The sequence below is a fragment of the Aeromonas sp. QDB14 genome, assembly GCF_027707845.1.
Classification (GTDB): Bacteria; Pseudomonadota; Gammaproteobacteria; order Enterobacterales; family Aeromonadaceae; genus Aeromonas; species Aeromonas caviae.
This window is the reverse complement of the sequence record NZ_JAPCJD010000006.1, coordinates 1-57,671: the sequence shown is the minus strand read 5'-3', so window position 1 is coordinate 57,671 and position 57,671 is coordinate 1. Positions and strand designations below refer to the sequence as shown.

Below are 57,671 nucleotides of genomic sequence, written 5' to 3'. Positions count from 1 at the left end.
CGGCCGTGACCATCGCCATGGTGGTGATGGTGCTCGCCTCCAAGCCCCTGACCCGCTTCGTCAACGCCCACCCCACTGTGGTGGTGCTCTGCCTGAGCTTCCTCTTGATGATCGGCTTCAGCCTGGTGGCGGAGGGCTTCGGCTTCCACATTCCGAAGGGCTACCTCTACGCGGCCATCGGCTTCTCGGTGCTCATCGAGTTCTTCAACCAGCTCGCCCAGCGCAGTGCCCTGCGCCATGAGGCGCGCCAGCCCCTGCGCGAGCGCACCACCGCCGCCATCTTCAAGCTGATGGGGGGGAACAAACGCTCAGCCCACCCGCAGGAAGACGAAGAAGAGGTGCAGGCTCAGCCCCTGCCCCCTGGTTTCGGTGAAGAGGAGCGTTACATGGTGAGCGGCGTGCTGTCGCTGGCCGAGCGTTCCATTCGCACCATCATGACCCCGCGCTCCGAGATGGAGTGGATCGACGTCAGCGACAGCGAGGACGAGATCCGCGCCCTGCTGCAACGGGCCCCCCACAGCCTGTTCCCGATCTGTGACGGGGAGCTGGACGAGATCATCGGGGTGGTCAAGGCTCGGGATCTGCTGTTTGCCCTCAACGAGGGGCAATCCCTGGCAGCGCTTGCCAGACAGAACGAGCCCGTCATCGTGCCCCAGACCATCAACGTGATCCGGCTGCTGGCGGAGCTGCGTCAGGCCAGGGGCAGCCTCATTCTGGTGGCGGACGAGTTCGGCGTCATCCAGGGGCTGGTCACCAACCACGATCTGCTGGAGGCCATCGTCGGCGAGCTGCCGGACGAGGACGAGACCCCCGATGTGGTGCGCGAGGGCGAGCACTGGCTCATCCACGGCACCACCAACATCCATCAGGTGGAGCAGGCACTGAACTGCGACGGGCTGGTGAGCGAGAGCGACGAGTACGTGACCCTGGCGGGCATGCTGCTCTCCCACTTCGGCAGCCTGCCCGACGTCGGTCAGCAGTTGCACCTCGGCCAGTTCTGCTTCGAGGTCATGGCCGTGAGCGAGCGGCGCATCGAGCGAGTACGGGTCACCCCACTCTCCCCCTGATCATCGGTGGCAATCACAGCAAAAGAGGGCCTTTGGCCCTCTTTTTTCTGGCCCGAGCCCGGCCCCTCCCGCGCCATTGCTGCGATAACGGCAATTCTCTTCTGCAATACCCCCTCTTTTTCACAATAACAATCCCCTTTAGAGTCGCCTCACTCCCAAAGATTGAGGAATCCATCATGCACCACGATCCCCTGTTCTGCCCCCTTCGCCTCGGCCAGCTGCACCTTGCCAACCGCATCGTCATGCCCCCCATGACCCGCTCCCGCGCCAGCCAGCCCGGGGACGTGGCCAACGCCATGATGGCGACCTACTACGCCCAGCGTGCCGGGGCCGGCCTCATCATCAGCGAAGGCACCCAGATAGATCCCCTGGGCAAGGGCTACGCCTGGACGCCGGGCATCCACAGCGCCGAGCAGGTGGCAGGCTGGAAGCAGGTAACAGACGCGGTCCACGCCGAGGGGGGCATCATGTTCGCCCAGCTCTGGCACGTGGGCCGGGTCACCCATCCTGACAACATCGGCGGCGCCCAGCCCCTCTCCTCCTCCGCCATCCAGGCCAAGGGAGTGAAGGTGTTCGTCGACAACGGCAGCGATGCCCCGGGGTTTGTGGAGACCGTCACCCCGCGCGCCATGACCCAGGCCGACATCGACGCCGTGGTGGGGCAGTTTCGCCAGGCCGCCCGCAACGCCATGGAAGCGGGCTTTGACGGCATCGAGTTGCACGCCGCCAACGGCTACCTCATCAACCAGTTCCTCGACTCCGAGTCCAATACCCGCACCGACGGCTATGGCGGTTCGCTCGAAAACCGGCTGCGTTTCCTCAAAGAGGTGACCGAGGCGGTCTGTGACGAGATCGGTCCCGACCGGGTCGGGGTACGCCTTGCGCCGCTCACCACCCTCAACGGCACCGTGGATGCCAACCCCCAGGAGACCTATCTGGCCGCCGCGCGCCTGCTGGGCAAGCTCGGCGTGGTCTATCTGCACGTCGCCGAAGCGGACTGGGACGACGCCCCCCTGATGGCGGAGAGCTTCAAGCAGGGGCTGCGCGACGCCTTCCCCAACACCCTCATCTACGCCGGCAAGTACGATGGGGAACGCGCCCGCGCCGCCATCGAGGCGGGCTGGGCCGACATGATTGGCTTCGGTCGCCCCTTCGTGGCCAACCCCGACTTGCCGAACCGCCTGCGCCACGGCCATCCGTTCGCCCCCCATGATCCCGCCACCCTGTTTGGCGGCGGCGAGAAAGGGCTGACCGACTACCCCGTCTATGGGGCAGAGCGGGCATAAGGCGGCTCGCGTCGAACCTCTTCCCGGGCGGGCCCTCCAACAGGGGGCTCGCCTTGTTGTCTTGCCAGTGCAACAGTAATTCAAGACATTGTTACGCCATATGACTCAATCTGCGCCCCCTCTCTTTCAAGGAGTCACCATGAACCATACCCAGGCCTGGTGCTGGCACGCCCCCGGCGAACCGGACCAGCTCACCCTCACCCGGCAAGCGCTCCCCACCCCCGGGCCCGACGAGGTCCTCGTCGCCAACCGGATCATCGCCTTCAATCCGGTGGACTGGAAACTCATCGAACAGGGTCATCCCCACTGGCAGCCCGGCCATGTGCCCGGCGTCGATGGCATGGGCACCCTGGTGGCACTGGGGGCCAACGTCACCCACCTGCGCCCCGGCACCCGGGCCGCCTATCACACCGACCTGCGCCATGGCGGCAGCTTTGCCCGCCACACCCTGGTGCCGGCTCGCGCCCTGATGCCGGTGCCCGATGCCCTGAGCGACGAGGCGGCCGCCGCTCTCCCCTGCCCCGGCCTCACCGCCTGGCAGGCGCTGGCCAAGCTGCCGCACCTGCACGGGGAGGCCCTGCTCATCTCGGGGGCTGGCAGCAGTGTCGGCCGCTTCGCGGTGCAAATTGCCCTCCAGAAGGGTGCCCGCGTCTTTGCCAGCGCCAGCCCGCGCCACCACCAGTGGCTCAAACAGCTAGGCGTGCAGGGGGTGGCGGACTATCGGGATCCCGACTGGCTGGCCCAGTTGCAGGCCGCCAACGGTGGTGAACCCTTCGAGGGGATCATCGATCTGGTCTCCAGCCAGCAGGCAGAAGCCTTGCTGCCTGCCCTTGGCTATTACGGCCACATGGTGACGGTGCTCGGGCGCATCGCGCGCAACCCGCTGCCCGCCTTTAGCCATTGCCACTCATTGCACGAGATTGCCCTCGGCGCCCAGCACGCCTTTGGCTCGGACAAACAGTGGAGCCGTCTGGTAGCGGCCGGTGTCGCCATGATGGCGCAGATGGTGAACGGCGAGCTGACCCTGCCGCCGCTGGTGGTGGGCGACTTCGACGCCCTGCCCTCCCTGCTCACCCGCGTCAAGCAGGAGGGACAAGGAGAAAAGTATCTGGTGCGGGTGGGTTGATACCCGCCCAACGATGGCACAAAGAGGCCCGCCATGGCGGGCCTCCTGCATTCAAGGTGTGCAAGGCGGCCTGCTCAGTGCAGGCTCACCCCGTGCAGGGCGGCATGGAGGCGAATGTCCCGGGTCAGACGCACCTTGTCCGCGAGGCTCAGCCAGCTCGCCTCCACGGCATTGAGACTGAGGCGGCACAGCTGCTCCTGGCTGGCGCCAAGCCCGTCGGCCAGGGCCTGGAAGTTGGCCCCCAGGTATCCCCCGAAATAGGCGGGATCGTCGGAGTTCACGGTGACGCAGAGCCCCTGCTCCAGCAGCCTCAGCACATTGTGGTGGGCCATCTGGTCAAACACCCTGAGCCGCACGTTGGAAAGCGGGCAGACGGTGAGGGGCAGCCGTGTGTCGGCCAGGTAGCTCAGCAGCGCGGGATCCTCGACACAGCGCACCCCGTGATCGATGCGTTGCACCCCGAGCTCCCGGATCGCTTGCCAGATGTAGCCCGCAGGTCCCTCCTCCCCCGCGTGGGCCACCACCGGCAACCCCAGTTCCCTGGCCCGGGCAAAGACCCGGGCAAACTTGCTGGGCGGGTTGCCCTGCTCCCCCGAATCGAGGCCGATCCCGTGCAGGCGCGCCAGGTGCGGCGTGGCCTCTGCCAGGGTGGCGAATGCCGCCTCTTCACTCAGGTGGCGCAGGAAGCTCATGATGAGCCGCCAGCTGATGCCAAAGGCTGCTTCGCCAGCCTGTAGCGCCCGCTCGATGCCCCCCAGCACGGTGGCAAAGGGCACGCCGCGGGCGATGTGGGTCTGGGGGTCGAAAAAGATCTCCACGTGCACCACGTGATCGGCAACGCAGCGCTCGAGATAGGCCCAGGTGAGGTCGAAGAAATCCTGTTCGTGGATGAGCACGCTGGCGCCGAGGTAGTAGAGATCGAGGAAGGATTGCAGGCCTTCGAACTCATAGGCGGCGCGCAGGCTGTCGACATCGGGCCAGGGCAGCGCCACCCCGTTGCGCTGGCCGAGGGCGAACATCAGCTCGGGTTCGAGGGTCCCCTCGATATGCAGGTGCAGTTCCAGCTTGGGCAAGCCGGCAATAAAGTGCTCCATGATGACGGCTCCATCGTCAGACTCCGTGCGGACACCACCGGGGCGGCGCCCTCCCTTCGCCTTCATTGTGCACCCATCTGGCCCGCCGGAGGAGACTTGTCATCAAAGGGCCTTATAATGGCGGCACAAAAACCATAACCGATTGAAGAGACGAACAGAGGGATGCCCTGTCCCCGCTCTTGCGCCCTACAAGGAGAATTCATGAAGAAAAACGTCATCTGTGACATTGACGGCGTCATCCTGCACAACAACGATCTCATTCCCGGCGCCGACCGCTTCGTCCACCGCCTGCTGGAGCAGGGCAGCAAGCTCCTGTTTCTCACCAACTACCCGGCCCAGACCCAGAAAGATCTGCAAAACCGCTTCCGCTCCGCCGGAATAGAGGTGCCCGAGGAGTGCTTCTACACCTCCGCCATGGGCACCGCCGACTTTCTCAAGCGCCAGGATGGCAAGAAGGCCTATGTGATTGGCGAAGGGGCCCTGACCCACGAGCTCTACAAGGCCGGCTTCACCATCACCGACATCGACCCGGACTTCGTGGTGGTGGGGGAGACCCGCAACTACAACTGGACCATGATGCAGCAGGGCGCCAAGTTCGTGGATCAGGGGGCCCGCTTCATCGCCACCAACCCCGATACCCACGGCCCCCTGATGTACCCGGCCTGCGGCGCCCTGTGTGCCCCCATCGAGCGGATGACCGGCAAGAAGCCCTTCTATGTCGGCAAGCCGAGCGCCTGGATCATTCGCGCGGCCCTCAACCGGATGGAGGCTCACTCCGACGACACCATCATCATCGGCGACAACCTGCGCACCGACATCCTGGCTGGCTTCCAGGCCGGTCTCGAGACGGTGCTGGTGCTCTCCGGGGTGAGCAAGGTGGCGGACATCGACCGCATGCCGTTTCGACCGAACCACATCTTCGACTCCGTGGTGGACATCGACATCGTCTGATCCCGGGTGCCGCCCTTCCGGTAGCCTTCAGCCTGCACGGGCCCCCTTGGCAAAGGGGGCCCGTTTCGTTTAACGTAAGCGCAACATCGTTAAACAAACTAAACGGGAGCAGGATGCTCCTTCGCCACTCAAGGACGCACCATGAAGAGCCTGAACGACTGGATCCTGCTGGACAAGCACACTGTCTCCCCCACCCCGCTGATGCCAGCCCCCGAGCGCATCAGGGCCGGAACGCCGAGCCAGACGGCATGGAACCACTACTCCGACCCGAGCCAGCAGTTTCACGTGGGCTTCTGGGCTTGCGAGCCGGGCTGCTGGGCCGTTCACTATACCGAACACGAATACTGCCAGATGCTGGAAGGGGAGGCGGTGATCCACGACGAGCAGGGCGGCCGGCTGCACCTCAAACCAGGGGATCAGTTCGTCATTCCCGTCGGTTTTGTCGGGCAGTGGGAAACCCTCACCCCTTGCCGCAAGCTCTATGTGATCTTCGAACCCGCCGCGACTTGACGCGCACGTCAACCCTGACCCTCTCTCTTCAGGCGGCCGGACGGCCGCCATCCCCTGCGCAACTTGACGCTTACGGCATGATTTTCTGCGGTTTTCCCGCTTGCAAAAGGGTTTTCCGCTAGGCATTGTGATTGGCGAGGAATGTAAATGGAATTTCGAGCCCAAACGTGGGGGGCTCATATAAAAATCAAGAGGATTACCGCCAATGTGTTCTATTTTCGGCATTCTGGACATCAAGACCGACGCCACTGCCCTGCGCAAATCGGCCCTGGAGATGTCCAAGCGACTGCGTCACCGCGGGCCTGACTGGTCCGGCGTCTACAGCTCCGACAAGGCCATCCTGGTGCACGAGCGTCTGGCCATCGTCGATCCGGACAACGGCGCACAGCCTCTCTACAACCCCGAGCGCACGCACGTATTGGCCGTCAACGGCGAGATCTACAACCACAAGGAGCTGGAGAAGAACCTCAAGGTCGACTTCCAGTTCCAGACCCACTCCGACTGTGAAGTGCTGCTGGCCCTCTACAAGGAGAAAGGCCCGGCGTTCCTGGACGATCTGAACGGCATCTTCGCCTTCATCCTCTATGACGCCGAGCAGGATGCCTACCTGATTGGTCGCGACCACATGGGGATCATCCCCCTCTATACCGGCCGCGACGAACACGGCAACTTCTACGTCGCCTCCGAGATGAAGGCCCTGGTGCCGGTGTGCAAGAGCGTCGAGACCTTCCCGCCGGGACACTACCTGTGGAGCAAGGATGGCGAGCTTAAAACTTGGTACAAACGGGACTGGATGGAATACGCGCCGGTCGAGCACAACGTCAGCGACAAGGCCGAGCTCAAAGCGGCCCTGGAAGCGGCGGTCAAGCGCCAGCTGATGTGCGACGTGCCCTATGGCGTGCTGCTCTCCGGTGGTCTGGATTCGTCCGTCATCTCCGCCATCACCAAGCTCTATGCCGCCCGCCGGGTGGAAGACGATGGCAAGAGCGAAGCCTGGTGGCCCCAGCTGCACTCCTTCGCCGTCGGCCTGGAAGGGTCGCCGGATCTCGCCGCCGCCCGCAAGGTGGCCGATCACCTCGGCACTATCCACCACCAGATCCACTTCACCGTGCAGGAAGGGCTGGATGCCCTTCGGGACGTCATCTATCACCTCGAAACCTATGACGTCACCACCATCCGCGCCTCCACGCCCATGTATCTGATGGCCCGCTACATCAAGGCGATGGGGATCAAGATGGTGCTGTCGGGAGAGGGCTCCGACGAGCTGTTCGGCGGCTACCTCTACTTCCACAAGGCCCCCAACGCCCGTGAGTTCCACGAGGAGAACGTGCGCAAGCTCGCCTCCCTGCACCTCTATGACTGCCTGCGGGCCAACAAGTCCATGGCCGCCTGGGGCGTGGAAGGCCGCGTGCCCTTCCTCGACAAGGAGTTCATGGACGTGGCGATGCGCCTCAATCCCGCCGACAAGATGTGCGGCAAGGGCAAGATCGAGAAACACATCCTGCGGGAAGCCTTCGAGGATCTGCTGCCCCACGAAGTGGCGTGGCGCCAGAAGGAGCAGTTCTCAGACGGCGTAGGCTACTCCTGGATTGACAGCCTGAAAGCCATGGTCGAGGAAGAGGTGACGGATCAGATGTTCGAGGCCGCGGCCTTCCGCTTCCCCGTCAACACCCCGCTCACCAAGGAGGCGTACTACTACCGCGCCATCTTCGACGAGCACTTCCCGCTGGAGTCCGCCGCCCGCACCGTACCCTACGGCAAGTCGGTCGCCTGCTCCACTCCCACCGCGCTCGAATGGGATGCCAAGTTCAAGGAGATGGCCGACCCGTCCGGTCGCGCCGTGATGGACGTCCACCAGCAGGGTTACTGATCGCCCCTGACCTGAATACAAAGCCCCTCTCGAGGGGCTTTGTTGTTTTCTGCCATTCCATTGCCGCTTTTTGCCTTCCCCTTCCCTGTTTGCGGCTTGGCGCAGGAAACGCCTCGTGTCACATTGTCTGCGCCTGGAAGCAAAGATAACGACACAAGGAAGAGACCATGAAACGACTGTTACTGCCCCTGATACTGGGCACCCTCCTTTTCAATGGCGCCGCCTGCGCGGGCGACCACCTCTGGAGTCAGAGCCTGCCCGATTACAGCCAGGGTTATGACGAGACGCGGGATCCGGCCCGCGATCTCGCCGCCGCTACCGCCAAGGCCAGTGCCGAGGGCAAGAAAGTCCTGTTGCTGGTGGGGGGCGAATGGTGCAGCTGGTGCCAGGAGATGAACCGCTTTCTAGACCGGGAACCCGATCTCGCCGGCCAGCTCAACCGCACCTTCGTGGTGGTCAAGGTGAACGTCAGCAAACAGCACAAGAACGAGTCCTTCCTCAAGGGTTATCCCGAGTATCTGGGGGTGCCCCACTTCTATGTGCTGGATGCCAAGGGCAAGCTGCTCGAGTCCTTCAACACCGGGCTGCTGGAGAAGGGGAAGAGTTACGACGGGGAGAAACTCGGCAAATTTATCGCCTATTTCCAGCCCAGGACCACCCACGGCTGACTCGCCAGTCAATAAAACAGGGCCCCGCACGGTCAGTGACAGTGCAGGGCCCTGATGGCTACGCAAACAGGGAAGTGGCATGTCTGCGACAAACAGGCCATCCATCACCCCGGACAAGGACGAAAAAGATGTTGCGAATACTGGGCAAGGCGTCGTCAATCAATGTGCGCAAGGTACTGTGGACCTGTGCCGAGCTGACCCTCCCGTTCGAGCTGGAGGAGTGGGGATCCGGCTTAAAACCCACGGACACCCCGGCGTTTCTGGCGCTCAACCCCAATGCCATGGTGCCCGTCATTCAGGATGAGGATTTTACGCTGTGGGAGTCGAACACCATCATCCGCTACCTGGCGACGCGCCATGGTGCCAATGCACTCTATCCCGCCGAGGCGAGAGCCAGGGCCAGGGTCGATCAATGGATTGACTGGCAGGCATCGGACTTGAACACCGCCTGGCGCTACGCCTTCCTGTCGCTGGTGAGGCGCTCTCCCCAGCATCAAGAACATCAGGCCCTTCACGCAGCTTGCCTGCAGTGGTCTCACTGCATGGAGATCCTGGAGAGACAGCTTCAAACAACCGGAGGATATGTGGCCGGTCCGCACTTCTCGCTGGCAGATATTCCCATCGGGTTGTCAGTCAACCGCTGGCTGGAGACGCCCTATGATCGCCCGTCGCTACCCGCCGTGGACGACTACTATCAGCGACTGAAAGAGCGGCCGGGGTTTCGACGCTATGGGGCCAATGGCACGCCCTGAGGCGAGCAAGATAACCCGGGCAAGGAAAGAGACGGCAGACCGGGCCAACGCGCTGGCCCGGTCTGCACAGCTTCAGGGCTGGGCATCCGGCTGATTGGCGGGGGCGGCCTTGATAAAGGCCTGCAACTGCTCGCAGTTGGCGACGATGCGCGCAATGGTGGGGTAGTCATCCAGGGTCATGTCAAAGCGGCGGGCATTGTAGACCTGGGGCACCAGCATGCAGTCCGCCAGGGTGACCTCGTTGCCCACGCAATAGATGCCGGCGGTGGTCATGAGAAGCTGCTCCAGCGCGGTGAAGGTCTCGTCTATCCAGTGGCGATACCAGGCATCCCGCGCCATCTTGCTCTGCCCCAGCTCCTGCTCCAGGTAGTGCAGCACGCGCAGGTTGTTGAGGGGGTGGGTGTCACAGGCGATCATGTTGACGATCTGGCGCACCCGGGCACGTTCGATGGGGGCGGAGGGCATCAGGGGGTAGGCGGGATAGGTCTCGTCGAGGTACTCCATGATGGCCACCGACTGACCCAGATGCACGTCATCGTCCACGAGAAACGGCACCAGCCCCTGGGGATTGACCCGGCGGTAGGCCTTCTCCTTCTGCTCACCCTGCCGCAAGTTGACCGGGTGCTGCTCATAATCGAGCCCCTTGAGTTGCAGTACCAAACGCACGCGAAAGCTGGCCGATGAGCGCCAATATCCAAACAACTGCAGCATAGTGTGTCCCTGTGGTGGCAGGTGTCTGCCACCTGCCGTGTCGCCCGCCCCTCCAGGGGTCGGGCTCTCCTAGCTCGCCCGCTCGGCCGTTGCTTGCGTGACCCGCTGCAAAATGGTGCCAAACAGACTCATCCCGTTGCGATCCTGCATCGCGATGGACACTGTATCACCAAAGCGCAGAAAGGGTGTAGTGGCTTGACCTGACTCGATAATTTCCAGCATCCGCCGCTCGGCAAGGCAGGAGGATCCCCGGCTTCTGTCGTAGTTGGAGACGGTGCCCGAGCCGATGATGCAGCCCGCCCCGAGCGGCCTTGTCTTGGCGGCATGGGCAATCAGCTCATGGAAGGTGAAGGTCATGTCCACCCCGGCGTCGGGCTGCCCGAACAGGGCGCCGTTGAGGTGGGTCACCAGGGGCAGGTGGACCTTGCCATCGCGCCAGTCATCCCCCAGCTCGTCCGGGGTGATGGCCACCGGCGAGAAGCTGCTGGAGGGCTTGGACTGGAAGAAGCCAAAGCCCTTGGCAAGCTCCCCGGGAATGAGGTTGCGCAGGCTCACGTCGTTGACCAGCATCAAGAGCTTGATGTGGCTCGCCGCCCCCTGCGAACGGGTGCCCATGGGCACGTCGTCGGTGATGACGGCCACTTCAGACTCAAAATCGATGCCCCACTCCTCGGAGCCCATCACGATAGGGCCACGGGGCGGCAGGAAGCTGTCAGAGCCTCCCTGATACATCAGGGGATCGTGCCAGAAGCTTTCTGGCATGTCGGCGCCGCGGGCCTTGCGCACCAGCTCCACGTGATTGACGTAGGCACTGCCGTCAATCCACTGGTAGGCGCGGGGCAGCGGGGAGAGGCACGCCTCCTCATCGAAGGGGAAGGCGTCGGGGCAGGCGCCCTCGTTGAGTCGCTGATAAACCTTCGCCAATTGCGGCGCCACTTCGCCCCACTGGTCGAGGGCCGACTGCAGGGTCGGGGCAATGGTCGTCACGTGGACGGCGCGCGCCAGATCGCGGCTCACCACCACCAGGGCGCCGTCGCGCTTGCCATTGTTCAGGGTTGCCAGTTTCATATCGAATTCCTTATTTGCCGAGCGTCTCTGGACGCTGCCAGCTGGTGACATAACCGGGGTGTTCGACCCCTTCGCAGATCGGGCCGACGGCCAGGGCATCACGGGTGTCGAGCATCACCGCCACCTCGTCGGTGAAGGTCTTGGCATGAGCCAGTCCCGCCGCAAAGGCCTTGGGATGGGGACCATGGGTGAAGCCGGCAGGGTGGAAGGTGACCATGCCCCGCTTGATGTTGTCCCGGCTGAAGAAGTCCCCGGCGTGGTAGAAGAGCACTTCGTCGAAGTCGTCGTTGCTGTGGTAGAAGGGCACCCGCAGGGCGCCTGGGTCACTCTCGATGGGACGCGGCACGAAGGTGCAGACCACGAACCTGCTCGCCACGAAGGTGGAGTGAGCCGAGGGAGGCAGGTGGTAGCGGTGGCTCATCAGCGGGCGGATATCCCGCCAGTTGAGGCGCACCACGCACAAGTCCCCGTGCCACCCTTGTGCATCCAGCGGGTTGAACGGCCAGGTGACGACCGAGACCTGATCGTGGCGCTTGATCTGCAGCGACCAGGGGTTTTCATCCTGCTGGGCCAGGAAGCGCTCGTTGATGGCGGGCACGTCCAGGGCCGCCGGATCGAAGATGGCGTGATTGCCCACCAGTCCCTTGTCCGGCAGCTGATAACTGTCTTCCGTCGCCTCTATCATCAGGATGAAGAGGGGCGCGGTGGGCTCGATGCGCCACATGGTGCCACGGGGGATCACCACATAGTCGCCATCTCTCAAGATGAGGTGTCCGTAGTCGCAGTAGAACTCGCCGCTCCCCTCGTGAATGAACAGGAGCTCGTCGCCATCGGCGTTTCGCACCAGAAACGGCATGGGCTCATGCAGGCGCCAGATGCGGTAGCGGCAGTGGGGGTTGCTGAGAATATCCGGCATCACCCAGGGGGAGAGGGAGCTCACCTCCTCCTGCTGATCGTTCAAGTCAAACGCCCGTGGCCGAAGCGGCCCTTCCCAGTTGACCCAGTCGGTGGGAGCATGCTTGTGGTGCATGTGGGTGGCCGGACCGAAGAAGCCCGAGCGCCCCAGCTCGCGCTCATAGATGGCCTGCTCCGGCAGATCGGCATGGGCCTGGCGGGAGTGGGTTCCCTCCCGATGGGGGAAGCTTATCCAGTTACGCATCGCTCGGTTCTCCGTTTTTCTGGCCCTGCGCGGCACTGTTCACCTCCCCTTGCGTGGATCCGTCCAGCACGCCACGGCGGATCTGATCCAGCTCGATGGATTCGAACAATGCCTGGAAGTTGCCCTCACCAAAGCCCTCGTTGCCCTTGCGCTGGATGATCTCGAAGAACACGGGACCGATGACGGTATCGGTGAAGATCTGCAGCAGGATGCCGTCCTTCGTCGGCGAGCCGTCGATGAGGATGCGCAGCGCCTTCAGCGCGGCCAGATCCTCCTGATGACCCGCGACCCGGCTGTCCACCTTCTCGTAGTAGGTGTCCGGCGTCGGCATGAAGCCGGTTCCCCGCCCTCTGAGCGTGCGGATGGTGTGATAGATGTCGGCAGAGGCGAGCGCGATGTGCTGGATCCCCTCCCCCTTGTACTGGCGCAGGTACTCCTCTATCTGGGACTTGTCGTCCGCCGACTCGTTGATGGGGATGCGAATTTTGCCGCAAGGGGCCGTCATGGCGCGCGAGTGCAGTCCGGTCAGCTTGCCCTCGATGTCGAAGTAGCGGATTTCCCGGAAGTTGCCGATCCGCTCGTAGAAATTCGACCAGAGGTTCATGTTGCCGCGATGGACGTTGTGGGTCAGGTGGTCGATCTCATAGAGCCCCGCGTCCACCTCGGCCATGCGGGCCTGCCAGTCGGGGTAGAAGATAAAGTCCACGTCATAGATTGAGCCCCGCTCACCATAGCGATCGACAAAGGAGAGGGTACTCTCGCCGATGCCGTAGATAGCGGGGATGTTGAGTTCCATGGGGCCGATTTTGCCCACAAACGGCTTGGCCCCCTGGCCAATGGCGTACTGCTGGGCACGGCCGGCATCGCTCACCCGAAACGCCATGCCGCACACGCTCGGACCATGGGCCCGGGCAAACTCCTCCGCCTGGGAGTGGGGCTCGGCATTGACCACGAAGTTGATGTCCCCCTGGCGATAGAGCCAGCACTGCTTGTGCCTGTGCTTGGCCACTTCGGCAAAGCCCAGTGAGACGAACAACGCCTTGAGGGCCGCAATGCCCTTGAGATCCGGCGCCGTGTACTCGACGAACTCAAACCCGTCGGTGCCAAGGGGGTTGATGGTGTGAGTACGGGAAGAGGGGGTGGTCATGATGCGCTCCTTGCGATGAACTGATAACGAAACGGTTCACGCCGCAAGGGCTCGACAGGCAGCCCGCACGGCATTGTTAACAACTTGTTTCATTAGAGTGGCGAGCGCAGGGAATGAGAAGGGGCGGCGTTCAGATAGTTTGGCGGGGATCCGCGCCAAAAAATGTAAATGAAATGTGACATAACAGCCCCAACCTTGCACTGCGCTCGTTAGCGTCCCGCAAGGCTGTCAGCTTTGCCTTACAGCGACCAATAACGGGGTTCGATATGGGGCAGCACCGCCCTCGCCTTTAGCAATCGAGTTCTTTGCGGGTTGATGAGCCAGGCCTGCTCCCCCAACGCCAGCAGGGGCAGATCGTGCAAGCTGTCACTCAGGGTGAGTGCGGCCTCCAGGGTCAGGAGCTCGGGCAGCAGCTTGTGCCTGCCATGGCAATAGAAGCGCGGCACCAGGCCGCCGAAACGGTAACCCATCCGCGAGCCGATGATGCGGTGAGGGAGCCTTGGCAGTTGACGATGGAGCTGGGCACGGACCAGGGCGCGGGGACTGGCGGAGATGACCCAGCAGTGGTGCCCCTCCCCCGTCAGGAGGGCTCGCGCCTCCCGATACAGACCGGGCCGGGTCAGGCTGTACTGCCGTACCAGGGCGCGCCAGGCCAGGGGGGATAGCCCGAGGGTGATGGCCCACCAGATGAGTGCAATGCCGCGACTGCGCTGACCTGGCAGCAGATAGATCACGGCACCGAACGCCATCAGTGGCCACAGCAGCAGCGGCCAGATACGGCGGCGCAAGATGAAACGCAGCAACCCCGCATGGCTGTCATCCGGCGCCAGGGTGTCATCGAAGTCGGCCAGGATCCAGCCACGGGCTGGGACTCTCGCGGTTGCAGCGCTCATTCGGTGATCTCTGCGATGGCGGCATGCAACTCGGGCAGGAGGAACAGCGCCCCCTCATCGGGCGGACAAACGAGATCGAAGCTCTCACCTGCCAGGGTGAAGGCGAGGCGCCAGGCGTGCAGATAACCGCGATCCGCCGCCGTGCCGCCGTAACGCTCATCTCCGAGGATGGGGGCTCCCACGCTCTTCAAGGCCACCCGGATCTGGTGGGTCTTGCCGGTCCGGGGCTTGATGCGATAAAGGCGCAGCCCCTCGCGCACCGAAACGGAGTCGAACCAGCTGATGGCCGGGTTATCCTGGGTGCGGCTCAGCATCCAGCTGCCGCCTCGCCCTTTCTCCATGTCACCCTTCACCCAGCCCTGCTTCTTCTTCGGCTTGCGATCGGAGAGTGCCAGATACTGCTTGCTCACTTCCCGCGCCGCGAAAGCCATGCTGAGGGCGCGATTCGCTTCGGCGGTGCGGGCCAGCAGCACCAGCCCAGAGGTCATCTTGTCCAGTCGATGGACCGGATAGAGGTCAAGACCGGTATCCATTCTGACCCGATTGACGAGACCCGGCTCGCCGGCATCATCGTGCATGCCAATGCCCGGACGCTTGTTGATCACCATGAAATCTTTGTGCTGCAATTGTATCCGGTACATGTATAACCCTTTAGAATGTTACTTGTTAAGAACTTGAATGCAGGCCTGCAGGCCATCTTCATGGACCCTCAGCACAAGAATCGCGCGAATGAAAAAATGCCTGTTTTGGCTGTTGTTGCCTGGCATCACTTGCTTCTCACCCCTCCAGGCCAGTGAACGGACACGTGATCTGCCGGAGAAGGTGGTATTGCAGTTGCGCTGGCTGCATCAGCCCCAGTTTGTGGGCTATCACATGGCCAAGGCCAAGGGGTATTACGCCGACGCAGGTCTGGATGTCGAGATAAGGCCAGGTGGCAAGGGAATAAGTCCGGTTCAGGAGGTGCTGGCCGGACGCGCCGACTTTGGCGTCGGCAACACCGAGGTGCTGACCCACTACGCCCAGGGCAAGCCGCTGCTGGCACTGGCCAGCGTCTACCAGCACTCTCCCTCCATCTTCCTGGCACGCCGCGACAGCAGCATTCTCACCGTTGCGGACATGCGTGGCAAACGGATCATGATGTTTCCGGGTCATCAGGATGCCGAACTGCTGGCCACCCTCTACTATCAGGGGCTTCACGAGCGCCAGCTCATCCCGGTACCCACTTCGGTCAACATCGACGATCTGATCGCCGGCCGGATAGACATCTTCAACGCCTATCTGAGCAATGAGCCCTTCTATCTGGAAGAGCGCGGCATCTCGGTGTCCGTCATCAACCCTCGCAACTACGGCATCGATTTCTACAGCGACATTCTCTTCACCACCCAGGCACAGGAGCGGCTCAATCCGGAGCGGGTGGCACGTTTTCGTGCAGCCAGCCTCAAGGGATGGCGCTATGCCCTCACCCACCCCGAGGAAGCCATCGCCCTGCTGCGCACGGAGTATGGCATCAACCGCAGTCAGGCCCACATGGAATACGAGTTGCAGATGAGCAAGGAGATGATCCAGCCGCTCTATGTGGAGATCGGGTATATGAATCCGGATCGCTTCGCTCACATCATGCAGCAGCTGGTCGAGATAGGCCTCCTTGCCAAACCGGTCTCCCTGACCCGTTTTCTCTATCAGGTTCCCTCAGAACAGTGGAGCTTCTGGCGTCCATGGTTCCTGCTGAGCCTGGGTGTTGGTGGTCTCATCCTGCTGCTCTCCCTCTATCTTCTGATGAGCAACAAGCGGCTCAACCAGGAAGTGGCCCTGCGCAAGCAGCGAGAGCAGGAGATACTGCAACTGGCCCGCCTCGATCCCCTTACCGGGCTGCCCAATCGCCTGAGCCTGATGGAGCAGTTGAAACACCAGGTGCAAAGCGACAATCCTGGCTGCCTGCTGTTTTGCGATCTCAATGACTTCAAGCGCATCAACGACAACTTCGGTCACAGCCAGGGGGATGCCATCCTCTGCCAGCTGGCCCGACGGATCCACGGCGCCATCGGCCACCAGTGCTATTTTGCCCGCTTGGCGGGGGATGAGTTCATCCTGCTGCTGCCGGGCTACGATATCCGTCAGGCAGAGGAGGTCACCGCCGTGATCCGCCAGGCCATGCAGGCCCCCTTCGTGGTCAATGACCAGCCGATGCAGGTGGGCATCAGCATCGGCGTCAGCCACTACCAGCATGACTGGAGCCCGGAGCAGTGGCTCATCCAGGCCGACAGGGCCATGTATTGTGACAAAGGTGGCCGCGTCATCACGCTGGCGGAGCAGTCCGGCTGACTGGCTCATCTCCCGGCACACACAGCCGATACCCCCATGAAACCAATAAACAGGAAGGCCACCCCAGGGGTGGCCTTCCTGCATTGCATGAGTCTGACCGCTCTTACCCGAAGGTCTGCCCCAGGGATTTGAGCTGGCGAGCCTTGGTGAGCAGGATGTCGCTCGAGGCGTCCATGTCCTGCATCTTGTTGCTGTTGGTGTGGGAGTGCTGGGAGATGGCGTTGACGTTGCGGCTGATGTCCTCCACCACCGCCTGCTGCTCCTCTGCCGCCGTCGAGATCTGGGCCGAGAGGTCCACCACCCGTTCTATTTCCGCCAGCACCTGATGCAGGCTCTCTGATCCCTGGCGGGTCAGGGTCACGCAGGATTGGGTCTGTTGCAGGTTCTGCTGCATCATGCCCTTCCAGCCGTTCAGGGTACGCTGGATCTGGCCTATGCTGCTCTGGATCTGCTCGGTCGCCTTGTGGGTGCGCGTGGAGAGGGTTCGCACCTCGTCCGCCACCACCGCAAAGCCTCGCCCCTGCTCCCCTGCCCGCGCCGCCTCGATGGCGGCGTTGAGCGCCAGCAGATTGGTCTGATCCGCAATGCCCTGGATCTCGCTCATCAGCACACCGATGCGGTCCGACTCCTCCGCCAGTGCCACGGCGGCCGTGAAGGCATGCTCTGCCTGGGTGGCCAGCTCCGTCACCCTGTGCTGGGTATCTTCCAGCTGTTGATCGGTATTTTGGCAGTGCGCCTTGGCCTGGGCTATCTGGTTATCCGTCTCAAGGATATTGCGGGCAATCTCGTGGGCTGTCGCCGCCATCTCGGTGATGGCCGTCGCCACCTGCTGGGTCTGGACATCCTGTTCGGCGATGTCGGCGCTTGCCTCGCTGGAGGCTGTTTTCAGATGCACCGCGAGATCCTGCAGGGAGAGGGTCGCATCGTCCACTCGTCCAAGGACGGTGCGGATCCTGGCCTGCAACAGCTTGATGTGGAAGTCTGCAATGGCACTGGCATCCTCCCCCGAATAGATGAGCCGGGTCAGGCTGTCATATTCGTCCGCGAGCTGTCGCAGATAACGGGGGGTAGTGATGAGGGTGTCACGATAGATCAGGGCCAGCCACAAGAGAGGCAACAGGGTGAACAACGGCCCCCAGGGCCCCATCAGATAGCCCCCCCCCCGCCAGCATCAGCAAGACACCGACGATGGCCAGCCCGTGGCGCATCGGGCGCAGGCTCAATCCGCCCTTTCGCTCCCCCCGCTCCACGCTCTTCAATCTGGCATAGGTGCGCCCGGCCACGGCTTTCATCTCCGGCGCGGCGCGACTGCGGACCGACTGGTAGCCATTGATCCGCCCCTGCTCGAAGATAGGGGTGACATAGGCATCCACCCAATAGTAACGCCCATCCTTGCAGCGGTTTTTCACCATGCCGCGCCAGGGTTTGCCCTGCTTGAGCTTGCCCCAGAGGTCAGCAAAGGCAGCCTTGGGCATGTCCGGGTGGCGAACCATGTTGTGGTGCTGGCCGATGAGCTCGGCCCGGCTGTACCCCGCTACCCGGCAGAAGTGATCATTGGCGTAGGTGATCACACCCTGCAGGTCCGTAGTGGAGACCAGCTGTTCATTGGCAGGAAAATCCACCTCTTCGTCGATGAGATGAACCTGGCTTTTCTTCATGGCGCACACCCCTTGTTTGATCACCCACTGAGCGTAGCCAAACGCCTACGGGCAAGCAACGCAGAGACCCAGTCGGGGAGGATGGCTGAGACACAATTTGCATCCTGTTTGACGCCGCGCAAGATTTTGACCCCAAAAGCCCCGATTTGGCCAAAAACACTCGGCATTTTCCCAGGTTCACCGCTCTCCCACACGATGCATCACACCAAAAAATGGTTCCAACGAGTCTGTGGTGCTGGCGTTGCCAGGGGTCCGTCAGGGGAGAGCACACTTGATACGACCTTGGACCTAAGCATAATTGACGTTAACGTAAACGTAGTGTGAGATAATACCGTTCACCCTACACATCCAGCAGACACGCACCCCATGAAAGGAGTCACCATGTCCAACCTCTCCCCCTCGGCCGGCAAGCGTTTTCGCACGGCCCTGGCCAACGAAAAGCCCCTGCAGATTGTCGGCACCATCAATGCCTACATGGCGCTGATGGCAGAGCGCAGCGGCTTCCAGGCCCTCTATCTCTCCGGCGCCGGGGTAGCGAACGCCTCCTATGGCCTGCCGGACCTCGGCATGACTTCCATGAATGACGTGCTCATCGATGCCGAACGCATCACGGCTGCCACCCAGGTGCCACTCCTGGTGGACATCGACACCGGCTGGGGGGGCGCCTTCAACATCGCCCGCACCATCCGCGCCTTCGAGCGTGGCGGTGTGGCCGCCGTCCACATGGAAGATCAGGTGGCCCAGAAGCGCTGCGGTCACAGGCCGAACAAGGCGGTGGTCAGCGTCACCGAGATGGTGGACAGGATCAAGGCCGCGGTGGATGCCCGCCAGGACGAACATTTCGTCATCATGGCCCGCACCGACGCCCTGGCGGTGGAAGGACTGGGCTCGGCCCTGGAGCGGGTCGCCGCCTATGTGGAGGCCGGTGCCGACATGATCTTCGCCGAGGCGGTCACCGAGCTGGAACAGTACGATCGCTTCAAGCAGGCGGCCGGAGTGCCCATCCTCGCCAACATGACCGAGTTCGGCAAGACCGAGCTGTTTGACAAGGAGGCGCTCGCCTTGCATGGCGTCGACATGGTGCTCTACCCCCTGAGCGCCGCCCGCGCCGCCAACCAGGCCGCCCTCAACGTCTATCAGACGCTTCGCCGTGACGGCCACCAGCGCGCCGTGGTCGACACCATGCAGACCCGGGAGTCCCTCTACGATTTTCTCGGTTACCACCACTACGAGCAGACCCTGGACAGGCTGTTCACCCAGGATCTGTCGACCAAGGAATAAGACGGCGACCGGCCGCCTTATGCTGGCGGCTGGCGCATCAACGGACTGAATGAGGAAACATGTGATGAGCGCCCTGCCCGAAACCACCGGCTTCAAGCCGAAGAAATCCGTCGCCCTCTCCGGCAGCGCCGCCGGCAACACCGCCCTGTGCACCGTCGGCCTCTCCGGCAACGACCTGCACTACCGTGGCTACGACATCCTGGACGTGGCCACCAGCTGCGAGTTTGAAGAGATAGCCCACCTGCTGGTGCACGGCCATCTGCCCAATGTGGCGGAGCTCGCCGCCTACAAGGCCAAGCTCAAGGCCCTGCGCGGCCTGCCCACCGGGGTCAGGACCGCCCTGGAGCAGTTGCCTCCCTCTGCCCACCCCATGGACGTGATGCGCACCGCCGTCTCCGTGCTGGGGTGCCTGTCACCGGAGAAGGACGATCACAACCACCCGGGCGCCCGGGACATCGCCGACAAGCTGATGGCCTGTCTCGGATCCGTGTTGCTCTACTGGTACCACTTCAGCCACAACGGCAAACGCATCCACGTGGAGACCGACGACGATTCCATCGGCGGCCACTTCCTGCACCTGCTGCACGGGCACAAGCCACGCGACTCCTGGGTGCGCGCCATGCACACCTCCCTCATCCTCTACGCCGAGCATGAGTTCAACGCCTCCACCTTCACCGGCCGCGTCATTGCCGGCACCGGCTCGGACATGTACTCCTGCATCACGGGAGCCATCGGTGCCCTGCGCGGGCCCAAGCACGGGGGCGCCAACGAGGTGGCCTTCGAGATCCAGAAGCGCTACGAGAATCCGGACGAGGCGGAGGCCGACATTCGCGCCCGGGTCGAGAAAAAAGAGGTGGTCATCGGCTTCGGCCACCCGGTCTACACCGTCTCCGATCCGCGCAACAAGGTGATCAAGGAGGTGGCGCGCGCCCTCAGCCAGGAGCAGCACAACACCAAGATGTTCGATATCGCCGAGCGGCTGGAATCCACCATGTGGGAAGTCAAGAAGATGTTCCCGAACCTCGACTGGTTCAGTGCCGTCAGCTACCACATGATGGGGGTGCCCACCGCCATGTTCACCCCGCTGTTCGTCATCGCCCGCACCTCCGGCTGGTCGGCCCATGTCATCGAGCAGCGCATCGACGGCAAGATAATCCGCCCGAGCGCCAACTACGTCGGCCCGGAGGATCTCAGGTTCGTGCCGCTCAAGGAGCGCAAGTGATGATCAACACGCAATATCGCAAGCCCCTGCCCGGCACACAGCTTGACTACTTCGACGCCCGGGAGGCGGTCAACGCCATCGCCCCCGGCGCCTGGGACAGGCTCTCCTACACCGCCCGCGTGCACGCCGAGAAGAATCAGGAGCGCAAGTGATGATCAACACGCAATATCGCAAGCCCCTGCCCGGCACGGCGCTCGACTACTTCGATGCCAGGGAGGCGGTCAACGCCATCGCTCCCGGCGCCTGGGACAGGCTCTCCTACACCGCCCGCGTCCACGCCGAGAATCTGGTTCGCAAATGCGATCCGGCAATCCTCGGCGAGTGCCTCGGCCAGATAGTGCACAACAAGCGCGATCGCGACTTCCCCTGGTTCCCGGCGCGGGTGGTGTGTCACGACATCCTGGGTCAGACCGCCCTGGTGGACCTCGCGGGCCTTCGCGACGCCATCGCCGAGCAGGGGGGCGATCCCGCCCAGGTGAACCCGGTCGTGCCGGTGCAGCTCATCGTCGACCATTCCCTCGCCGTGGAGTGCGGCGGCTTTGACCCGCAAGCGTTCGAGAAGAACCGCGCCATCGAGGATCGCCGCAACGAGGATCGCTTCCACTTCATCGACTGGACCAAGCAGGCGTTCAAGAACATCGAGGTGATCCCGCCCGGCAACGGCATCATGCACCAGATCAACCTGGAGAAGATGTCCCCTGTCATCCACGCGGACCGCGGTATTGCCTACCCGGACACCTGCGTCGGTACCGACAGCCACACCCCCCACGTGGATGCCCTCGGCGTCATCGCGGTGGGGGTGGGCGGGCTGGAAGCGGAGAACGTGATGCTGGGGCGCGCCTCCTGGATGCGGCTGCCTTCGATCGTCGGCGTGGAGCTCTCCGGCAAGCCGCAGCCCGGCATCACCGCCACGGACCTGGTGCTGTCGCTCACCGAATTCCTGCGCCAGCAGAAGGTAGTCGGCGCCTACCTGGAGTTTCGTGGCGAGGGCGCCGCCGCCCTCACCCTCGGCGATCGGGCCACCATCTCCAACATGGCGCCGGAGTATGGTGCTACCGCGGCCATGTTCTTCATCGACCAGCAGACCCTCGACTACCTCAAGCTCACCGGCCGTGACGACGAGCAGGTCAGGCTGGTGGAAACCTATGCCAGGGAGGCCGGTCTCTGGGCCGATGCCCTGGCGGGCGCCCAGTACGAGCGGGTGCTGCACTTTGACTTGTCGAGCGTGGTGCGCACCCTGGCCGGCCCCTCCAACCCCCACCGTCGCCTGCCGGTATCGGCATTGGCCGAGCGCGGAATCGCGGTGGACCTGGACAAGGCTCGTGCCCAGGAGGCTGACGGCCTCTTGCCCGATGGCGCCGTCATCATCGCCGCCATCACCAGTTGCACCAACACCAGCAACCCGCGCAACGTGATTGCCGCAGGCCTCCTGGCCCGCAACGCCAACCGGCTCGGCCTGATGCGCAAGCCCTGGGTCAAATCCTCCCTCGCCCCCGGCTCCAAGACGGTCGCGCTTTACCTGAAAGAGGCGGGGCTGATGGATGAGCTGGCACAGCTCGGCTTCGGCGTCGTGGCGTTTGCCTGCACCACCTGCAACGGCATGTCCGGTGCCCTGGATCCCGCCATCCAGCAGGAGATCATCGAGCGGGACCTCTACGCCACGGCGGTGCTGTCGGGCAATCGCAACTTCGACGGCCGCATCCACCCCTATGCCAAGCAGGCGTTTCTCGCCTCGCCCCCCCTGGTGGTGGCCTACGCCATCGCGGGCACCATCCGCTTCGACATCGAGAAAGATGTGCTGGGGGTAGTGGACGGTCAGGAGATTCGCCTCAAGGATATCTGGCCGTCTGATGAAGAGATCGACGCCGTGGTCAAGGCGTCGGTCAAGCCGTCCCAGTTCCGCCAGGTCTATATCCCCATGTTCACCCAGGAAGAGGATCAGGGTCCCAAGGTGACGCCCCTGTACGACTGGCGTGCGCAAAGCACCTATATCCGTCGCCCGCCCTACTGGGAGGGGGCACTGGCGGGCGAGCGCACCCTGCGCGGCATGCGGCCCCTGGCGCTGTTGCCGGACAACATCACCACAGACCACCTCTCCCCTTCCAACGCCATCCTGCCCGGCAGCGCGGCGGGGGAATACCTGGCGAAGATGGGCCTGCCGGAGGAGGACTTCAACTCCTACGCCACCCACCGCGGCGATCATCTGACCGCCCAGCGCGCCACCTTCGCCAACCCCCAGCTGGTCAACGAGATGGCGGTGGTGAACGGCGTGGTGCAGAAGGGGTCCCTCGCCCGCGTCGAGCCAGACGGCAAAGTGATGCGGATGTGGGAAGCCATCGAGACCTACATGGCACGCAAGCAGCCCCTCATCATCGTGGCCGGTGCCGACTACGGTCAGGGCTCGTCCCGGGACTGGGCGGCCAAGGGGGTGCGCCTTGCCGGGGTGGAGGTGATCGCGGCAGAGGGCTTCGAGCGCATTCACCGCACCAACCTCATCGGCATGGGGGTGCTGCCGCTGGAGTTCAAGCCGGGCACCACCCGCCTCACGCTGGGTCTCGATGGTACCGAGACCTACGACGTGGTGGGGGAGCGCCAGCCGCACACCGATCTCACCCTGGTGATCCGCCGTCGCAGCGGCGAAGTGATCCAGGTGCCCATGACCTGCCGCCTCGACACCGCCGAGGAGGTCTCGGTCTATGAGGCGGGCGGCGTGCTGCAACGCTTCGCCCAGGATTTCCTGGCGTCGGCTGCGCAAAAGGCCGCAAGCTAAATCGCAACCCCGCTCCGCCCCTTTGAAAAAGGGGAAGGCATAAGGCACCCTCTCCCTTTGGGAGAGGGTTGGGGTGAGGGGAAACCCCCCTCATCCGCCCTTCGGGCACCTTCTCCCAGAGGGAGCAGGATCCATGACTCTTTTCAGGACACTCTCTATGGCCCACATACCACAAGTCAGAATTCCGGCCACCTACCTTCGCGGCGGCACCAGCAAGGGGGTCTTCTTTCGCTTATCTGACCTGCCCGAGCGCTGCCAGCAGCCGGGCCCGGCACGGGATGCCTTCTTCCTGCGGGTCATCGGCAGCCCCGATCCCTACGGCGCCCACATGGACGGCATGGGGGGGGCCACCTCCTCCACAGCCAAGTGCGTGATCCTCTCCAAAAGCCAGCAACCCGATCACGATGTGGACTACCTCTACGGCCAGGTCGCCATCGACAAGGCATTCGTGGACTGGAGCGGCAACTGCGGCAACCTCTCCACCGGCGCCGGGGCCTTCGCCATCCACGCCGGCCTGGTGGACCCGTCCCGCATCCCGGAGAGCGGCACCTGTGAGGTGCGCATCTGGCAGGCCAATATCGGCAAGACCATCCTCGCCCACGTGCCGGTGACGAACGGCCAGGTGCAGGAGACAGGCGATTTCGAGCTGGACGGGGTGACCTTCCCCGCCGCCGAGATCGTGCTGGAGTTTCTCGACCCATCCGACGAGGGTGAAGACGGCGGCGCCCTCTTCCCCACCGGCAATCTGATAGACGAGCTGGAGGTGCCGGATTCTGTTGTAAAGAGCGGCACCTTGAAGGCCACCCTGATCAGCGCCGGCATCCCCACGGTGTTCGTCAACGCCGAGGACATCGGTTATGAGGGCACCGAGCTGCGCGAGCAGATAAACACGGACCCCGAGGCCTTGGCCCGCTTCGAGGCGATCCGGGTTGCCGGTGCCCTGCGCATGGGGCTCATCAAGCGCCCCGAAGAGGCGGCCACCCGCCAGCACACCCCGAAAATTGCCTTCGTCGCACCCGCCAAGGATTACCGCACCGCCAGCGGCAAGGAGATTATTGCTGGCGAGATCGATCTGCTGGTGCGGGCCCTCTCCATGGGCAAGCTGCACCACGCCATGATGGGCACCTGCGCCGTGGCCATCGGCACGGCGGCGGCCATTCCCGGCACCCTCGTCAATCTGGCCGCCGGGGGCGGCGAGCGCGAAGCGGTGCGCGTTGGTCACCCCTCCGGCACCCTGAGAGTCGGAGCCCAGGCAGAGCAGGTCGCGGGACAGTGGACGGTCACCAAAGCGTTGATGTCCCGCTCCGCCCGCATCCTGATGGAAGGCTGGGTGCGGGTCCCTGGAGATGCCTTCTAGCCCGCTGCGGCATCACACCGATCAGGCCAGCCAGACGAAAAGAGCCCCAAGGCGACTGCCTCAGGGCTCTTTTTTGGATGTTTCAGGCTGTGAAAATCACATCATCATTGCGGTCTTGTCACACACTCCACCTTTCTTGGCACATTGTGCTTCGCGTCCCCGCCGATGAGCCGCTTGACCTGCCCTGGTGGGCAGCGACCGTCATCCACATAGGCGGTCTCCCCAAGGGGCAGCCTGCCTGGGGGCGGATCCTGACTCAGATAGGTGACGGGAATGGGCGCAGGCGCAAACCCACTGCACCCCGACATCAGGAGTGCGCCGCACCACAGAGCCAGCATGCCTCCCCTCTTTCCTGCAACCGCCATCGTTCACTCCCTGCCTCTGTCGGGGCACCGACCCGGCGCCCCTCGTTTCGGCAGTCTACCCAGGGATGGCGCCGAACCGACACCCGTCTCCGGCGCCGTTGTGACGATTCCAGACACAGGCAAAAATATCGGCTTTTCACGGCTTCGTCCCGTAGTAGTGGGCCAGCAGGGCATCGGCCTCGTCCACGGAGATCGCCATCTGCGGCCAGCGCGCGGCCTTCTCCCTGATGTCCCGCAGACTCCCCAGCTCCGGGCGCAGTGCGCTGCCGAGGTGGCGGTTCAGGGCATCAAAGCGGGCGATCACCCCCTGTCGGCTGAAGTGCCCGGGCGCCAGATCCATCCGGTAGCCCTGAAACAGCCACTGGAGTCCCTGATAGACGGCGGGGTGGTAGACGCTGTGGTGATCCTCCTCCTCGAAGTAGCGACTGGTGACGTGCAGGTTTGCGCCGGGTGCCCCCACTACCTGCCGCGCAAACTGCTGCAGGCGATCCCGGTGAAACGCCGAGCGCCCGAATCCCGGGGTGAAGGGGTTGTTGGCCACCGCCATGAACAGCGAGGAGGCGTGCTTGAGCGGCCCGGTCAACTCCGACGCGATGCGCTCGTAATTGCGGGGGTAATCGAACCAGAGGCTGGCGTCGATGGCGATCACCCCCTGGAACTGGCCGCCGTCTTGCGCCTGTGCATCGAGCGCCAGCAGGCCGCCGAGGGAGTGACCCACCAGCAGGGCCGGCGCCTGGGTCCGAAACCTCTCCTCGATGAGGGGACGCAGCTCCTCGCCCAGATAGCGCAAGAACCGGGGCCCGCCCCCCGTCACGGCATAGCCGGGCCCCGCCGGTGCCCCATTGGGCAAGGTCATGGTGTGGCTCGGGGTGTAATCCCGCATCCGGTCGGTGTTGTGCACTGCGACGATGATGAGGGGGGGGATAGCCGGATTGAGCCCGGCCCGCAGGGCCCGGGTGATGCCGACAACCTCCAGCAGACTCTTCTCCCCGTCGAGCAGATAGAGCACGGGGAACCGAGCCCCTGGCTCGCGTTCATATTCCTGGGGCAGGGAGACGCTGTATTGCCGCGTCTCCCCCAGCAGGGCCGAATGGTGGGTGAAGCGCTGGGCGTAGTGGAGCATGTCTGCCTGGGCAGAAGAGAGTGTGATCATGGTGAGCAGCAGGGTGATGAGTCTTGTCATTGGATGAACCAGGATTGTGTCGCCAGCCTTGGGGATCCCCCGTAGGGTGGCGCACAGAGACGACAACAGGGCCCGCAGGCCCTGCTGTCGTCGGCCGTTACAGCTTGTAGGTGAAGCCTGCCATCAGGTTCGCCGGCTCGCCGTACATGTTGAAGGTGCTGGTGGAGCCGACCCGGTAGAAGTACTCCCGGTCGAGCAGGTTGTAGAGGTTCAGGGTCGCCTGCATCCTGTCGTTGATCTCGTAACGCACCGCCGCATCGAACAGGGCATAGCCCCCCTGATGGGTCTCGACCCCCTTCTGGTTGAAGCCGTAGTCGCTCACCGCCGTCATCCCGGCCCCGAGGTGCAGCCCCTGCACCCAGTCGGCCAAGTGGTAGTCGGTCCAGAGTGAGAGGGCGTGACGGGGGATGGTGTCGAATTTCGGGTTGTGATCCCCGGCCTTCTCCTCGATGTCGGTGAAGGTATAGCCGGCCATCACCATCCAGTTCTGGCTGAGATAGCCGCTCGCCTCCAGCTCCACCCCTTGCGTCTCCACCTTGCCGGTCGCCCAGTAGGTGTTGGTGATGGCAATGCCCTGATCGTCGTAGGCCTGGGCCGCGATATTGTCGTCCTTCATCAGGAAGAGGGTCGCCCGGGTGTTGAGCAGGCCGTCACGCAGCGAGGACTTGATGCCGGTTTCCCACTGGCTGCCCTCCCGGGGCTTGAGCAAGTTGCCGCTCTCGTCCTGGCTGGTCTGGGGCTTGAACACCTTGGAGTAGCTGGCATACCAGGCGTGTTCGTCGCTCAGGTCATAGACGGCCCCCGCGTAGGGGGTGAGCTTGCCGTTGAACGCACTGGACTCGCCGCTCTGGGCTCCAGAACTCAGGGTCGTGCTGACGGCATCCAGATCGTACCAGGAGACGCGGGCCCCGGTGATCACCGAGAGCGGCTCCATCAGCCGCCAGGTCACCTTGCCATACAGACCGAGCTCCGACTGCTCCTCATGGTCATTCTTGGTGTAGCTGTAGTCCGGCTTGGCGACCCGGATCGGGTCGAAATCGAACACATTGATCTTGCCGAGGTTGCGGTTGGTGTAGGTCTGGATGTCCGACTCGTAGCGCTTGTAGTCGGAGCCCAGCACAAACTCGCTCTTGTGCCCCAACAGATCGAACATCTGACTGTAGTTGGCATCGAAGGCCATGTTCTTCTGCTGGTTCCCCTGGCCGTTGAACATCAGCCCGGTGTTGCCCGCCACGTCCACGGGGCCGTTGGTGAAGGTCTGCTCCAGCCGCATGTCGTGATCCATGTAGCGGGCCGAGACCTGACCCACCCCGCCGTTGGCAAAGGCGTGTTGCAGCGAGGCCCCCACATCCGTGGTGTCGGCGTCGAAGAAGTCTTCAGCCGACCCCAGGTAGGTGCTGCGGCCGATGTCGAGCAGGGAGCCGTCCTTGTACGCCGGCAGGCCGTTGGTGGGCAGGATGTCCTTGGTCTGGTGCAGGGCGTAGACGGAGAGGCGGGTGCGATCCGAGAGATCGAACTCCAGGGTGCCGTAGTAGGTACCGTTGTCGTTGTTGTTGTAGTCCACCTGGTTCTTGATGTCGGCGTTGGCCACCACGACGCGACCGCGCAGGGAACCCTCGTCGTTGAGTGCGCCCCCCATGTCCGCCTCCAGGTAATGCCTGTCCCAGCTGCCATAGCGCGCCGTGACCGAGCCCTTGAAAGCGTCGGTCGGACGCTTGAGCACCATGTTGATCACGCCCCCCAGCTCGCTGGTGCTGTTGAAGAGGCCGGAGGGGCCCCGCATGATCTCCACCCGATCCACCGCCGCCAGCGACGGCAGGGTGCCGTACTTGCTCTGCATGGGCGATGGCAGGCCGTTGAGGTTCACCTCGTCGTATTCATAGCCACGGGAGAAGATGGAGGAGCGACCGCTGTCGTTGACCAGGGTGCGCAGACCCGGCGTGAACTTGGCCAGATCGTCCACCGCCACGAAGTTGCGCTCCTCGATGTAGTCGTTGGTCAACACGGTGATCGACTGGGGGATGTCTTTGAGGGCCGCCGGCGTCTTGGTGCCGACGGTGGCCGAGTCGACCCCATAGCCTCCCGTCTCCTCCGACGGCGACATCCCGTAGAGTGGATTGCCATAGACGACCAGGGTTTCGTCCGGCTTGATGTCCGGTGTGTGTGCCCCTGCCGGGGCGGCAACGGTGACGGCCAGAGCGGCAGAGATGGCCAGAGCCAGCGGGCTTCGCGCTTTATCCTTCAAGACAACCATAGTAAGAGTGACCCCAAGATAGAGATGATAATCATTTTCATTTGATTTTCCGGGGGCTAATATATCACTCCATCTTCCGCCGCAGTTTTGCGGTGTGGTCATTTCACTCTTCGACATGGTCAAATTGCACATGACTGACACAGTGGCAAGGGACACCAGCGCACGCCAGCGAGGCCGCTTCACCGGCAGGGTGGAGAACCTGGTGATCCAGGAGGGTCTTCGCTTTCACAACAAGGACATCGTTCACAAGGCAGACTTCGCCACCGAGCGGGAGTTGCCGCCGCAGTTGATCATCGCCATTCCCCTCGAGAGCCGGGCCCTGATGACCTATGGCGCCATTCACAGGCTCAAGGGGTGCCGCTTTCACGAGTCCGACCCCATAGTGGCAACCGCCATCCTCTATACCGAGCCCGACATCGTGCAGGGGGCGGCCAAAGCCCAGGTGCGCAGCCGCAGCATCGTCCTCTCCCTGGACCACACCTGGCTCGCCCACAATCTGGCACAGGCGCATCGCAAGGCTTTCGCACAGACCTTCAGCCGCCATCTGAGCCGCGTCGACTGGACCCTGCCCGCTGCCCTTGGACAGATTGCGGAAGCGCTCAATCTCACCAGCAGCCAGAACGCCTCCGAGATGCTGATGCGCAAGGCCTTTGCCCTCAGTGTCTGGGAGAGCCTGATGACCCACCTCCAGCAGGCCGCCTCCCCCTGCTGCCAACGCCAGAACGAGCAACCGACGCGCCTCAAGATGCTGCTCAGGGATGAAAAAGTGGACGAGATGACCCTGACCGAGATCGCGGCCACCCTCGGCATGAGCGTCTCCACCTTGCAGCGGGCCGCAAAAAAAGAGCTGGGCATGAGCCTGCAGCGCTACCTTCGCCAGCGAAAGCTGCAAGAAGCGCGGGCCAGGCTGGAGGCGCGCAGCCTCTCTCTGCAAGGGGCCGCCGCCCACGCCGGCTATGACCATGTGGCCAATTTCATCACGGCGTTTAGAAAGCAGTTCGGCTTCTCGCCGACGCGGATCGCCAGACAGGGTAAAGAGCAGGAGCAGGCGCCCTCTGCAACGCCTTGAGCCTCCTTGTTCATGCGCAATACATCTTTGCTCTGGGATAGTAGGCACCACGCAGGTGGGGTGGCGCTTGAAATCAGCGCTCGTCATCCACACATTCAGTGCATACAATGCGTTAACGAAGCACACTTGGTCGCTTCACCCCGGAAATCAAGAGGACATCAAGATGGATACCCGTTCTATCTACACTGGCACCCAGGGTGCCGTGCGCGACACCAACAAGGTGCTGCGCAACACCTACATGCTGCTCTCCCTCACTCTTGGCTTCTCAGCCGTGGTAGCCGGGGTAGCAACCGTCATGAACATGCCGCCCCTGCACTGGGCCGTGTTCCTCATCGGTGTCTACGGCCTGATGTTCCTGACCGAGAAGAACCGTGACAACGGCATGGGGCTGGTGTTCACCTTCGCCCTGACCGGCCTGCTGGGCTATAGCCTCGGCCCCATCATCAACATGTACATGAACAACGGCGGCGGCGAGATCGTGATGACGGCGCTGGGCGGCACTGCGCTCACCTTCTTCGGCCTGTCTGCCTATGCCCTGACCACCAAGCGGGACCTCTCCTTCCTCGGCGGCATGCTGTTCGTCGGGTTCTGGGTACTGCTGGTTGCCATGGTCGCCAACATCTTCCTGCAGATGAGCGCCCTGAGCCTGGCCCTGTCCGCCATGTTCATGCTCTTCTCCTCCGGCGCCATCTTGCTGACCACCCAGCAGATCGTGCGCGGCGGCGAGACCAACTACATCTCTGCCACCGTCACCCTGTATGTCTCCATCTACAACATCTTCCTGAGCCTGCTGAGCCTGCTTGGCGGCAACCGCAACTGATGGATGCTTGATATGCACAAGACCCCGCTTCGGCGGGGTTTTTATTGGCGCCCATTTCTGTCAGGATAAGTTGCAAATCAAGGATATGAAGCGAAGTGGCCCTGATCCAAATCAGGGCCGTTTCGCTGTCGACGGGTTATGCTGTCGCTTTCGTTTCGCTCAAGGGTTGCCTTCATCCCATGCCCATGGACTTCTCAGGTTTATTGCGCCGTCTGCTGACCGACTGCCACATCGATTTCACCTCGTTCAAGGGTGGTGCCTAGCATGCCGATGGATTTCTCCGGCCTGCTGCGCCGGCTGCTGACAGACAGCCACATCTATTTCGCTCTCAAGGTCCTGCTCGCCATCGCGGGGCTGCTCGCCTTCGCGCTGGCAACCGGTGACATCCAGCTCACCGTGCTGCTCTCCCTCGGGGTGGTGGCCGGCGCCATCGCCGAGACCGACGACAGCCTCTGGGGCCGGGTCAAGAACCTCGCCATGACCCTGCTCTGCTTCCTGTTTGCCTCATTGTGCGTACAGTATCTCTTCCCCACCCCCTGGCTGTTTGCCATCGGGCTCGCGGGCTCCACCTTTATCTTCGTCATGGTGGGTGCCCTCGGCCAGCGCTACGCCACCATCAGCTTTGGCTCCCTGCTGATTGCCATCTACACCATGCTGGGGGCCGCCAAGGCGCCGGATCTCTTCTATCAGCCGCTGGCCCTGTGCGCCGGGGCCCTCTGGTACGGCCTGGTGTCCCTGGTCTGGCTCTGGCTGCTGCCCTACAAGACCCTGCACGAGCAACTGGCCCAGAGCTACTTCGCCCTCGCCCGCTACTTGCAGGAGAAATCCCGCTTCTTCCCGGCTGACGAACACGGCGCCCAGGCCATCCGCCACAATCTGGCCCAGCTCAACATCAACCTGGTCAATGCCCTGAACCAGGCCAAGACGGCGCTCAATGCCCGTCTTCATGCCCCCGGCCGCCACGGGGTTGCCCCCGAGCTCGCGGGCCTGCTGCGCCTCTACCTGCTTGCCCTGGAGATCCAGGAGCGGGCCACCTCCAGCCACTACCCCTACAGCAAGCTGGAAGCGGAGCTCAAGCAGGGCATCGTCCTCGACGGCTTCCAGGAGGTGCTGTCACAGCTTGCCGACGCCTGTCAGCAGCTTGGCTACGCCATCCTGGTGCACAAGCCCTACACCCACCACAAACGCATTCACTGGACTCTGGAGGCCCTCGGCGATCAGCTGGAGTTCACCCACCTCAAACAGCACTACCCCAAGACCCTGCTGACACCGATGAAGTTCCTGCGTCGCAACCTGGCCAGCATCAACCAGTTGCTGCAAAGCGCCGAAGAGCTGCAAAACCCCGCCGCGCCGCCCACCAGCCTGCCTCCCCTGGCACGGCCGGTCGCCCTGCCCTTGCTGGCATTGCTCAGGCAGCACCTGACCCCGAACTCCATGGTGTTTCGCCATGCCCTGCGGCTCTCCCTCGGGCTGGTCGTGGGCTATGGCATTCTGCAGGCGTTTCACCTGGACAAGGGGTACTGGATCCTGCTCACCGTATTGTTCGTCTGCCAGCCGAGCTACAGCGCAACCCGCCGTCGCCTGGTGCAGCGGATGCTCGGCACCTTCGCCGGTATCCTCATCGGCGTGCCCGTGCTCTGGTTCTTCCCCGAGCTGCACCTGCAACTGGGGATCATGGGGCTTGCCGCCTTCCTGTTTTTCACCCAGGTGCGCAGCAACTACAGCGCCGCCGTCTGCTTCATCACCCTCTACGTGCTGATGGCGTTCAACCTGCTGGATGGCATCGGCTTCGCCATCCTGGGACCCCGCCTGCTCGATACCCTGCTCGGCTGCCTGCTTTCCTACGCCCTGGTGGCCTGGCTCTGGCCCGACTGGCAATACAAGCGGTTGCCGACCCTTATCGCCAACTCCCTGTCCGCCAATGCGAAGTACCTTTCGGCGGTACTCGCCAGCCTGCATCGCCAACGGGATGAATCCCTGGACTACCGGGTGGCCCGCAAGTGTGCCCACCTCGCCGACAGCGAGCTGGCCATGGCCTGGCAGAGCATGCTGGTGGAGCCGAGCAAGCGCCGCCGCTTCCTGGATCTCTGTTTCACTCTCACCTGGCGCAACCATGCCCTGCTCTCCTATATCTCGGCGCTCGGGGCCCATCGCGACAAACTCGAGCCCATCGAGGGGCTGGAGGAGATAAGCCGCCACATCAGCCAGACCCTGGAGCAGGCCGCCGGTCACCTGGCGGGGGAGATGCCGACGCCGCTCGCGGGAGCCTGTCCGGCCATCGCTCCGGAGAGCAGCGAGGAGCAGCTGATGCTGAGCCAGCAGCTCACCCTCATCAGCCAGTTGGCAGACGAGCTGCTGATGCTGGCCAACGACGGCCAGCTGCTGACAGGTCAGGGCGAACCTAGCCGGACATAGCCGCCGGGCCTGTCCCGCCCGAGGCAGGCGCCAAGCTCTGCCCCGGTTGCCGGACGGGACGCAAGGCGCTACCATGCCCGCCCCATTGAGATAGCCTTTTCGAGGAAGCGTCATGTCCGAGCCACACCATTTGCAGTTCAACGGCCAACTCATCGAGACCGATGCCCAAGGCTATCTGCGCCACAGCGAGCAATGGAGCGAGGCGCTGGCCCTGGTGCTGGCCGAGAAAGAGGGGATAGTGCTGGAGGATCCCCACTGGGAAGTGGTGCGTTTCGTACGGGCCTTCTATCTGGAGTTCAACACCTCCCCCGCCATCCGCGCCCTGGTCAAGGCGATGGAAAAGCAGTACGGCCCGGAGAAGGGCAACAGCCGCTACCTCTACAAGTTGTTCCCGGAAGGCCCCGCCAAGCAGGCCACCAAGATCGCAGGGCTCCCCAAGCCGGTGAAGTGCATCTAGTCCTCCTCGGCAGCCCGATAGCCACACTGCCTCCCCCGTGTTGGACACAAAAAAAGACCGCGCCCATGTTGCCATGAGGCGCGGTCTTTTCATTTCATCGTCCTGTCAGGGGTTGTAGGCCACCACGGAGCCGCTCAAGCCCGTCATCTGGCTGATCCGGCTCTGCATGCCCTGCAACTTGGCCTTGGAGACATCCGGCCCGATGAAGACCCGGTTGATCTGCCCCTGTACCGGGGTTCTCGGCGACGTCTGGGCCGAGTAGCCCGCCGCCCTCAGCTTGCTCACCAGGGCATTGACGCTGTCTGCATTCTTGAAGGCGCCAAGCTGCAGGATCCAGCTCCCCTGAGCCGGGGCTGCTGCCGGTGCCGTAGTCGGCTGGGCCATCTTGCTCGCGATGAGATCATCCATGGTCTTGATCTGGCCCGCCTGTGGCTTGGCCTCCACCGGTTTTTGCACCTCTACCGGCTTGGTTGGCACCGGCTTGGGTTTGGGCTGCTCCACCGGTTTCTTGGCGATCACTTCCGGCTTGGGCTCGGGTTTGGGCTGGGGCTTGGGTTGCGCCACGGCCTGTACCGGCTGCTGCTGGGTGATGGGAGCCTGACTGGCTCCCGCTGGATTGGCTCCCCCCTGATTGGCCAGGGTCACGGTATCGCCAATCTCCTCTACCTGCCACTGGGTCGCGGCAGAGGCCTGCTGCTGACTCGCCAGATGCTCGGCCGGCAGGGTGCTCGCCGCCGAGACCTGAAGCGCAGGCTTGGCGGGCTCCAGCTCCGGACGCAGGGGGATCTTGGCGAAGGCCTCGTCCTTCTGCTCCAGCTTGTTGCCGTCCATCAGGTCCGGCAGAAAGATGACCACCAGGGCGACCAAGATGACGGTCCCCACCAATCTGTTTTGAAACTTCGAAGCCAAGTTAATTTCCACCCATGTTACTTAGGATCCATTGCAATCTTGCACACTTCGCAAAGAACGCCTCCCCTCACGCCGGCTGGCGAAGCCGGGTCCCTCGCCACCCACTTGGCCTGAAAGGGGATTATCCAGTGCAAAACCCGGCCCGTCGTCACGTTGACGGAGCCAGGGGAGCGAACGGCTCAGACCGAGCCCAGAGCCAGCACGTCGGCGACAGTGTAAAACGAGCCGAACACAATGACCATATCGTCAGGACTCGATGCGGCCAAGGCGGCGCCGTAGGCATCCCCCACGCAGGCAAAGGTGAGCGCCACGCCCCGGCCGCCGCCAAGGGCCGTCGCCAACTGGTCGGCCGTGGCCGCGCGCGGGCCGTGGAGGCTTGCCAGGAACCACTCGTCAATCAGACCGCCAAGCTCGGCCAGCGACCCCGCCATGTCCTTGTCCTTGAGCATGCCAACCACGGCGCGGCGCTTGCCCTTGCCGGGGAGCTGGCGCAACTGGCTGGCGAGATAGGCGGCAGAGTGGGGATTGTGGGCCACGTCGACGATGACCAGCGGCGAGGTTTGCAACTGCTGCATCCGGCCAGCAAGGCGAGCATTGGCCAGGCCGTCGCGAATGGCGGACTCCGCCAATGGCAGACCGAGGGACTCCAGCGCCGCCAGCACGGTGACCGCATTCATCAGCGGCAGGGCCGGTTTGGGCAATCCCGACCAGTGGTGCAGGCCGTGATAATCCCAGTCACCTTCATGCTCGTCACCACGAAAATCGATGCCGACCTGACGCAGGCAGGCGCCGAGGCGCGCCGCTTCGCTTGCAATGGTCGACGGCGGATTGGGCTCCCCGCTGATGGCGGGTTTACCTTTGCGATAGACGCCAGCCTTCTCCACCGCCACCGCCTCCCGGGTATCCCCGAGCCAGTCGCAGTGATCCAGGGCAATGGAGGTGATCAGGGCGACGTCCGATTCCACCACATTGGTGGCATCGAGCCGCCCCCCCAGCCCCACTTCCAGCAAGAGCACATCGGGCGCGGCGCGGCGAAACAGCCACAGACCCGCCAGGGTGGCGAACTCGAAGAAGGTGAGGGCGATGTCGCCCCGGGCGGCTTCCACCTCGGCAAAGGCCGCGCAGTGATCGCCATCGTCCAGCTCCTGGCCATTGACGCGCACCCGCTCGGTAAAGCGCAGCAGATGGGGGGAGGAGTAGACACCGACCCGGTAGCCGGCGGCCATCAGGATGCTGGCCGCCATGGCGCAAGAGGAGCCCTTGCCGTTGGTGCCCGCCACCGTGATCACCTTGAACGGCAGTTCGGTGAGGCCCATGCGGCGGGCAACCGTGCCGACCCGCTCCAGCCCCATGTCGATGTTGGCCGGGTGGATCTGCTCCAAATAAGAAAGCCAGTCGACCAGCGACCGGCTTTGGGATTGTTGCATGTGTGAACTCATCTTCAGTCTTCGATGACCTGAGTGTTCATCAGCTTGGCCAGCAGACCGGCCAGACGGTTGCGCATTTCGCGCCTGTCGATGATGAGATCGATGGCACCCTTCTCCAGCAGGAACTCGGAGCGCTGGAAGCCTTCCGGCAGTTTCTCGCGCACGGTCTGCTCAATGACGCGGGGGCCGGCAAAGCCGATCAGCGCCTTGGGTTCGCCTACGTTGATGTCACCCAGCATGGCCAGACTCGCGGAGACGCCACCCATGGTGGGGTCGGTCAGCACGGAGATGAAGGGCAGGCCCGCCTTGGTGAGGCGATCTAGGGCCGCACTGGTCTTGGCCATCTGCATCAGGGAGAACAGGGCTTCCTGCATCCGCGCACCACCGGAGGTGGAGAAGCAGACCAGGCCGCGGCCCTCCTTGATGCTCTCCTCGACGGCGCGCACGAAGCGGGCACCGACCACGGAGGACATGGAGCCCCCGATGAAGGAGAACTCGAATGAACAGGCGACGACCGGTACCCCCTTGAGGGTCCCCTTCATCACCACCAGCGCATCCTTCTCGCCCGTCTCTTTCTGGGCGGCAGACAAACGATCCTTGTAGCGCTTGGAATCCTTGAATTTCAGGATGTCTTGCGGCTCCAGCTCGGCCGCGACTTCGCTGCGTCCCTCGGCGTCGAGGAAGCTCTCGAGACGGGCACGTGCGCTGATGCGCATATGATGGTCACACTTGGGGCACACTTCGAGATTGCGCTCCAGCTCTGCCCGGTAGAGCACCTGTTCGCAAGCAGTACACTTGGTCCACACCCCTTCCGGAATGTTGTGACGACGCGGTGTGGTGATCTTGCTCTTGGGAAGGATCTTCTCAAGCCAGCTCATGGAATTCCTTAATGCATTTGTGCCTGACAAAACACATCGAGCCTTGATTGTTCAATGACTTAACGGCTCGATGGCAATAAACGACGGATCATTAAACCACAAATTTTCGGGCCCAGTTACTAAAAACTGGTCGTACCCGGTGCCGAGTCCGGCAGCCACAGCGGGCCGAGGGGCGGCCGGGGCAACCCGAATTCGGCCGGGTAATCCACATCCACCAGATAGAGGCCGCCCGCCTTGGCGGTCGGGCCCGCCAGGTTGCGATCCTTCGCCGCCAGCACCTCGGCAATCCACTCCACCGGTTGAAGCCCCTGCCCCACCAGCAGCAGGGAGCCGGTGATGTTGCGCACCATGTGATGCAGGAAGGCGTTGGCCTTGATGTCGAGCAAGATGTAGGGGCCGGAACGGCTGACACACAGGTGGGTCACATTGCGCCAGGGGGTGTTGGACTGACAGGCGACAGCCCGGAAGGTGCTGAAGTCATGCTCCCCCAGCAGGCTCTGGCCGGCCTGGTGCATCAGCGTCGCATCGATGGCTTCGTGGTAGTGGCTGACGCCTTGGCTCAGGATCGCCGGGCGGTAGTTGTGGTTGTAGATGACGTAACGGTAGCGGCGGGCGGTGGCGCTGAAGCGGGCATGGAAATGCTCGTCCACTTCCCTGACCCAGCGCACGGCGATGTCAGGGGGCAGGTTGGAGTTGAGCCCCAGGGTCCAGGCGCCTTCTGCGCGGTTCGACTCGGTATCGAAGTGGATCACCTGGCCGGTGGCATGCACCCCCGCATCGGTGCGACCGGCACACTGGATGGAGACGGGGTGGTTGGCGATGCGGCTGAGGGCTTTTTCCAGCTCCTCCTGAACGCTGATCACTTCGCGCTGGCGCTGCCAGCCGAAGTACCGGCTGCCGTCATATTCAATACCAAGGGCAATTCGCATGGGTAACGGTGTCTTCTGATGAAAGGATGCAGTGAAAGAAACGGGGCGGATTATACGCGCTCGGGCTCAAAAGTCCCAGACCGGGCGAGGCCGCGGTGCGGGGCCCCCAAAGAGAGAGGGCAGCCCGCGGGCTGCCCTCTCTGGTGCATGGATGACAAGGGCCTGCCTAGCCCAGGCGCTTGAGCAGCTTCTGCGCCTCACTGCGCTGGTGCTCGCTGCCCTGGGCCACCGCCTCTTCCAGCAACTCACGGGCGCTCTCCTTGTCGTCGATCTCGAGGTAGGCCCGGGCCAGATCCAGCTTGGCCCCCACCCCGCCGTCATCGGCATCCACATCAAAGCCGTTGGACTCCGGCAGCACCTCGGGGAAACCGTCCAGCCCCACATCCAGGGAGAAGCCCTGATAGGGTTCCTGCTCCGTGCTGCTGGCATCGGCATCGGCCAGCAGCTTGTCGATTTCAACGAAGTCGCTGTCTTGCACCTGCTCGCGGGGCTTCACCTCCCCCTGATGGGACTCCACCTCGGCGAAAGCATCCTCGAAGTCCGCCAGGGCCAGCTCGCTGGGATCCCACTCGGACGCCGCCGGCTTGGTGGGCTCCAGCCCGAGCTCGGCCAGCATGTCGTCCACATCGTCCTTGCCAAACCCCGTCTCGTCGATGTGCGGCGCCTTGGCGGCAAGCTCATCGTCGGTCGGCTCGCCAAACCCGGTCTCTAGATCGCTCAGATCGAAGTTGGCCAGTGTCTCGTCACGCTGGCTGCGGCTCTCCTCCTGGGCCTGGGCCAGATCCGCTTCCAGATCCGCGTCCAGCTCGGCAAACAGGGCGGCCTGCAGCTCTTCCTCGGTCATGATCTCGTCATGACCACGAGCAGAGGAGGTGGGCTCGTCGGATAGATCGAGTTCCGGCACCACGGGCAGATCGAAGTCACCCTCGTGGGCCAGATCCAGCTCGGGCACCAGATCCGGATCCCGGTTCGCCGTCGTCATCGCAGGCTCCACATCAAAAGCGGAGAGCGCCGTCTCGTCATCCCGGAAGATGACATCGGCGGCAGCACTGGCGCCATCTTGCTTCCTGCTCACTTCCGGCTCGTTGAGATCCGGCATGCCATGGAGGGGCTCGTCATCCGCGATGCCCACCGTCATCAGCTGATCAAACTCGCTGTTCTCGTCTCCCATGACCATGGAGGTCGACTCGGAGAGGCTCTTCTCCTGCTCTTCCAGCTCGCGGCGGGCACGAGCACGCAGCCAGAGCGTGACCAGGGCAAGCACCAGGAGTACCGGCAGCAGGATGATCATGGCGAGATTGAGCGGCGAAGAGAGCAGCTCCATCAGCCAGCTCTGTTTGGGCACCGGCGCCACCACGGGAGGCGTCGGATTGGCCTTGAGTTCCGCCACCTCTTTTTGCAGGGCGGTTTGATCCTGCAACTGGGCCTTGAGGGTCTCCACCTCTTCGGTCAGGGCTTGCAGACGCAGCTTGAGCCTGTGGTTCATCTCGGTGACCTGGCCGAGCTGGGCGTTGGCATCTTCCAGGGCCAGCGCCATCTCGGTGGAGGGCTTGCCCACCGGGGTGGCGGGAAGAGGGGTTGGCGCCGTGCTGGCGGCGCTGCTCACAGCAGCACTCACCACCACGGGGGTGGAGACAGCCGCCTTGGCGGTCTCCTTCACCTCGGGGGCAGGAGCCGTCGCCTTGGGTGCCGCCGGGATCGGCGCCGCCTTGGGCGGTGTGCTCTTGGCCACCACAGCCGGCTTGGCCGGAGCAGGCTTACTCGCCACCGGCTGGGCGACGTGGGATTGCTTGTTGGCCAGGTATTTGGGGCTCAGCCCCTTCCAGCTCGCGTTGTCGCTGTTGAAGCGACGGCGTGCTTCGGCATCCGTGATGCGCCCCGCCTCTGCGGCGGTGGGCAGCAGGATGTGGGAACCCACCAGAATATGGTTGATGTTGCCGTCTGCGAAGCTTCGGGGGTTCTTGTCATAGATGGCCACCATGGTCTGGTAGACACTTACCCGGTTGGACGGGCGATGCTTGCTCGCCAGACTCCAGAGGGTATCGGTGGGACGCACGGGACCATAACTGCCAGCCGACGCAGCAGGCACCTGACGCACGATGGGCTGGGCTCTGGGCAGGGTGACGGGCGCCACGGGCTGGGCCCGGGGCTCTGGTTGCACCGCGGGGGGCGGTGAGCCATCCGGTCCCTTGAGTTCGACAAAGAAGGGTTCTCGCGCCCCCTCTTCGGCCTGAACCGTGCCCAGAAGCCCCAATGCGAGTAGCGTTGCCAGCGTTATGCGGGAATGTCCCATATTCGTTCCTTCGTATGACGGCCCTATCACATTGAAAAATCTGGATAGTTACCCCAAAACAATCGGCTCAATATAAATCAGGCGCCGGTCTCAAGCCAGCGATCCGACATATTTCGCGCCCGGCGGCGACCAGAAAGCAGCCCCAGACGCGAACCAGAGTGTAGAAAAAAACCTAGTCCACTGATATCACACGGTATTCCAAAAACCGGAGAGTGGGTTCCCGGTCACATCCCGGGGCCAGGGCGCCCACATCAAGGCGGGGTTCCCTCCCCGCCCGGGGCCGACATCCGGCCTCAGAGGTAGTCGCGTACCAGCAGTTCGGCAATCTGCACGCTGTTGGTTGCCGCGCCCTTACGAACGTTATCGGCCACGATCCACATATTGATACCACTCGGATGAGAAATATCCTGGCGTACCCGCCCGACCATCACATCATCCTGGCCGGTGGCATCGCGCACCGGGGTCGGGTAGTCCCCTTCATCATCAAACAGGGTCACCCCCGGGGCATTGCGCAGCAGCTCCTTGACCTGCTCGGCGTCCAGCGGCTGGTGCAGCTCCACATGGACCGCCTCGGCGTGACCGTAGAAGACCGGTACCCGCACGCAGGTAGGGTTCACGGCGATGCTGGCATCCCCCAGGATCTTCTGGGTCTCCCACACCATCTTCATCTCTTCCCGGGTGTAGCCGTTGTCGGTGAAGGCATCGATCTGCGGGATCAGGTTGAAGGCGATCTGCTGCGGATAGAGGGTCGGCTCCACCGGGCGGCCGTTGAGCAGGTGGGCGGTCTGGCCCGCCAGCTCGCTCACCCCTTCCTTGCCGGAACCGGAGACGGACTGGTAGGTCGCCACGTTGATGCGACTGATGCCTACCTCATCGTGCAGGGGCTTGAGGGCCACCAGCATCTGGATGGTGGAGCAGTTGGGGTTGGCGATGATGTTGCGGTTGCGAAAATCGGCCAGCGCGTCCGGGTTCACTTCCGGAATGACCAGGGGAATGTCCTCGTCGTAGCGGAAGCAGGAGGTGTTGTCGATGACGATGCAGCCGTGCTCGGCGGCGATGGGCGCCCATTTGGCCGAGACCTCGGCACCGGCGGAGAAGAGTGCGATCTCCACCTGGCTCCAGTCAAAGGCCTCCACATCAAGGATGTCGACGTTCTTGCCGCCAAAACGCACCGTGTCCCCAGCGCTGCGACTGGAGGCGAGCGGATAGAGCGTCGCTACCGGGAAGGTGCGCTCCTCCAGGATCTCGATCATGGCCTGACCCACGGCGCCGCTGGCACCCAATACCGCTACGTTGAATTGCTGACTCACTGATCTGTTCTCCTGTGATGCGGCCCGTCGGGGCCGGGCATGAGGGCCCCGGCTGGCACGCGTATCGGTTTGATGACAGGCCCGCCATGATGCCGGGCCGGGGGGAAGCGCCGCCTGGGCAAGCCCCTCCCCTTGTTGAAATCGGGTTTATTGCTCCGAGACGGCAAAGCCCAGTCGGGCCAGTCTGTCGTCGGCGAAGGGCCCTTTCAGTTGCAAGGCGCCCAATTCGCGCCGCTCGGGGTAGCGCTTGCGCTGCTCATCGAAGCTGCCGGGCAGCCCGATCCGGTTGCGAAAACGGGCGTCGTCCCGGCGCACGTCATAAACAAGGTGGACAAGCTGCTTGATGAGCGCCTGATCCGCCGGCTGCCCCGGCGTCAGCTCGCGCACCTCGGGGGCAGGCAGCAGGGATTGCAGATCCTGGCGCGGGGTGCGCCCCAGTTGCCGGCACAGCGCCTCATAGAGCATCCAGGTGCCACGGGCCTTGCCTTCCAGGCTGTAACCGGCGATGTGCGGGGTGGCCAGCTCGGTATGGGGCACCAGTTCCTTGAGGGGCTCCGGCTCTCCTTCCCACACGTCCATCACCAGCCGCAGGGGATGGGGCCCCTGCTGGCGGACAAGCAGGGCACGGTTGTCCCACACCTCGCCGCGGGAGGCGTTGATGAGGATCTGCCCGGCCGGACGCTCGGCGATCTCCTCGGCTCCCAGCAGGTGGAAGGTGGCCTCATCCCCTTCACGAAGATAGGGGACATGGAAGCTGACGATGTCGGCATCCAGGGCAGTGCGGTAATCCACGAAGTCGCCAGCGGCGCCGCTACGGGCCAGGGGCGGGTCGCAGCGCAGCACCTTCATCCCGAGCGCCTCGGCCTTGCCGGCCACGCTCTCGCCGGTGTTGCCGGCGCCGATGACGGCGAGGCTCATCTCGCTCAAGGTCAGCTCATGGCGTTCCGCCAGAACCAGCAGGGCGGAGAGCACGTAGTCCCCCACCGACACCTTGTTGCAGCCGGGGGCGCTGAAGAAGGGGATGCCCCGCGTCGCCAGCAGCCCCTGATCGATGTGATCCGTGCCGATGGTGGCCGTGCCGACAAACCCCAGCCTGGGGCAACTCGCCAGGAGCGCTTCGTTGACCCGGGTCACGGAGCGCACCAGCAGCACATCCGCCTCTTGCAGATCCGCAGCCTTTATTTCTCGTCCCGGCAGGGGAACCACTTCACCAAATTCCGCAAACAGCTCCACCGCATGGGGCATATTTTCATCAACGACGATCTTCATCGGCACGCATCTCGTCCACAAGGGCCACAGGCGCGCCATTCTAGCCCAAACGCGGCGGATTTTCAGAGGCTTGTTGGCAGACCTCCCTGCGGCCATCTTTTCACCTTCCGGCCTCAGGTGCGGGCACGATGCCCGGCAGCATCATATGTAACAGCCTGTTGCCCTCGCCCCCTTCGCCTTGACCAGAGCAACCTGACTGGCACAATGACGCCTCTTTTTAGCCGCTCGCGCCACCGAACCGGACCCCTTGATGCCGACTCACTCCTCTTCGTTGCCACGCCGCAAGGTGCTTCATTTCAATGCCCTCCTGCTCCTCCCCCTGCTGCTGCTCGTCTGCCTGCCCTGGCAGCCGTTCATGACCCAGGCCCTGCAATCAGGCTGGCTATGGTGGCCCTACGCCCTCACCCGCATGGTGGACTTGCCGGGGCTGGTCTTCACCATCGCCGCCCTGCTGCTGCTCACAAGACACAAGCTGACGCTGGACAGTCGCGCCTTGTTGGCGCTGGCTGGCGCCCTCTTTGCCGTGCTGGCGAGCGACTGGGTCATCAAGAGCCTCATCAAGCTGCTGACCGAGGAGCCCAGGCCCTACCTCATCTGGCTGGAGAGCCAGGAGCTGATCCCCGCCATCCGCCAGTTCTATGGGGGAAGCCAGGCCCTTCGCAGCGAACAGGTCCACGCCGCGACCCAGTTGTTGGCGCTGCCCGCCTGGCTCGGCCAGCACTGGCAGGCAGAGGTCAACTACGCCTTTCCCTCCGGTCACAGCATCGCCGCCATGAGCCTCGCCCAGTTCTTCGGCCTGATCTGGCTGGCCCGGGCACCCGCCGGGGCCTGGCTGCTGCCACTCTGGGCCATCGGGATCGGCCTCTCGCGCACCCTTATCGGCATGCACTGGCCCCTGGATGTACTGGCAAGCGCCCTGCTTGGCAGCCTCACCGCCCTCCTGGCCGCCCGCTGGTGGTTGCGCCACTACTGACCTCCAATAAAAAACGGGCACCTGGGTGCCCGTTTTTATCGCTTGTACGCCACTCACCCCTTCTGCTGCCAGCCCTCGGGATACTTGTAGCCGACGAAGCGCTTGGCGGCATAAGCCTTGAATTCAGGGGAGTTGTAGGCGGCCGCCACATCCTTGGCAAACGGCTTGCCCGCATCGGCGCTCTTGACCACCACCCAGTTGATGAAGTCATAGCTGCGCTCGAGGAAGAGGCCGGAGCTGAACGGGATCCCGCTTGAGGCGGCAAAGTTGCCGTTGATGACGGAGAAATCCACATCCTCACGGGAGCGCGGCAGCTGCGCCGCCTCCAGCAGCACCAGCTTGAGGTTGTGGGGGTTCTTCACCACGTCGAACTCGCTCGCCTTGAGGGGATTGATCCCCTCCTTGAGGCTCAGCCAGCCCAGATCCTGCAACATCAGCAGTGCTCGGGCCTGGTTGGTGGGATCGTTCGGGATGGCGACCGTGCTTCCCTCTTTCACCGCCTTCAGATCCCCCAGCTTGCCAGCGTAGAGCCCCATGGGACCGGTCGGCACCTGGGTGATGGGCGCCAGAGAGAGACCCCGGTCTTTGGCGAAGCTCTCCAGATAGGGCTTGTGCTGGAAGCAGTTGACGTCAAGCGACCCGTCCGCCAGGGCGATGTTGGGGGTCACGTAATCGGTGAACTCCACCAGTTTGACCTTGTAGCCCTTGGCTTCAAGCTGCGGCTTGATAGAGTCGGTGACCATGTCGGCAAAGTCGCCAACCGTGGTGCCGATGACGATCTCTTTCTTCGCCTCATCGATGGCAAAGGCGGACAGCGGCAGGCTGCTGGCGAGCAACGCCAGGGCGGAAAGGGTGAAGAAGGAACGACGTTGCATAAAAACTCCCTGTCAACATGATCATCAAAACGGTGAGCGGTCGGGGGCGCGAACATGCAGTCAGCGCACAACCATCTAGCCATCCAAACGGCTAATTGAGCACACCATAACAGAGCTCGTAGCCTTCGCCAAGCAACAAAACCGGGCAAGCTTGGCCAAGGAGAGGCAAAGCCCGCCGGCCTCTGGATGAGAAATCTTTGACGGAGCACGCAGTTATGCGCCTTGCCCTCTCCCTGCCTGGCGTCGAACTGACTTATTGTGGTCATTCGATACCCATTTCAACGGGTTCCCATGAGGGCCTGATGGGCTGCTCTACACCCAGGCCACACAAGGAGTCACCGTGTTCGATCATGTTGAAATCAAGGTGGTACGTTTTGACTCCTGTCAGCACTTCTACGCCACCGTGCTGGCTCCTCTTTTGATAGAACTCAAATGGTCTGATGAGACGGCGGCCGGTTTTGGCCTGATGGGCCGCGATCACGTGGGCTTCCTGATTGAGCGGGGGCAGCAGGGCGCCTCCTGCCATCTCGCATTCAGGGCCGATGACGCGACACAGGTGGATGCGTTCCATCACGCGGGGATCAAGGCAGGCTTTGCCTGCAATGGGTTGCCGGGACTGCGTCCCCACTATGCCCCCAATTACTACGCCGTCTTCCTGCGCGATCCCGATGGCAACAACATCGAGGCGATGACCTACCTTGAATGCCCAGACACGGCAAGCGAGTGAAGCAGCGCCACTCAGTCAGCCAACGAAAGCCTTCAGGCGAGGCTGTCCGCCACAAACAAGGAGACATTCATGCTTGAGCAAAACACCACCGGCCTGCTGGTGGTCGATATCCAGGGCAGGCTCGCCCGCCTGGTCGAGGAGAGCGACGCCCTGATTGCCAATACCGCCAGGCTGGTGCAAGGGGCCAGGGTGCTGGGGCTGCCGGTTGTCTGGCTGGAGCAGAACCCGGACAAGCTCGGTGCCACCGTGCCCGAATTGCAGTCGCTGCAGGCAGGCGATCTTGTGCTGCCCAAATACAGCTTCGGCGCCCTGGGGGAGCCGACGGTGGCGACCGCATTGGCCGAGAGCGGGGTCGAGCATTGGCTGGTATGTGGCATCGAGACCCATATCTGCGTCTACCAGAGCGTGCTGGGGCTTCTCGCCAGCGGTGCCGGGGTCTCGCTGGTGGTGGATGCGGTGTCGTCCCGCTCCGCCGCCAACCGGGATCTCGCCATCGGCCAGCTTGCGGCCAGGGGAGCTGCGCTGACGTCGGTGGAGATGTGTCTTTACGCGCTGATGAGGGATTGCCGCCATCCGGCATTTCGCCAGATCCTCTCCCTGGTGAAATGACCGCCATGATGGACAATATGGCGCCCTTTCTGTTCGCCCTCATCGCCTTCGGGGCGGCACTCATGGTGACGGTGACGGGGATGGCGGCCACCCGTCACTATCTTGCCTGGCTCTGGCTGGGGATCATGCTCTTCTTCGGGCTGTGGTGGACGCTGCTGGGGATGCCGCCGCTCCTCGCCGAACCAGCCCCTCTCTGACCATGCCGCCCGGACGGCTCAGCCCACCAGACGCTCCTGCAGATAGTCGTATCCTCCCCCCTCCCTTGGCACGAAGCTCAGCCTGTGGGTCAGACCGGGGGGCGCATCATCGGCATGATGGGAAACGAACAACAGCTGGGTTCCCTCGCCCACGAGGCGCGCCACCATCTCCCGTACCAGGTGACGGTTGAGGGGATCCAGTCCCTGCAGGGGTTCGTCCAGGATGAGCAGCGGCGGATGCTTGACCAGAGCCCGGGCGATCAGCACCAGTCGCTGCTGACCGAAAGAGAGAGTGTGGAAAGGCTGCGCCCCCTGATCGGCCAGCCCCAGCAGGGCCAGCCACTGGTTGGCCAGCGCCAGCTGACGATCCCCCGGCCGGGTATAAAGCCCGATGGAGTCGTAGAAACCGGAGAGGATCACTGTCTGCACCGGGCAGCTGACACGATAGTCCAGATGCAGCGCCGGGCTCACGAGCCCGATGTGGCGCTTGATCTCCCAGATGCTCTCGCCGCTGCCCCGCCGCCGTCCGAACAGATGGAGCTCATTGTTGTAACCTTGCGGGTGATCTCCGGTGATGAGGGAGAGCAGGGTCGACTTGCCAGCGCCGTTTGGTCCCACCAGTTGCCAGTGCTCCCCCTCGTCAATGGTCCAGTCGAGCCCGTCGATGATCACCTGATCCCCGTAAGCGATACGCATGGCTTTCATGACGACCCGAGGGCCGGGAGGCAAGGGCTCGGGTGTCGTCAGCGGTGGCGGCAAACGGGGGGACGTGGTTTCGGCGCGAGCCAGCTGGGCCACCTCCTGGCTGCCGAGCACCGCCTCGCGCTCCCCCGCCAGCAGCAGACGACACTCGCCGAGCAGGCCGAGGTGAGTGGCAAAGGGCGGGATCTCGTCAAAACGGTTGACGATCACCACCAGGCGCAGCCCCTCTGACACCAGGTCGGCCAGCAACATCATCAAAGAAGCCCTGGCCCCCAGATCCAGGCCATCGAAGGGTTCGTCCAGCACCAGCAGCTCGGGCCGCCCCAGCAGGGCCCGGGCCAGCAGCAGCTTGCGCCCCTCCCCGCTCGAGAGGTAGCGATAGGGGCGCTCCCACAGGGATTCAATGCCAAAACGGGCCAGCAGCGCGCGGGCCTCATGCTCCTCACCCCCCGCCTCCAGCATCAGGGTCGATACCCGATACCCCGCCTCCTCCTCTTCCCCCAGCATGTCGGTATTGCGCCGCTGCCAGTCCAGCTCCCCCAGCTGTTGCTGCGACTCGAACGAGAGTCGCTCGGCCCGGACTCGGCCCCATACCGCTCCGGCACGCACGGCCAGCTCGCCGCACAGGGCCGACGCCAGCGCCGTCTTGCCGCTGCCGTTGCTGCCGACGAAGGCCCAGCAGGCCTGCGGAGTGAGACAGAGTTCGGGAATAACCAGGGTGTGGTGGCCACGCAGGGCCAGGGTGGCGGATTGCCACTGCAATGAGGTCATGGGATCGTCCTGTGATGGGTGCGGAGCGCCTTGCTCTTTCCCCTTGTAACAGAAAAAGGGGGGCGCAGACAAAAACGGCGCCATTGCGGCGCCGTGTCATCAAAAAGCGGGGACGGGTTTAGCCGGCCTTGTGCTGCTCGGCCAGATAGAGCCAGGTGTCGACCACGGTATCGGGGTTGAGCGACACGGAATCGATCCCCTGCTCGACCAGCCAGGCGGCGAAGTCCGGGTGATCGGACGGCCCCTGGCCGCAGATCCCCACGTACTTGCCCGCCTTGCGGGCGGCGGCGATGGCCATGGCCAGCAGCGCCTTGACCGCTTCGTTGCGCTCGTCGAACAGGTGGGCGATGAGCCCGGAGTCCCGATCCAGCCCCAGGGTCAACTGGGTCATGTCGTTGGAGCCGATGGAGAAGCCGTCGAAGTGCTCGAGGAACTTGTCCGCCAGCAGCGCATTGGAGGGCAGTTCGCACATCATGATGACTTTCAGGCCGCGCTCGCCACGGCGCAGGCCGTTCTCGGCCAGTATCTCCACCACCTGCTCCGCCTCACCCAGGGTGCGCACGAAGGGGATCATCACCTCGACGTTGGTCAGCCCCATGACATCCCGCACCCGTTTCATCGCCTCGCACTCGAGGGCGAAGCAGGGGCGGAAGCTGTCGGCGATGTAGCGCGACGCGCCACGGAAACCGATCATGGGGTTCTCTTCATGGGGTTCGTAACCACGGCCCCCCACCAGGTTGGCGTACTCATTGGACTTGAAGTCCGACATCCGCACGATGACCCGCTCAGGCCAGAAGGCGGCCGCCAGGGTGGCGATCCCTTCCGTCAGCTTGGCTACGTAGAACTCCCGTGGGCTCTCGTAGCCCGCGATCATCCTGGTGATGGTGGCCTGGAGTTCCGGGGTCTGCTGATCGAACTCCAGCAGCGCCTTGGGGTGGACCCCGATCATGCGGTTGATGATGAACTCGAGGCGGGCCAGGCCCACGCCGGCATTCGGCAACTGGGCAAAATCGAAGGCGCGGTCCGGATTGCCGACGTTCATCATGATCTTGATGGGCAGGCGCGGCATGTTGCCTACCTCGGTCACCGCCACGTCAAAGTCGAGCTCGCCGTCATAGATGAAGCCGGTATCCCCTTCCGCACAGGAGACGGTGATGAGCTGACCATCCTGGATGTGGTCGGTGGCGTTGCCGCAACCCACCACTGCCGGAATGCCAAGCTCCCGGGCGATGATGGCGGCGTGACAGGTGCGTCCACCCCGGTTGGTGACGATGGCGGAAGCGCGCTTCATGATGGGCTCCCAATCCGGATCGGTCATGTCGGTGACCAGCACATCGCCGGGCTGCACTTCATCCATCTGGCTGATGGAGGAGATGACACGGGCCGGACCCGCGCCAATCTTGTGGCCGATGGCGCGCCCCTCGATCAGCACCTTGCCGGTTTGCTTGAGGGCAAAGCGCTCGAGAGTATTGGCTTCCTGGCGGCTACGCACGGTTTCCGGACGGGCTTGAACGATGTAGAGCTTGCCATCCTGACCATCCTTGGCCCACTCGATGTCCATCGGACGACCGTAATGCTGCTCGATGATGAGGGCCTGCTTTGCCAGGGCCATCACTTCCTCGTCCGTGATGCAGAAGCGGTTGCGCTCGGCATCGGTGGTGTCGACCACCTTCACCTGACGGCCATGACCGGCATCCCCGGAGTAGGTCATCTTGATGAGCTTGGAGCCCAGCGTCTTGCGCACCACGGCAGGGCGCCCGGCCTTGAGGGTCGGCTTGTGCACATAGAACTCGTCCGGGTTGACGGCCCCCTGCACCACCATCTCGCCCAAACCCTGGGCGCCGGTGATGAAGACCACGTCGTTGAAGCCGGATTCGGTGTCCAGGGTAAACATGACGCCTGAGGCAGCAAGATCCGAGCGCACCATGCGCTGTACCCCGGCGGAGAGAGCGACCCCCTTGTGGTCATAGCCCTGATGGACCCGGTAGGAGATGGCGCGATCGTTGAACAAAGAGGCAAACACATGCTTGATGGCAGTCATGACGGCATCGATGCCGCGCACGTTGAGGAAGGTCTCCTGCTGACCGGCAAACGACGCATCCGGCATGTCTTCCGCAGTGGCGGAGGAGCGCACGGCAAAGGAGGCCTCGAGCCCGGCGCTCAGCTTGTCATAGGCCTCGCGCACCGCCTGCTCCAGAGCGGGCTGGAAGGGCGCTTCCACCACCCAGTCGCGGATCTGCTGACCGGCCCGGTTGAGGGCTGCGATGTCATCCACATCCAGACTGTCGAGCAGGTCATGGATCTTGCCGTTGAGGCCGCTTAACTCCAGAAACTCGTTAAACGCAAAGGCGGTGGTCGCAAACCCGCCCGGCACGGACACGCCGGCCCCCGAGAGGTTGCTGATCATCTCGCCAAGGGATGCATTCTTGCCGCCGACGCGTTCAACGTCCTGCATACCGAGCTGTTCGTACCAGAGTACGTACTGTTGCATTTGCATGTCTCCAGGTTGGGGGGCCAGGGTGACAATTCACCTGCTGTGCCAAGTCGTGTGTTTTTGTTAGTGTCTGTTGCCAACGACCATGAAAACGTTTTCTATTTATTGTCAAAAAAATCCCCGAGCAAGAGTTGGGGATGGTCGTTTGACACAGGCATTCTACAATAGCGACACAAAAAGGTAACGACTCAGGTTTGCAAGCGAGTTCACAACTTGGGCATGGCAGATCTGTTGACAAAAACGATATGGTTTCGAGAGATACTTATTTCTCGCCGCCCTCTGGAGCGCACCACAGGAGTCCGCAGTGCACACCGTATTCTATGTATCCGACGGCACCGCCATCACCGCCGAAGTCTTCGGCCACGCCGTGTTGAGCCAGTTTCCCCTGGCCTTCGAACAGGTCACCATCCCCTTTGTCGAGACCCAGGAGAAAGCGCGCCAGGTACGGGCACGCATTGACGAGCAGTTTCGCCAGACCGGGGTGCGCCCCATCCTGTTTCACACCATCGTCGACCCCATGGTGCGTGAAGAGGTGCTCAAGGCCCAGGCCAGCAGCCACGATTTTCTCAACACCTTCGTGAGCCCTCTCGAACAGGAGCTCGGTATCAAGGCCGAACCCAGGTTGCATCGCACCCATGGCATGGAAAACCGCAAGCTGTACGACGATCGCATCGAAGCGGTCAACTTTGCGCTGGCCAACGACGATGGCATCACCACCAGGGAGTATGACGAGGCAGACATCATCCTCATCGGGGTCTCCCGTTGCGGCAAGACACCGACCAGCCTCTATCTGGCACTGCAATTTGGCATTCGCGCCGCCAACTATCCCTTTATCGAGCAGGACATGGGATCGCTGGAGCTGCCCGCCGCCCTCAAGGCCAATCGCCACAAATTGTTCGGCCTCACCATCATGCCGCAGCGGCTGCACGAGATCCGCAACCAGCGCCGCGCCAACAGCCGCTACTCCTCGCTTGATCAATGCAAACAGGAGCTGGCCAGCGTCGAGCGGCTGTTCCGCCAGGAGGCGATCCGCTTCCTCGATACCAGCTCCCACTCGGTCGAGGAGATCAGCGCCAAGATCCTGGAAGCGACCGGCCTTCGCCGCCAGCTCTGCTAACCTGCAAGGCTGTGACAGCACAACACACCATGAAATAGATGAGTGGCAAGATAACGAAACAGAGAAACAGGATGAAAAAATGATGCCAGCATCGTCACTGGCATCCTATCACTCGCGGGGCAAGCAGGCTCAGGGCTTGTTGAGCTCCTTGTTGTTCATCAACATGCCGTGAAAATGGATGAGTCCCCTGCCCTTGCGGACTCGCTCGCTCAGCCAGCAGGCTGGCACCAGCCCCATCCCGGCAGCAAGGATGAGCACCATGGCGATGTGGTTCACCAGGTAATCCGCTCCCAACCAGCCCCAGACAACAAGGCTGCTCATCGCCATCGTCAGCAACATGGGGGATAACCCGATCCCGAGCCAGAGCACGGCCATCACCAGGCCACCGACTATGCGCTCCATCATATGAGTCCCTTTTTATCAAAGGGAAACAACGCCATGAAAACCGAGCTGAGTCAATAGATGGAAATCCATCAGAACACAAAACTAGCAACCACTCTCAAACCCCCTTTCCAGGTCATGAAAAACCTGCATGTCGCACAAAATAGCAGCCAATGATGAGGAAAACAGGTGCATGAATGGTCGATTATCACTATTCTGCTCGGGTTGGTAGCCGCTACAAAAAACAGCCAGCGGCAAACCGTAACGATATAAATACGGATTTCGTCACGTTTTCGGCACAAGATGCCGCGCCAGGCAGAGGACGTGCTGTGGCTGACGGGACGCGAGCCGAGTGATTTCAGCGACGTAAGGAAGGATGCATGGATCTTCAACAACACGGCGACGAGCTCAAGCGCGGTCTGAAAAACCGCCATATCCAGCTTATCGCACTGGGCGGTGCCATCGGTACAGGCCTGTTCCTCGGCATTGCCGACACCATCAAGATGGCGGGCCCTGCGGTGCTGCTGGGCTATGCCATCGGCGGCTTCATCGCCTTCCTCATCATGCGCCAGCTGGGCGAGATGGTGGTGGAAGAGCCGGTTGCCGGCTCATTCAGCCATTTTGCCTACAAGTACTGGGGTGACTTCGCCGGCTTCGCCTCCGGCTGGAACTACTGGGTGCTCTATGTGCTGGTGAGCATGGCCGAGCTGACGGCAGTCGGTATCTATGTCCAGTACTGGTGGCCCGAGATCCCGACCTGGATGTCGGCGGCCTTCTTCTTCGTGCTGATCAACGCCATCAACCTCTCCAACGTCAAGGCGTTCGGCGAGATGGAGTTCTGGTTCGCCATCATCAAGGTGGTCGCCATTCTCGGCATGATCGGATTCGGCGGCTGGATGCTGTTCTCCGGCAGCGGCGGCCCCGAGGCCACGGTCAGCAACCTCTGGGCCCAGGGTGGCTTCTTCCCCAACGGCGTCGGCGGGCTGGTGATGGCAATGGCCTTCATCATGTTCTCCTTCGGCGGTCTGGAGCTGGTCGGCATCACGGCAGCAGAAGCGGACAATCCCGAGAAGAGCATCCCCAAGGCCACCAATCAGGTGATCTACCGCATCCTCATCTTCTACATCGGTGCCCTCACCGTACTGCTCTCCCTCTATCCCTGGGGCAAGGTAGTGGAAGGCGGCAGCCCGTTCGTGATGATCTTCCATGCGCTCGACAGCAACCTGGTAGCCAACGTACTTAACCTGGTGGTGCTGACCGCCGCGCTGTCGGTGTACAACAGCTGCGTCTACTGCAACAGCCGCATGCTGTTTGGCCTGGCCAAGCAGGGCAACGGCCCCAAGGCCCTGCTCAAGACTAACAAGAGCGGCGTGCCCCTGACCGCCATCACCATCTCGGCCGCGGCCACCCTGCTGTGCGTGCTCATCAACTATTTGATCCCGGGCAAGGCCTTTGGTCTGCTGATGTCTCTGGTGGTCTCCGCCCTGGTCATCAACTGGGCCATGATCAGCCTGGCGCACCTCAAGTTCCGCAAGGTGAAGGCTGCAGAAGGCGTCACCACCAAGTTCAAGGCACTGTGGAGCCCGTTTGGCAACTACCTCTGCCTCGCCTTCATGGCCGCCATCCTGGTGATCATGTACATGAACGACGGCACCCGCATCTCGGTCGAGCTGATCCCGGCCTGGGTCCTGGTACTCGGTATCGGATATCTGCTCAAACAGAAGAGCCAACGCAAGCTGGCGACCAACCTGGGCTAGGCATCAAGCCTCCTCCAACAAAAATGCCGGTCAGTGACCGGCATTTTTTTATTCCATTCCCGTTTCACCTGACCCAGTTCGCGGCTCGCTTGTCCTGCCAGCCCCTGCAATGACAAACCCGAGGGGTTGCCTCGGGTTTGAGTGATGGACAAAGGGGCTGTGTTATTCCAGCAGGAAGACGGCTTCTACATTGTCAGTGATGCTGATCTGCTGCTGTTGATAGCTGTTTTCCATCATGTCGGCGGCAGGGGCTGCCGCAGCCTTCATGGCACGGGTATAGACCGGCATGGGGGAACTGTTGCGGTATTCAACGCTATACACTTTGCCAAGCTTCATGCCGAAAGCCTTGGCCAGGGATTCCGCCTTGCTCGTGGCATCAGCGACAGCACCAAGCCGGGCCTGCTCCTTGATGACCTGTGGTGACTTCAGGCCGTACTCTATCTGGGTCACGGACTCCAGACCCGCCTTGAGGGCGGTGTCCATCAGCTGGCTCAACTTGTCGAGCTGGTAGAGTTTGACCGCCAGCTGACGCTGGGCACGGTAACCCACCATTTCGGGTTGCTTGTTCTGGGGGTACTGGTACTCGGGGGAGATCACCAGATTGCCAGCCTCCACGTCGCTGCGCTTGATGCCGAGGCTCTCCAGCTGGCCAAAGAAGGCTGCTACCTTGGTATCTACCTGCTGTTTGGCCTTGATGCCCTGCTTCTCCAGTGCCGTGACGGCGACATTGAGCGTCAGCATGTCTGGTTCAGCCTTCTGCTCCGCATAGCCACTGACGACCAGATGGGGGGCCTGAGGAACCTCGATGGCAAGCAACGGAGCACTGACAACCAGCGCGGACAGGGTAAGAAGGGGACGCCACATAAAAAAACCTCCATCATTTAGATGGAGGTCATTATGCATGTCGTCGATTGGGATTCATATATCGTGTGTCGGCGGGATCTGGTCCAGCACCTGATTGGTCATGTCGATATTGATGCTGATCTCCCCTCCTCCTGAATTGCCATGGCTTGTCATCACGGGAGCAGGCGCCTGGCTGCCAAACAGCGATTCATCCTCAAAGTGGAACGAATCCCACGACAGAACATGACCTTGTGATGGCAGATTCGGCTCGGACGTCGTCACGACGGCCAGCGCACCCCAGTCAAGCTCCTCGCCGTGGCTGAGCAGCCCCTGCAAGGAGGTATCGCTCAGGCTCTGCAACGAATACTCCTGCTGCCCCCACTCATGGCCGACCAGCACCATCATATGGGGCAGGGGCGCATCCTCTGCCGGCGTGAAGCTGATACGAGAAGCGGCAAAGTCCACATTCAGCAACCCCGCCACCTCACCATCTTCGCTCTCCAGCTCCAGACCGTTGAGCGTGTCACCCGTCATCGTGGCCTGATAGCCAAAGCGGCCGGTGCAGACGATATTGTCCTGCCCGTTCCAGCTATAGCGAATGCCGTCGATGTCGACCCAGTTGAATGACTGCATGGTGACCCTCTCCTGATACTGCAGCTATCTTATCTGCCCACTCCATCAAATAACAGGGGCCGGGCACACCCGGCCCCCATACCCTGCTTACGGATCGACCTTGAGGTTGCCCTGATCCAGCAGATCCTGAATGATCTGCAGATTGGATTTGCCAGCCGTCAGATCCACGTTGTCAAAGAGGATGGTATGAGTCGTGGTGCCACTTCCCGCTCCATCCAGATCAATGGTCAGTGTCGACTTGCCACTGCCCGGACCAGGAGCAAAGGTAAGATAGTGATCCAGTGTGCTCGCATCGGCATGCTCACCACTGAGCAGTTCACTCAGGTCCAGAACATCTCCATTGGCCCCCGTGGTGAAGTCTTTGATGGTATCCGTGCCTCCTGCATCACCAGCCATCCATTTGAAGGTATCCTTGCCAGCCCCACCAGTCAGGGTATCACTGCCGGTACCCCCAATCAGCAGGTCGTCGCCACCACCACCACTCAAGATGTCGTTACCTGCCAGTCCGCTCAGGACGTTGGCATTGCCATCGCCGGTCAGGCTGTCGTTGAACATGGAACCTACCAGGTTTTCCATGTTGCTCAGGCTGTCTGTCCCTGCCCCTCCGGTATTCTGATTGGCGCCATTGACTGTGACCGTGACCCCAGCAGAGCTGTCGAAGTAACTGGCCGTATCATTGCCGTTGCCGCCGTTCAGGGTATCGTTGCCAGCGCCACCGATCAGGAGATCATTGCCTTCACCGCCATTCAAGGTGTCGTTGCCGAGCCCCCCAAGCAGGATGTCGTTCCCGGCATTCCCGTTGAGCCTATCGTTTCCAGACCCCCCGATCAGGATCTCGTCGAGATAGCTCCCGGTGAGTGTCGAACCGCTCTGCACATCCACATACACCTTGGCCGTATCTGTGGTCGTGCTATTGGTGTAGTTGAACGAACCCTCGTAAGAGCTGGGGGTCGCATTGCCGGAAGTATTGTCAAATGTTACCGAGCCTGCATTGTCTGTGACGGTCCCTCCAACGGCTCCCGAGATGCCCGTGATCATCTGGGTCGCAGCCAGAGGCCCGGTGTCATTGGCAAGCAGGGCCCAATCCGGAATGGTCGCGGGGTCCTGGTTAGTGATGATAAAGTCATCACGAACCACGGTAGGACCGACCGCCGGGTTGATAACGATGGACAAGGTGCTGGACGCAGTATCCCCATCGTTGTCTATCACACTGTAACCCACGACCTGGTTTATCCCCCCGACCGGAATGGATGACGGCGGAGTATAGGTGTAGGCGCCGTTGTCCATGTCCACCTTGAGGATGCCGCCAGCAAGTGTAATGGTCCATTCGTTGGTCGTTGTATTGAAGGTCCCGGCTGATGTCCCTCCCGAAACGCCGGCGGAGTCCGTCTTCTGGTTGTAGGTATAAGTCACCCCCCCCACGGTAATGGCATTGAGCCAGCCACCATCGGCCCCGGCACTCGCCGCTACACCGTTGATAAGTTGTCCTGCCAAGGGCGGGGCTACCACGGTGCTCAAAAGGGTCGCGGTCAGTTGGCTGAAGTCAGTCACCACCACTGCAGTGGTATTTGCCGGGCTGGCACCACTGACCCCGTTGTAGGCAATGGGATCCAGTGCAGACTGGGTCGCTCCCGAGCCCATACCGAGCGCGTACGAATTGATGTTGTTCGCCGTCAGGAAATCGGCCCAGTCCTTGGTTTCACCGCTCAGTGTCGTGCCGTCACCATCGATCCCGTTTCCACCGCCAAGCGAGTTGTTGCCATCAGGAACTGTGGCGGGGGTACCGCTCAACGAGCTGGCATTTGGCAGACCATCCGACATGAAGTAAGAGACATTTTGCGCATTAGCGAGTTTACCTGTATCGCCAAAGGCTTTGATTGCCTCGTTCAGTGCATCATCGTAGTTGGTCGAGTCAGTGGGGGTAAGGCCAAGGATGATCGCCTTGGCTACATCGATCGAGACCCACACCCCGGTCGGATTGGCGGCTGAAGTGGAGAAGGTCACGATATTGACCATGACGCTGCCGTAGGCGCTGTATTTGTCCAGCAGCTCCAACGCGGACTTCTGCATCACCTGCATCCGAGTCATGCCTTGATATCCAGATGGATCACCCATACTACCGGAGATATCGAGGATCAACATCAGATTCGTGTTCTGCACCTGAGTCGCCTGGCCTGCATTGGTAACAGCATTGGCAATGGGGGCATCATCGCTGATCACAACCTGCAGGTTACCCGTGCCACTGTCGCCACTGGCATCCGTAGCCGACACGACGAAACTCGGACCATTCGCTGTATCACTGTTGCCTTGAACGTTGTGAGTCAGCACATTGTCTTTGAGCGTGTAGGTATAGTTCACCGTGTAGACACCGGCCGTGGGTCCGCTGACACCGGTTACCGTCAGCATTCCTTCCGTATTGTTGATCAAGGTCTGACTGCCGCCACTGGTCAAGTTGTAAGCCTGCCCACCGATGGTCAAGGTAGTCAGATTTTCCCCCTGGGTGTTGATGGTGAAGCTGCCATTGAATATCTCCGAATTACCACTGGCGGCCGTCCCCTCAGGCAGTCCCTCCTCATCAACCGTCGCATTGCCGATGGTCAATACAGGGACACGGGTATCCTGAGCAATATTGATGGTCAGAGTTGCCGGATCCGTATCACCATCGCCATCTTTGAGCGTGTAGGTAAATACCTCCGAGGCCCCCACGGGAACCGATGCCGCCGTGAGCGTATAACTGTATTCGCCATCCAGCCCCATGGTCAGCGTCCCATACAGCCCGGTCACAGTGAATCCACCGGCAGGATTACTGTCTGAATTGCCGTTCGAGCTCACGACCTGGCTGATTGCCGCACCATCCGCCCCCATGACGTCCACCCCGGCACCGGCTGTACCGCCGATGGTACCCGCCCCGGTAATGACATTGCCCGTCACCGGAGTGAACACACCTTCAGTGGCACTGTCAGCATCATCGTTGGCCGTCGGCACGTCATCCACGATCTGCACGCTCAGGGTGTTCGAGGCCGAGTCCCCGTCGCTGTCCACCAGGCTCACCGCGAAGTCTTCGAACAGGCTGTTGTTGCCGTTCGCCGTCGGGTGCGCCTC

48 protein-coding genes and 1 pseudogene (1 of these 49 running past the window's edge) are annotated in these 57,671 nt (G+C 62.6%); 24 read left to right on the top strand and 25 right to left on the bottom strand.

All coding sequences use genetic code 11. The features are described from left to right. The 3 genes from PG887_RS03380 to PG887_RS03370 all read left to right on the top strand — a co-directional run. Window positions 1-1,067: the 3' portion of a TerC family protein gene (locus PG887_RS03380; protein WP_257711354.1), read on the top strand. Its footprint begins 475 nt before the window's first position; 1,067 of the gene's 1,542 nt are visible here — the last part of the coding sequence; its start codon lies off the left edge, out of view; its stop codon occupies window positions 1,065-1,067. A 176-nt stretch (window positions 1,068-1,243) separates the two neighbouring features. Next, the gene (locus PG887_RS03375; RefSeq protein ID WP_039038767.1) at window positions 1,244-2,353 is read left to right on the top strand and encodes an alkene reductase; all 1,110 of its coding nucleotides are present in this window, start codon (window positions 1,244-1,246) and stop codon (window positions 2,351-2,353) included. Window positions 2,354-2,492: 139 nt separating this feature from the next. Further along, window positions 2,493-3,479, top strand: a complete 987-nt coding sequence (locus tag PG887_RS03370; RefSeq protein ID WP_104454320.1) for a zinc-binding dehydrogenase — start codon at window positions 2,493-2,495, stop codon at window positions 3,477-3,479. Window positions 3,480-3,553: 74 nt separating this feature from the next. Here the strand turns inward: PG887_RS03370 and PG887_RS03365 are convergent, their stop codons facing one another. Beyond that, window positions 3,554-4,573 (bottom strand): adenosine deaminase, encoded by a 1,020-nt coding sequence (locus tag PG887_RS03365; RefSeq protein WP_128272859.1) that lies wholly within the window; start codon window positions 4,571-4,573, stop codon window positions 3,554-3,556. Window positions 4,574-4,774: 201 nt separating this feature from the next. Here PG887_RS03365 and PG887_RS03360 point away from each other — a divergent pair, with 201 nt between their 5' ends. The 5 genes from PG887_RS03360 to PG887_RS03340 all read left to right on the top strand — a co-directional run bounded on the left by PG887_RS03360 (window position 4,775) and on the right by PG887_RS03340 (window position 9,324). Further along, a complete protein-coding gene (locus PG887_RS03360) occupies window positions 4,775-5,524 on the top strand; it encodes an HAD-IIA family hydrolase (protein WP_010675115.1) in 750 nt (249 codons plus the stop codon). A 141-nt stretch (window positions 5,525-5,665) separates the two neighbouring features. Then, window positions 5,666-6,034, top strand: a complete 369-nt coding sequence (locus tag PG887_RS03355; protein WP_270821174.1) for a cupin domain-containing protein — start codon at window positions 5,666-5,668, stop codon at window positions 6,032-6,034. A gap of 205 nt (window positions 6,035-6,239) precedes the next feature. Continuing rightward, window positions 6,240-7,904 (top strand): asparagine synthase B, encoded by a 1,665-nt coding sequence (gene asnB, locus PG887_RS03350; RefSeq protein WP_270821173.1) that lies wholly within the window; start codon window positions 6,240-6,242, stop codon window positions 7,902-7,904. A gap of 167 nt (window positions 7,905-8,071) precedes the next feature. After that, window positions 8,072-8,572 carry a thioredoxin family protein gene (locus tag PG887_RS03345; RefSeq protein ID WP_270821172.1) on the top strand — a complete coding sequence of 167 codons (501 nt, stop codon included), beginning with the start codon at window positions 8,072-8,074 and terminating at the stop codon, window positions 8,570-8,572. Between the two features lie 128 nt (window positions 8,573-8,700). After that, complete coding sequence (locus PG887_RS03340; RefSeq protein WP_270821171.1) at window positions 8,701-9,324, top strand: glutathione S-transferase family protein; 624 nt, start codon at window positions 8,701-8,703, stop codon at window positions 9,322-9,324. A 72-nt stretch (window positions 9,325-9,396) separates the two neighbouring features. Here the strand turns inward: PG887_RS03340 and maiA are convergent, their stop codons facing one another. From maiA to PG887_RS03310, 6 genes are all read right to left on the bottom strand, one after another. Then, entirely contained in the window at window positions 9,397-10,035 is a 639-nt protein-coding gene (gene maiA, locus PG887_RS03335; protein WP_010675120.1) for a maleylacetoacetate isomerase, read from the bottom strand. Window positions 10,036-10,104: 69 nt separating this feature from the next. Then, window positions 10,105-11,103: a fumarylacetoacetate hydrolase family protein gene (locus PG887_RS03330; protein WP_043155130.1), complete on the bottom strand. Its 999-nt coding sequence runs from the start codon at window positions 11,101-11,103 to the stop codon at window positions 10,105-10,107. Window positions 11,104-11,113: 10 nt separating this feature from the next. Continuing rightward, window positions 11,114-12,262 (bottom strand): homogentisate 1,2-dioxygenase, encoded by a 1,149-nt coding sequence (locus PG887_RS03325; RefSeq protein ID WP_270821170.1) that lies wholly within the window; start codon window positions 12,260-12,262, stop codon window positions 11,114-11,116. Continuing rightward, window positions 12,255-13,409, bottom strand: coding sequence for a 4-hydroxyphenylpyruvate dioxygenase (gene hppD, locus PG887_RS03320; RefSeq protein ID WP_010675123.1), 1,155 nt, complete (start codon window positions 13,407-13,409; stop codon window positions 12,255-12,257). Before hppD ends, PG887_RS03325 begins: the two co-directional genes overlap by 8 nt. A gap of 239 nt (window positions 13,410-13,648) precedes the next feature. Next, window positions 13,649-14,302, bottom strand: coding sequence for an HAD family hydrolase (locus tag PG887_RS03315; RefSeq protein WP_069785203.1), 654 nt, complete (start codon window positions 14,300-14,302; stop codon window positions 13,649-13,651). Further along, window positions 14,299-14,943, bottom strand: a complete 645-nt coding sequence (locus tag PG887_RS03310) for a TIGR01621 family pseudouridine synthase (RefSeq protein WP_029314720.1) — start codon at window positions 14,941-14,943, stop codon at window positions 14,299-14,301. Before PG887_RS03310 ends, PG887_RS03315 begins: the two co-directional genes overlap by 4 nt. An 88-nt stretch (window positions 14,944-15,031) precedes the next feature. Here PG887_RS03310 and PG887_RS03305 point away from each other — a divergent pair, with 88 nt between their 5' ends. After that, the gene (locus PG887_RS03305; protein ID WP_270821169.1) at window positions 15,032-16,624 is read left to right on the top strand and encodes a GGDEF domain-containing protein; all 1,593 of its coding nucleotides are present in this window, start codon (window positions 15,032-15,034) and stop codon (window positions 16,622-16,624) included. 103 nt (window positions 16,625-16,727) lie between these two features. Here the strand turns inward: PG887_RS03305 and PG887_RS03300 are convergent. Next, window positions 16,728-18,282 (bottom strand): annotated as a pseudogene (locus PG887_RS03300) (methyl-accepting chemotaxis protein). Between the two features lie 381 nt (window positions 18,283-18,663). Here PG887_RS03300 and prpB point away from each other — a divergent pair. From prpB to prpF, 5 genes are all read left to right on the top strand, one after another. Continuing rightward, complete coding sequence (gene prpB / locus PG887_RS03290) at window positions 18,664-19,563, top strand: methylisocitrate lyase (protein WP_124813463.1); 900 nt, start codon at window positions 18,664-18,666, stop codon at window positions 19,561-19,563. 64 nt (window positions 19,564-19,627) lie between these two features. Then, the gene (prpC, locus tag PG887_RS03285; RefSeq protein ID WP_124813462.1) at window positions 19,628-20,785 is read left to right on the top strand and encodes a bifunctional 2-methylcitrate synthase/citrate synthase; all 1,158 of its coding nucleotides are present in this window, start codon (window positions 19,628-19,630) and stop codon (window positions 20,783-20,785) included. Then, the gene (locus PG887_RS03280) at window positions 20,785-20,937 is read left to right on the top strand and encodes a hypothetical protein (RefSeq protein ID WP_185702500.1); all 153 of its coding nucleotides are present in this window, start codon (window positions 20,785-20,787) and stop codon (window positions 20,935-20,937) included. The genes prpC and PG887_RS03280 overlap by 1 nt, the downstream gene beginning before the upstream one ends. Continuing rightward, the gene (gene acnD / locus PG887_RS03275; protein ID WP_185702499.1) at window positions 20,937-23,555 is read left to right on the top strand and encodes a Fe/S-dependent 2-methylisocitrate dehydratase AcnD; all 2,619 of its coding nucleotides are present in this window, start codon (window positions 20,937-20,939) and stop codon (window positions 23,553-23,555) included. Before PG887_RS03280 ends, acnD begins: the two co-directional genes overlap by 1 nt. 157 nt (window positions 23,556-23,712) lie before the next feature. Continuing rightward, window positions 23,713-24,912 (top strand): 2-methylaconitate cis-trans isomerase PrpF, encoded by a 1,200-nt coding sequence (gene prpF, locus PG887_RS03270; protein WP_124813461.1) that lies wholly within the window; start codon window positions 23,713-23,715, stop codon window positions 24,910-24,912. A gap of 104 nt (window positions 24,913-25,016) precedes the next feature. Here the strand turns inward: prpF and PG887_RS22710 are convergent, their stop codons facing one another. The 3 genes from PG887_RS22710 to PG887_RS03260 form a co-directional block, all read right to left on the bottom strand. Continuing rightward, entirely contained in the window at window positions 25,017-25,220 is a 204-nt protein-coding gene (locus tag PG887_RS22710) for a DUF6719 family protein (RefSeq protein WP_395266684.1), read from the bottom strand. A gap of 193 nt (window positions 25,221-25,413) precedes the next feature. Beyond that, window positions 25,414-26,460: an alpha/beta hydrolase gene (locus tag PG887_RS03265; RefSeq protein WP_270821167.1), complete on the bottom strand. Its 1,047-nt coding sequence runs from the start codon at window positions 26,458-26,460 to the stop codon at window positions 25,414-25,416. A gap of 97 nt (window positions 26,461-26,557) precedes the next feature. Beyond that, window positions 26,558-28,714 (bottom strand): TonB-dependent siderophore receptor, encoded by a 2,157-nt coding sequence (locus tag PG887_RS03260; protein WP_223931067.1) that lies wholly within the window; start codon window positions 28,712-28,714, stop codon window positions 26,558-26,560. A 130-nt stretch (window positions 28,715-28,844) separates the two neighbouring features. Between PG887_RS03260 and PG887_RS03255 the strand changes: the two genes are divergently transcribed. The 4 genes from PG887_RS03255 (at window position 28,845) to PG887_RS03240 (ending at window position 33,475) form a co-directional block, all read left to right on the top strand. Beyond that, the gene (locus PG887_RS03255) at window positions 28,845-29,783 is read left to right on the top strand and encodes a helix-turn-helix transcriptional regulator (RefSeq protein ID WP_223915835.1); all 939 of its coding nucleotides are present in this window, start codon (window positions 28,845-28,847) and stop codon (window positions 29,781-29,783) included. A 163-nt stretch (window positions 29,784-29,946) separates the two neighbouring features. Then, complete coding sequence (locus tag PG887_RS03250; protein WP_010675134.1) at window positions 29,947-30,603, top strand: Bax inhibitor-1/YccA family protein; 657 nt, start codon at window positions 29,947-29,949, stop codon at window positions 30,601-30,603. Between the two features lie 264 nt (window positions 30,604-30,867). Further along, window positions 30,868-33,018, top strand: coding sequence for a YccS family putative transporter (yccS, locus tag PG887_RS03245; protein ID WP_103242955.1), 2,151 nt, complete (start codon window positions 30,868-30,870; stop codon window positions 33,016-33,018). Window positions 33,019-33,130: 112 nt separating this feature from the next. Then, on the top strand, window positions 33,131-33,475 hold the full coding sequence (locus PG887_RS03240) for a TusE/DsrC/DsvC family sulfur relay protein (protein ID WP_039038798.1): 345 nt from the start codon (window positions 33,131-33,133) through the stop codon (window positions 33,473-33,475). Between the two features lie 105 nt (window positions 33,476-33,580). Here PG887_RS03240 and dedD read toward each other — a convergent pair whose 3' ends face one another. From dedD to PG887_RS03205, 7 genes are all read right to left on the bottom strand, one after another. Next, a complete protein-coding gene (gene dedD / locus PG887_RS03235) occupies window positions 33,581-34,384 on the bottom strand; it encodes a cell division protein DedD (RefSeq protein WP_029314728.1) in 804 nt (267 codons plus the stop codon). A gap of 179 nt (window positions 34,385-34,563) precedes the next feature. Continuing rightward, a complete protein-coding gene (folC, locus tag PG887_RS03230; RefSeq protein ID WP_199769646.1) occupies window positions 34,564-35,823 on the bottom strand; it encodes a bifunctional tetrahydrofolate synthase/dihydrofolate synthase in 1,260 nt (419 codons plus the stop codon). 2 nt (window positions 35,824-35,825) lie between these two features. Then, complete coding sequence (accD, locus tag PG887_RS03225; RefSeq protein WP_010675139.1) at window positions 35,826-36,689, bottom strand: acetyl-CoA carboxylase, carboxyltransferase subunit beta; 864 nt, start codon at window positions 36,687-36,689, stop codon at window positions 35,826-35,828. A 119-nt stretch (window positions 36,690-36,808) separates the two neighbouring features. After that, complete coding sequence (gene truA, locus PG887_RS03220; protein ID WP_270821165.1) at window positions 36,809-37,618, bottom strand: tRNA pseudouridine(38-40) synthase TruA; 810 nt, start codon at window positions 37,616-37,618, stop codon at window positions 36,809-36,811. A gap of 166 nt (window positions 37,619-37,784) precedes the next feature. Next, a complete protein-coding gene (locus PG887_RS03215) occupies window positions 37,785-39,911 on the bottom strand; it encodes a FimV/HubP family polar landmark protein (RefSeq protein WP_104454339.1) in 2,127 nt (708 codons plus the stop codon). Window positions 39,912-40,204: 293 nt separating this feature from the next. Next, window positions 40,205-41,221: an aspartate-semialdehyde dehydrogenase gene (locus PG887_RS03210; protein ID WP_270821164.1), complete on the bottom strand. Its 1,017-nt coding sequence runs from the start codon at window positions 41,219-41,221 to the stop codon at window positions 40,205-40,207. A 147-nt stretch (window positions 41,222-41,368) separates the two neighbouring features. Next, the gene (locus PG887_RS03205) at window positions 41,369-42,490 is read right to left on the bottom strand and encodes a 4-phosphoerythronate dehydrogenase (RefSeq protein WP_270821163.1); all 1,122 of its coding nucleotides are present in this window, start codon (window positions 42,488-42,490) and stop codon (window positions 41,369-41,371) included. 250 nt (window positions 42,491-42,740) lie between these two features. Here PG887_RS03205 and PG887_RS03200 point away from each other — a divergent pair, with 250 nt between their 5' ends. Continuing rightward, window positions 42,741-43,463, top strand: coding sequence for a phosphatase PAP2 family protein (locus PG887_RS03200; RefSeq protein ID WP_069651435.1), 723 nt, complete (start codon window positions 42,741-42,743; stop codon window positions 43,461-43,463). Window positions 43,464-43,516: 53 nt separating this feature from the next. Here PG887_RS03200 and PG887_RS03195 read toward each other — a convergent pair whose 3' ends face one another. After that, window positions 43,517-44,338: a MetQ/NlpA family ABC transporter substrate-binding protein gene (locus PG887_RS03195; RefSeq protein ID WP_041214971.1), complete on the bottom strand. Its 822-nt coding sequence runs from the start codon at window positions 44,336-44,338 to the stop codon at window positions 43,517-43,519. A gap of 340 nt (window positions 44,339-44,678) precedes the next feature. Here PG887_RS03195 and PG887_RS03190 point away from each other — a divergent pair, with 340 nt between their 5' ends. From PG887_RS03190 to PG887_RS03180, 3 genes are all read left to right on the top strand, one after another. Continuing rightward, window positions 44,679-45,065, top strand: coding sequence for a VOC family protein (locus PG887_RS03190; RefSeq protein ID WP_270821162.1), 387 nt, complete (start codon window positions 44,679-44,681; stop codon window positions 45,063-45,065). Between the two features lie 69 nt (window positions 45,066-45,134). Continuing rightward, complete coding sequence (locus tag PG887_RS03185; RefSeq protein WP_270821161.1) at window positions 45,135-45,674, top strand: isochorismatase family protein; 540 nt, start codon at window positions 45,135-45,137, stop codon at window positions 45,672-45,674. A gap of 17 nt (window positions 45,675-45,691) precedes the next feature. Further along, a complete protein-coding gene (locus PG887_RS03180) occupies window positions 45,692-45,871 on the top strand; it encodes a hypothetical protein (protein ID WP_223918067.1) in 180 nt (59 codons plus the stop codon). Between the two features lie 18 nt (window positions 45,872-45,889). Here the strand turns inward: PG887_RS03180 and modF are convergent, their stop codons facing one another. Both modF and ppsA read right to left on the bottom strand, forming a co-directional pair. Further along, complete coding sequence (gene modF / locus PG887_RS03175) at window positions 45,890-47,344, bottom strand: molybdate ABC transporter ATP-binding protein ModF (RefSeq protein ID WP_270821160.1); 1,455 nt, start codon at window positions 47,342-47,344, stop codon at window positions 45,890-45,892. A 118-nt stretch (window positions 47,345-47,462) separates the two neighbouring features. Then, on the bottom strand, window positions 47,463-49,835 hold the full coding sequence (ppsA, locus tag PG887_RS03170) for a phosphoenolpyruvate synthase (RefSeq protein WP_048207926.1): 2,373 nt from the start codon (window positions 49,833-49,835) through the stop codon (window positions 47,463-47,465). Between the two features lie 307 nt (window positions 49,836-50,142). Between ppsA and ppsR the strand changes: the two genes are divergently transcribed. Next, the gene (ppsR, locus tag PG887_RS03165; RefSeq protein WP_010675153.1) at window positions 50,143-50,955 is read left to right on the top strand and encodes a posphoenolpyruvate synthetase regulatory kinase/phosphorylase PpsR; all 813 of its coding nucleotides are present in this window, start codon (window positions 50,143-50,145) and stop codon (window positions 50,953-50,955) included. 129 nt (window positions 50,956-51,084) lie between these two features. Here the strand turns inward: ppsR and PG887_RS03160 are convergent, their stop codons facing one another. Beyond that, window positions 51,085-51,360: a hypothetical protein gene (locus tag PG887_RS03160; protein ID WP_270821159.1), complete on the bottom strand. Its 276-nt coding sequence runs from the start codon at window positions 51,358-51,360 to the stop codon at window positions 51,085-51,087. Between the two features lie 356 nt (window positions 51,361-51,716). On the opposite strand from PG887_RS03160, the gene PG887_RS03155 reads away from it, so the two are divergent. Continuing rightward, window positions 51,717-53,093 carry an amino acid permease gene (locus PG887_RS03155; protein ID WP_104454345.1) on the top strand — a complete coding sequence of 459 codons (1,377 nt, stop codon included), beginning with the start codon at window positions 51,717-51,719 and terminating at the stop codon, window positions 53,091-53,093. A gap of 162 nt (window positions 53,094-53,255) precedes the next feature. Here PG887_RS03155 and PG887_RS03150 read toward each other — a convergent pair whose 3' ends face one another. From PG887_RS03150 to PG887_RS03140, 3 genes are all read right to left on the bottom strand, one after another. After that, window positions 53,256-53,957, bottom strand: coding sequence for an SIMPL domain-containing protein (locus PG887_RS03150; RefSeq protein WP_010675156.1), 702 nt, complete (start codon window positions 53,955-53,957; stop codon window positions 53,256-53,258). Between the two features lie 54 nt (window positions 53,958-54,011). Next, complete coding sequence (locus PG887_RS03145) at window positions 54,012-54,569, bottom strand: hypothetical protein (protein ID WP_010675157.1); 558 nt, start codon at window positions 54,567-54,569, stop codon at window positions 54,012-54,014. An 87-nt stretch (window positions 54,570-54,656) separates the two neighbouring features. Next, on the bottom strand, window positions 54,657-57,671 hold a 3,015-nt coding region (locus PG887_RS03140; RefSeq protein ID WP_270821158.1), incomplete at its 5' end, for a type I secretion C-terminal target domain-containing protein.

Excerpts from the sequence above, each read along its gene's own strand:
- folC (WP_199769646.1), bottom strand. The coding sequence starts at position 35,823 with ATGAGTTCACACATGCAACAATCCCAAAGCCGGTCGCTGGTCGACTGG.
- PG887_RS03315 (WP_069785203.1), bottom strand. The coding sequence starts at position 14,302 with ATGAGCGCTGCAACCGCGAGAGTCCCAGCCCGTGGCTGGATCCTGGCC.
- asnB (WP_270821173.1), top strand. The coding sequence starts at position 6,240 with ATGTGTTCTATTTTCGGCATTCTGGACATCAAGACCGACGCCACTGCC.
- PG887_RS03215 (WP_104454339.1), bottom strand. The coding sequence starts at position 39,911 with ATGGGACATTCCCGCATAACGCTGGCAACGCTACTCGCATTGGGGCTT.
- PG887_RS03145 (WP_010675157.1), bottom strand. The coding sequence starts at position 54,569 with ATGCAGTCATTCAACTGGGTCGACATCGACGGCATTCGCTATAGCTGG.
- acnD (WP_185702499.1), top strand. The coding sequence starts at position 20,937 with ATGATCAACACGCAATATCGCAAGCCCCTGCCCGGCACGGCGCTCGAC.
- PG887_RS03205 (WP_270821163.1), bottom strand. The coding sequence starts at position 42,490 with ATGAAGATCGTCGTTGATGAAAATATGCCCCATGCGGTGGAGCTGTTT.
- accD (WP_010675139.1), bottom strand. The coding sequence starts at position 36,689 with ATGAGCTGGCTTGAGAAGATCCTTCCCAAGAGCAAGATCACCACACCG.
- PG887_RS03260 (WP_223931067.1), bottom strand. The coding sequence starts at position 28,714 with ATGGTTGTCTTGAAGGATAAAGCGCGAAGCCCGCTGGCTCTGGCCATC.
- PG887_RS03310 (WP_029314720.1), bottom strand. The coding sequence starts at position 14,943 with ATGTACCGGATACAATTGCAGCACAAAGATTTCATGGTGATCAACAAG.
- PG887_RS03375 (WP_039038767.1), top strand. The coding sequence starts at position 1,244 with ATGCACCACGATCCCCTGTTCTGCCCCCTTCGCCTCGGCCAGCTGCAC.
- PG887_RS03185 (WP_270821161.1), top strand. The coding sequence starts at position 45,135 with ATGCTTGAGCAAAACACCACCGGCCTGCTGGTGGTCGATATCCAGGGC.
- PG887_RS03280 (WP_185702500.1), top strand. The coding sequence starts at position 20,785 with ATGATCAACACGCAATATCGCAAGCCCCTGCCCGGCACACAGCTTGAC.
- prpC (WP_124813462.1), top strand. The coding sequence starts at position 19,628 with ATGAGCGCCCTGCCCGAAACCACCGGCTTCAAGCCGAAGAAATCCGTC.
- PG887_RS03160 (WP_270821159.1), bottom strand. The coding sequence starts at position 51,360 with ATGATGGAGCGCATAGTCGGTGGCCTGGTGATGGCCGTGCTCTGGCTC.
- PG887_RS03200 (WP_069651435.1), top strand. The coding sequence starts at position 42,741 with ATGCCGACTCACTCCTCTTCGTTGCCACGCCGCAAGGTGCTTCATTTC.
- PG887_RS03360 (WP_010675115.1), top strand. The coding sequence starts at position 4,775 with ATGAAGAAAAACGTCATCTGTGACATTGACGGCGTCATCCTGCACAAC.
- hppD (WP_010675123.1), bottom strand. The coding sequence starts at position 13,409 with ATGACCACCCCCTCTTCCCGTACTCACACCATCAACCCCCTTGGCACC.
- PG887_RS03370 (WP_104454320.1), top strand. The coding sequence starts at position 2,493 with ATGAACCATACCCAGGCCTGGTGCTGGCACGCCCCCGGCGAACCGGAC.
- PG887_RS03265 (WP_270821167.1), bottom strand. The coding sequence starts at position 26,460 with ATGACAAGACTCATCACCCTGCTGCTCACCATGATCACACTCTCTTCT.
- PG887_RS03365 (WP_128272859.1), bottom strand. The coding sequence starts at position 4,573 with ATGGAGCACTTTATTGCCGGCTTGCCCAAGCTGGAACTGCACCTGCAT.
- prpF (WP_124813461.1), top strand. The coding sequence starts at position 23,713 with ATGGCCCACATACCACAAGTCAGAATTCCGGCCACCTACCTTCGCGGC.
- ppsA (WP_048207926.1), bottom strand. The coding sequence starts at position 49,835 with ATGCAACAGTACGTACTCTGGTACGAACAGCTCGGTATGCAGGACGTT.
- PG887_RS03240 (WP_039038798.1), top strand. The coding sequence starts at position 33,131 with ATGTCCGAGCCACACCATTTGCAGTTCAACGGCCAACTCATCGAGACC.
- PG887_RS03180 (WP_223918067.1), top strand. The coding sequence starts at position 45,692 with ATGGCGCCCTTTCTGTTCGCCCTCATCGCCTTCGGGGCGGCACTCATG.
- PG887_RS03255 (WP_223915835.1), top strand. The coding sequence starts at position 28,845 with ATGACTGACACAGTGGCAAGGGACACCAGCGCACGCCAGCGAGGCCGC.
- PG887_RS03330 (WP_043155130.1), bottom strand. The coding sequence starts at position 11,103 with ATGAAACTGGCAACCCTGAACAATGGCAAGCGCGACGGCGCCCTGGTG.
- PG887_RS03250 (WP_010675134.1), top strand. The coding sequence starts at position 29,947 with ATGGATACCCGTTCTATCTACACTGGCACCCAGGGTGCCGTGCGCGAC.
- PG887_RS03195 (WP_041214971.1), bottom strand. The coding sequence starts at position 44,338 with ATGCAACGTCGTTCCTTCTTCACCCTTTCCGCCCTGGCGTTGCTCGCC.
- PG887_RS03325 (WP_270821170.1), bottom strand. The coding sequence starts at position 12,262 with ATGCGTAACTGGATAAGCTTCCCCCATCGGGAGGGAACCCACTCCCGC.
- PG887_RS03345 (WP_270821172.1), top strand. The coding sequence starts at position 8,072 with ATGAAACGACTGTTACTGCCCCTGATACTGGGCACCCTCCTTTTCAAT.
- PG887_RS03150 (WP_010675156.1), bottom strand. The coding sequence starts at position 53,957 with ATGTGGCGTCCCCTTCTTACCCTGTCCGCGCTGGTTGTCAGTGCTCCG.
- PG887_RS03305 (WP_270821169.1), top strand. The coding sequence starts at position 15,032 with ATGAAAAAATGCCTGTTTTGGCTGTTGTTGCCTGGCATCACTTGCTTC.
- yccS (WP_103242955.1), top strand. The coding sequence starts at position 30,868 with ATGCCGATGGATTTCTCCGGCCTGCTGCGCCGGCTGCTGACAGACAGC.
- PG887_RS22710 (WP_395266684.1), bottom strand. The coding sequence starts at position 25,220 with ATGTCGGGGTGCAGTGGGTTTGCGCCTGCGCCCATTCCCGTCACCTAT.
- PG887_RS03355 (WP_270821174.1), top strand. The coding sequence starts at position 5,666 with ATGAAGAGCCTGAACGACTGGATCCTGCTGGACAAGCACACTGTCTCC.
- prpB (WP_124813463.1), top strand. The coding sequence starts at position 18,664 with ATGTCCAACCTCTCCCCCTCGGCCGGCAAGCGTTTTCGCACGGCCCTG.
- truA (WP_270821165.1), bottom strand. The coding sequence starts at position 37,618 with ATGCGAATTGCCCTTGGTATTGAATATGACGGCAGCCGGTACTTCGGC.
- PG887_RS03155 (WP_104454345.1), top strand. The coding sequence starts at position 51,717 with ATGGATCTTCAACAACACGGCGACGAGCTCAAGCGCGGTCTGAAAAAC.
- modF (WP_270821160.1), bottom strand. The coding sequence starts at position 47,344 with ATGACCTCATTGCAGTGGCAATCCGCCACCCTGGCCCTGCGTGGCCAC.
- maiA (WP_010675120.1), bottom strand. The coding sequence starts at position 10,035 with ATGCTGCAGTTGTTTGGATATTGGCGCTCATCGGCCAGCTTTCGCGTG.
- PG887_RS03340 (WP_270821171.1), top strand. The coding sequence starts at position 8,701 with ATGTTGCGAATACTGGGCAAGGCGTCGTCAATCAATGTGCGCAAGGTA.